Origin of the sequence: Clostridioides sp. ZZV14-6153 (assembly GCF_020657855.1) — a bacterium.
In the GTDB taxonomy this organism is placed as follows: Bacteria; Bacillota; Clostridia; order Peptostreptococcales; family Peptostreptococcaceae; genus Clostridioides.
Genome location: NZ_JAGWCZ010000001.1, coordinates 1 through 57671, shown reverse-complemented (window position 1 = coordinate 57671; position 57671 = coordinate 1). Strand labels below are relative to the sequence as shown.

46 protein-coding genes, 1 tRNA gene, 1 rRNA gene and 1 other RNA gene are annotated in these 57671 nt (G+C 27.7%); 7 read left to right on the top strand and 42 right to left on the bottom strand.

What is annotated here, in order from left to right; genetic code table 11:
- Positions 1-85: 85 nt before the first annotated feature.
- From KGF46_RS00245 to KGF46_RS00230, 4 genes are all read right to left on the bottom strand, one after another.
- Positions 86-361: a PTS sugar transporter subunit IIB gene (locus KGF46_RS00245; RefSeq protein WP_227434042.1), complete on the bottom strand. Its 276-nt coding sequence runs from the start codon at positions 359-361 to the stop codon at positions 86-88.
- 128 nt (positions 362-489) lie between these two features.
- Complete coding sequence (mobB, locus tag KGF46_RS00240; RefSeq protein ID WP_227827039.1) at positions 490-1023, bottom strand: molybdopterin-guanine dinucleotide biosynthesis protein B; 534 nt, start codon at positions 1021-1023, stop codon at positions 490-492.
- A 23-nt stretch (positions 1024-1046) separates the two neighbouring features.
- The gene (locus KGF46_RS00235; RefSeq protein ID WP_227850131.1) at positions 1047-2228 is read right to left on the bottom strand and encodes a molybdopterin molybdotransferase MoeA; all 1182 of its coding nucleotides are present in this window, start codon (positions 2226-2228) and stop codon (positions 1047-1049) included.
- A gap of 252 nt (positions 2229-2480) precedes the next feature.
- Positions 2481-3215, bottom strand: coding sequence for a hypothetical protein (locus tag KGF46_RS00230; RefSeq protein WP_227827037.1), 735 nt, complete (start codon positions 3213-3215; stop codon positions 2481-2483).
- Between the two features lie 362 nt (positions 3216-3577).
- Here KGF46_RS00230 and KGF46_RS00225 point away from each other — a divergent pair, with 362 nt between their 5' ends.
- Positions 3578-4483, top strand: a complete 906-nt coding sequence (locus tag KGF46_RS00225; protein ID WP_227827036.1) for a selenium metabolism-associated LysR family transcriptional regulator — start codon at positions 3578-3580, stop codon at positions 4481-4483.
- A gap of 162 nt (positions 4484-4645) precedes the next feature.
- Here the strand turns inward: KGF46_RS00225 and KGF46_RS00220 are convergent, their stop codons facing one another.
- The 3 genes from KGF46_RS00220 to KGF46_RS00210 are packed head-to-tail and all read right to left on the bottom strand — an operon-like array spanning position 4646 to position 7742.
- A complete protein-coding gene (locus KGF46_RS00220; protein WP_227827035.1) occupies positions 4646-6040 on the bottom strand; it encodes an aminopeptidase in 1395 nt (464 codons plus the stop codon).
- 19 nt (positions 6041-6059) lie between these two features.
- Complete coding sequence (locus tag KGF46_RS00215; RefSeq protein WP_227827034.1) at positions 6060-6269, bottom strand: DUF896 domain-containing protein; 210 nt, start codon at positions 6267-6269, stop codon at positions 6060-6062.
- 27 nt (positions 6270-6296) lie between these two features.
- Positions 6297-7742, bottom strand: a complete 1446-nt coding sequence (locus tag KGF46_RS00210) for a PLP-dependent aminotransferase family protein (protein ID WP_227827033.1) — start codon at positions 7740-7742, stop codon at positions 6297-6299.
- 109 nt (positions 7743-7851) lie between these two features.
- On the opposite strand from KGF46_RS00210, the gene KGF46_RS00205 reads away from it, so the two are divergent.
- Both KGF46_RS00205 and KGF46_RS00200 read left to right on the top strand, forming a co-directional pair.
- Positions 7852-8646 (top strand): histidinol-phosphatase HisJ family protein, encoded by a 795-nt coding sequence (locus KGF46_RS00205; protein ID WP_227827032.1) that lies wholly within the window; start codon positions 7852-7854, stop codon positions 8644-8646.
- Between the two features lie 50 nt (positions 8647-8696).
- Entirely contained in the window at positions 8697-10019 is a 1323-nt protein-coding gene (locus tag KGF46_RS00200) for a polysaccharide biosynthesis protein (protein ID WP_227827031.1), read from the top strand.
- A 101-nt stretch (positions 10020-10120) separates the two neighbouring features.
- On the opposite strand, the gene KGF46_RS00195 is transcribed toward KGF46_RS00200, so the two are convergent.
- The 3 genes from KGF46_RS00195 to KGF46_RS00185 all read right to left on the bottom strand — a co-directional run bounded on the left by KGF46_RS00195 (position 10121) and on the right by KGF46_RS00185 (position 12713).
- On the bottom strand, positions 10121-11326 hold the full coding sequence (locus KGF46_RS00195; RefSeq protein WP_227827030.1) for a hypothetical protein: 1206 nt from the start codon (positions 11324-11326) through the stop codon (positions 10121-10123).
- A 186-nt stretch (positions 11327-11512) separates the two neighbouring features.
- A non-coding RNA gene (gene ssrS, locus KGF46_RS00190) (6S RNA) lies at positions 11513-11693 on the bottom strand.
- 117 nt (positions 11694-11810) lie between these two features.
- Positions 11811-12713 carry a hypothetical protein gene (locus KGF46_RS00185; protein ID WP_227827029.1) on the bottom strand — a complete coding sequence of 301 codons (903 nt, stop codon included), beginning with the start codon at positions 12711-12713 and terminating at the stop codon, positions 11811-11813.
- A 211-nt stretch (positions 12714-12924) separates the two neighbouring features.
- Here KGF46_RS00185 and KGF46_RS00180 point away from each other — a divergent pair, with 211 nt between their 5' ends.
- On the top strand, positions 12925-13335 hold the full coding sequence (locus tag KGF46_RS00180) for a hypothetical protein (protein WP_227827028.1): 411 nt from the start codon (positions 12925-12927) through the stop codon (positions 13333-13335).
- A 123-nt stretch (positions 13336-13458) separates the two neighbouring features.
- Here the strand turns inward: KGF46_RS00180 and ccpA are convergent, their stop codons facing one another.
- The 5 genes from ccpA to KGF46_RS00155 form a co-directional block, all read right to left on the bottom strand.
- Complete coding sequence (gene ccpA / locus KGF46_RS00175; RefSeq protein ID WP_413926698.1) at positions 13459-14481, bottom strand: LacI family transcriptional regulator CcpA; 1023 nt, start codon at positions 14479-14481, stop codon at positions 13459-13461.
- A 248-nt stretch (positions 14482-14729) separates the two neighbouring features.
- The gene (locus KGF46_RS00170) at positions 14730-14930 is read right to left on the bottom strand and encodes a hypothetical protein (protein WP_227827026.1); all 201 of its coding nucleotides are present in this window, start codon (positions 14928-14930) and stop codon (positions 14730-14732) included.
- 33 nt (positions 14931-14963) lie between these two features.
- Positions 14964-15143: a hypothetical protein gene (locus KGF46_RS00165; protein WP_227827025.1), complete on the bottom strand. Its 180-nt coding sequence runs from the start codon at positions 15141-15143 to the stop codon at positions 14964-14966.
- 180 nt (positions 15144-15323) lie between these two features.
- Complete coding sequence (locus tag KGF46_RS00160) at positions 15324-15530, bottom strand: hypothetical protein (RefSeq protein WP_009888870.1); 207 nt, start codon at positions 15528-15530, stop codon at positions 15324-15326.
- 47 nt (positions 15531-15577) lie between these two features.
- A complete protein-coding gene (locus KGF46_RS00155) occupies positions 15578-16003 on the bottom strand; it encodes a hypothetical protein (RefSeq protein WP_227850129.1) in 426 nt (141 codons plus the stop codon).
- Positions 16004-16174: 171 nt separating this feature from the next.
- Here KGF46_RS00155 and acpP point away from each other — a divergent pair, with 171 nt between their 5' ends.
- Positions 16175-16402: an acyl carrier protein gene (gene acpP / locus KGF46_RS00150; protein ID WP_227434025.1), complete on the top strand. Its 228-nt coding sequence runs from the start codon at positions 16175-16177 to the stop codon at positions 16400-16402.
- 160 nt (positions 16403-16562) lie between these two features.
- Here acpP and KGF46_RS00145 read toward each other — a convergent pair whose 3' ends face one another.
- From KGF46_RS00145 to KGF46_RS00090, 12 genes are all read right to left on the bottom strand, one after another.
- The gene (locus KGF46_RS00145) at positions 16563-17567 is read right to left on the bottom strand and encodes a nucleoid-associated protein (protein ID WP_227827023.1); all 1005 of its coding nucleotides are present in this window, start codon (positions 17565-17567) and stop codon (positions 16563-16565) included.
- 14 nt (positions 17568-17581) lie between these two features.
- A complete protein-coding gene (locus KGF46_RS00140) occupies positions 17582-18484 on the bottom strand; it encodes an RluA family pseudouridine synthase (RefSeq protein ID WP_227827022.1) in 903 nt (300 codons plus the stop codon).
- A gap of 178 nt (positions 18485-18662) precedes the next feature.
- Positions 18663-19838: an acetyl-CoA C-acetyltransferase gene (locus KGF46_RS00135; protein WP_227841999.1), complete on the bottom strand. Its 1176-nt coding sequence runs from the start codon at positions 19836-19838 to the stop codon at positions 18663-18665.
- A gap of 91 nt (positions 19839-19929) precedes the next feature.
- On the bottom strand, positions 19930-20775 hold the full coding sequence (locus KGF46_RS00130) for a 3-hydroxybutyryl-CoA dehydrogenase (protein ID WP_227827020.1): 846 nt from the start codon (positions 20773-20775) through the stop codon (positions 19930-19932).
- Positions 20776-20875: 100 nt separating this feature from the next.
- Positions 20876-21673 carry an enoyl-CoA hydratase-related protein gene (locus tag KGF46_RS00125; protein WP_227827019.1) on the bottom strand — a complete coding sequence of 266 codons (798 nt, stop codon included), beginning with the start codon at positions 21671-21673 and terminating at the stop codon, positions 20876-20878.
- Between the two features lie 18 nt (positions 21674-21691).
- Complete coding sequence (locus KGF46_RS00120) at positions 21692-22702, bottom strand: electron transfer flavoprotein subunit alpha/FixB family protein (protein ID WP_227827018.1); 1011 nt, start codon at positions 22700-22702, stop codon at positions 21692-21694.
- An 18-nt stretch (positions 22703-22720) separates the two neighbouring features.
- The gene (locus tag KGF46_RS00115) at positions 22721-23503 is read right to left on the bottom strand and encodes an electron transfer flavoprotein subunit beta/FixA family protein (protein ID WP_227827017.1); all 783 of its coding nucleotides are present in this window, start codon (positions 23501-23503) and stop codon (positions 22721-22723) included.
- 56 nt (positions 23504-23559) lie between these two features.
- Entirely contained in the window at positions 23560-24696 is a 1137-nt protein-coding gene (locus KGF46_RS00110; RefSeq protein WP_227827016.1) for an acyl-CoA dehydrogenase, read from the bottom strand.
- A 694-nt stretch (positions 24697-25390) separates the two neighbouring features.
- Positions 25391-25858, bottom strand: a complete 468-nt coding sequence (locus tag KGF46_RS00105; RefSeq protein ID WP_227827015.1) for a YbaK/EbsC family protein — start codon at positions 25856-25858, stop codon at positions 25391-25393.
- An 85-nt stretch (positions 25859-25943) separates the two neighbouring features.
- Positions 25944-26486, bottom strand: a complete 543-nt coding sequence (locus KGF46_RS00100; RefSeq protein WP_227827014.1) for a hypothetical protein — start codon at positions 26484-26486, stop codon at positions 25944-25946.
- A gap of 35 nt (positions 26487-26521) precedes the next feature.
- Positions 26522-27217, bottom strand: coding sequence for an ABC-2 transporter permease (locus KGF46_RS00095; RefSeq protein WP_227827013.1), 696 nt, complete (start codon positions 27215-27217; stop codon positions 26522-26524).
- Positions 27217-28077: an ABC transporter ATP-binding protein gene (locus KGF46_RS00090; RefSeq protein WP_227827012.1), complete on the bottom strand. Its 861-nt coding sequence runs from the start codon at positions 28075-28077 to the stop codon at positions 27217-27219. The genes KGF46_RS00095 and KGF46_RS00090 overlap by 1 nt, the downstream gene beginning before the upstream one ends.
- Before the next feature lie 137 nt (positions 28078-28214).
- Here KGF46_RS00090 and KGF46_RS00085 point away from each other — a divergent pair, with 137 nt between their 5' ends.
- Both KGF46_RS00085 and yfcE read left to right on the top strand, forming a co-directional pair.
- Complete coding sequence (locus KGF46_RS00085; RefSeq protein ID WP_227434012.1) at positions 28215-29015, top strand: NAD(+)/NADH kinase; 801 nt, start codon at positions 28215-28217, stop codon at positions 29013-29015.
- A gap of 23 nt (positions 29016-29038) precedes the next feature.
- A complete protein-coding gene (yfcE, locus tag KGF46_RS00080; RefSeq protein ID WP_227827011.1) occupies positions 29039-29605 on the top strand; it encodes a phosphodiesterase in 567 nt (188 codons plus the stop codon).
- 298 nt (positions 29606-29903) lie between these two features.
- Here the strand turns inward: yfcE and KGF46_RS00075 are convergent, their stop codons facing one another.
- The 15 genes from KGF46_RS00075 to KGF46_RS00005 form a co-directional block, all read right to left on the bottom strand.
- Positions 29904-30956 (bottom strand): cell wall-binding repeat-containing protein, encoded by a 1053-nt coding sequence (locus KGF46_RS00075; protein WP_227827010.1) that lies wholly within the window; start codon positions 30954-30956, stop codon positions 29904-29906.
- A gap of 210 nt (positions 30957-31166) precedes the next feature.
- Positions 31167-32393: a peptidase T gene (pepT, locus tag KGF46_RS00070; protein WP_227827009.1), complete on the bottom strand. Its 1227-nt coding sequence runs from the start codon at positions 32391-32393 to the stop codon at positions 31167-31169.
- A gap of 88 nt (positions 32394-32481) precedes the next feature.
- Positions 32482-33534 (bottom strand): sporulation integral membrane protein YtvI, encoded by a 1053-nt coding sequence (gene ytvI, locus KGF46_RS00065; RefSeq protein ID WP_227827008.1) that lies wholly within the window; start codon positions 33532-33534, stop codon positions 32482-32484.
- 150 nt (positions 33535-33684) lie between these two features.
- On the bottom strand, positions 33685-34938 hold the full coding sequence (locus tag KGF46_RS00060; protein WP_227827007.1) for an HlyC/CorC family transporter: 1254 nt from the start codon (positions 34936-34938) through the stop codon (positions 33685-33687).
- Positions 34939-35070: 132 nt separating this feature from the next.
- Positions 35071-38598: an AAA family ATPase gene (locus tag KGF46_RS00055; RefSeq protein WP_227827006.1), complete on the bottom strand. Its 3528-nt coding sequence runs from the start codon at positions 38596-38598 to the stop codon at positions 35071-35073.
- The gene (locus KGF46_RS00050) at positions 38585-39796 is read right to left on the bottom strand and encodes an exonuclease SbcCD subunit D (protein ID WP_227827005.1); all 1212 of its coding nucleotides are present in this window, start codon (positions 39794-39796) and stop codon (positions 38585-38587) included. Before KGF46_RS00050 ends, KGF46_RS00055 begins: the two co-directional genes overlap by 14 nt.
- Positions 39797-39841: 45 nt before the next feature.
- The gene (gene addA, locus KGF46_RS00045) at positions 39842-43669 is read right to left on the bottom strand and encodes a helicase-exonuclease AddAB subunit AddA (RefSeq protein ID WP_227856610.1); all 3828 of its coding nucleotides are present in this window, start codon (positions 43667-43669) and stop codon (positions 39842-39844) included.
- Positions 43669-47136 (bottom strand): helicase-exonuclease AddAB subunit AddB, encoded by a 3468-nt coding sequence (addB, locus tag KGF46_RS00040; protein WP_227827003.1) that lies wholly within the window; start codon positions 47134-47136, stop codon positions 43669-43671. The genes addA and addB overlap by 1 nt, the downstream gene beginning before the upstream one ends.
- Entirely contained in the window at positions 47126-47956 is an 831-nt protein-coding gene (locus KGF46_RS00035) for a PD-(D/E)XK nuclease family protein (protein WP_227842001.1), read from the bottom strand. Before KGF46_RS00035 ends, addB begins: the two co-directional genes overlap by 11 nt.
- 145 nt (positions 47957-48101) lie before the next feature.
- Positions 48102-50321, bottom strand: a complete 2220-nt coding sequence (locus KGF46_RS00030; protein WP_227861745.1) for an ATP-dependent helicase — start codon at positions 50319-50321, stop codon at positions 48102-48104.
- A complete protein-coding gene (locus KGF46_RS00025) occupies positions 50314-52230 on the bottom strand; it encodes a hypothetical protein (protein ID WP_227861744.1) in 1917 nt (638 codons plus the stop codon). The genes KGF46_RS00030 and KGF46_RS00025 overlap by 8 nt, the downstream gene beginning before the upstream one ends.
- 246 nt (positions 52231-52476) lie before the next feature.
- A complete protein-coding gene (locus KGF46_RS00020) occupies positions 52477-54501 on the bottom strand; it encodes an N-acetylmuramoyl-L-alanine amidase (RefSeq protein ID WP_227861743.1) in 2025 nt (674 codons plus the stop codon).
- A gap of 518 nt (positions 54502-55019) precedes the next feature.
- Entirely contained in the window at positions 55020-57041 is a 2022-nt protein-coding gene (locus KGF46_RS00015; protein WP_227861742.1) for an N-acetylmuramoyl-L-alanine amidase, read from the bottom strand.
- Between the two features lie 268 nt (positions 57042-57309).
- Positions 57310-57426, bottom strand: a 5S ribosomal RNA gene (gene rrf / locus KGF46_RS00010).
- A gap of 8 nt (positions 57427-57434) precedes the next feature.
- Positions 57435-57508, bottom strand: a tRNA-Gly gene (locus KGF46_RS00005).
- Positions 57509-57671: the final 163 nt, after the last annotated feature.

The window sequence follows — 57671 nt, the reverse complement described above, 5'->3', positions numbered from 1 at the left end:
AGCCATATCTATGTAAATAAAATTTTACGAAGATACAACTCTATATTTAGTACTAAATATTTTTTATAACTGTAAACTTAAAAACTTATTTTAAAGCATCCAATATTTTCTTATCTAATGCAGCAGTATTTATACCTGTTATGTATGCTGTTGCTTTTATTGCAGGTATATCATAAGTTGTTGGTAATATAGTAGTAGATACTATTAAATCAGCACCTTCTTGTTTTGTTGCACATTCAGCAATTTTACATTGTATAACTTCTGCTTGTATGTTATTTTCTTTAACCAATCTTTCTACTTTGTCACAAACTACTGTTGATGTTGCAATTCCTGCTCCACATGCTACTAATATTTTTTTCATATTATCCTCCTACGATTTCTATAATGTTTTATAATTCAAAATACGATTTTTATAATTAAATAAATTTCTCATATCTTTATTTATATATAAATAATTATACCATTTTATATCAAAATAATATCTTAAAATTATTCTTTTAATATGTTTTTTATTTCACTATCATTTAATTTTAAAGTATTATTTTTTATACAAGATTCTATGTACTTTGATATAGTTTTGTAGTCATTCAAACCAAACTGCTTAACATTTAAATCATATTCTATATCACTTATAATACCTATCAAATCAGATTTATTTGATAAAATATCCTTATACTTATCTTTTCTAGTTACCTCTAATCTTTTAAATCTGTAATTTTTATACCCCTCTATAATAATCAAATCCATGTCTTCATAAAACCTAATCATTTTATATAGTGGATTTTTATCTTTTAATTCTTCAATATATGCTAACCTCTTATTTGATATTATACAAACTTTTCTCGCACCTGATTTTCTATGTTTATAAGTATCTTTACCTTCCTCATCCATCTCAAAATCATGGCATGTGTGTTTGATAACTCCAACATTATAACCTTCTTTACTTAATTCTTTTACTATACCTTCAATTAATGTAGTTTTACCCACTCCTGAATAGGAAACAATTGATAATACATTATACATAAAACCATATCCCCTTCATAAAACTATATAACAACAACATCTACTAATTGGTTTTCTTTTATTATTTCTCTCTTTTTTATCTTAATCATGCAATTACTTCTTAATGTTGCAGATAATCTAGCCTTGGCATCTTTTTTATCATTTAACTTAACATATAATTTACCTTCATCTGTATATAATTTTCCACTTACAAACCTATCGTTATTTGAGAATTTGTTAAATTCTCCTTTAAATATAGCTTTTATATAATGGCTGCTTTCTTTATATGTTAAATACTCAATCACAGGAACAACTACATTATCAAATACCACAATTGCTGCATGTGGATTACCAGAAAGCCCAAACAATATTTTTTCTCCCAATGTAGCTACATAGCAAGCACCTCCAGGTTTAATATTTATCTTCCAAAACAATTCTTTTGCTCCTATGTTTCTAAATACATCTGGTATTAAATCTTTATCTCCAACAGATACACCACCTGTAGTAATTAAAAAATCTACATTTTCTAGCATATCCTTTACTTTTTTTTCTAACTCTTGTATATCATCAGAACAAGTACATATTGTATCTGCTTGTATTCCAAGCTTTAGAAGCTTTGAATATAATGTATATCTATTACTATCATATATTTTACCATCCTCTAAAGTTTCATTTATATCTTGTAATTCTGTTCCTGTATTTAAAACGCCTACTTTTAAATCATCATATACATCTAATTTAGATATTCCAAGACTCGCTAATACTCCTATACCATCATACCCTATATGTTGATTTTTACTAATAATTAATTGACCTTTTTTTATATCCTCACCTTTAAATATATAATTGTCATATTCATTTAGTTTTACATTTAAAGTTATCATGTCTTCTCTAATTGTCACATCTTCTTTTTTTACCACACAGTTTGCTCCATTTGGAATTTTTCCACCAGTCATTATCTTCACTGCTTCATTTTTATTTAATATACCATCAAACACTTCTCCTGCATATAATATTCCTATGACCTTTAAACTTTTATTTTCAGAATTTGCATCATATGCATAACCATCATATGGTGACCTGTCAAATGGAGGACTATCAATTGTTGAATATATATCTTCTGCAACTACTTTATTTACTGCTTCTATAAGATTAACTCTCTTAATCCTACTTATTGGTATAACATTTTCTTCAATAATTTTTATGGCATCTGCTAATCCTATCATTTTAAATACACCCCAATATATTTTTTATTTAAAAACATTCTTAATGTAGTATAATTATAAATTACAATAAATCATTTTAGCTTATATTTAATTATAACTAATTGTTATCTATAATTGCAGTTTAAATTTAATAAATCTTATAAAATTATCATTAATTGTATTAACTTCAATTTTATACATTTTATAAAAAAAACTGTTTCAAGTTAGAAATTTACTTCTACCTTGAAACAGGCTTATATGCTTTAAAATTCATTATTCTAATAAAGCTCCTTTTATTATTTTTACAAATTTATCGCTCTCAATAGTTTTTATAGACTTTATTTTATTGTCTACTATACTTATTGTAAGTATTTCTTTTTCTAATACTTTATTATCTTTCTTTAATCTATAACTCTTCACTACCCTATTTCCTTCATAGTTATATGCTGTTAAATCATAATTGGCATTACCCACGATTTCATTTATCCTAGATTCTTCAACTCCAATATACTCTCCTAAATCAATGTTTTTATATTCTTCTAAAGATACAGCTGACTTTTCATTATCATTTTTTTCAATCATAATATCATAATTTTCATCTACAGTTATTATACTTTGTGATGAAAAAGAATTTGTTTCAACATTAACAACTTTATTTTTATTAATATTAATGTATAAAGCACTTCCATCTAATTCATTGTTTCCAGTATATTTAGGGTAAACTAATGTCATATAACTTGATGTATTTATATCTTGCATTGCATTTGATTCTTTTAAATTCTTATTTTTTATATAATAAATTGTGTTATAAGGTATTCCCATATTCTTTATAACATATTTATAATCTTTATCTATCATTTCATTAACATCATTTTGAACTTTTGTCATAGTTTTTTGCTGTGTTGCTTTACTTGCTACTTGATTTTTCTCTTTAGTAGTTTCCTTATGACATCCAACAAGTACAATCCCTAAAATAGTTACACAAACTAATGACCTTTTTAACTTCATAAATCAATCCTCCTTTCTTAAATTCTATAATATTTATCTATATCTCATTGTGTGATTATCTCTTTTTTCAATAATTACGTTCATTATTTTATAAAATAATTATATAATATTTATTTAAATTTAATAAGATTAATAAGCTATTTGTAATTTTTTTGTAACAAAACACGTTTTAAGGTTGAATTTTGAAAATTCAATTTACAAGATACTTGTGGTAAATATCCTTATAACATTATACCAAATTATTCCTAAACAATCAAAAACTCCATAAACATTTTAAGGTTTTCTATTTCAAAAATCCCCTTCAACCATTAATTTATCAAATATGTTATAATAGTTTTAGATAATTTAAGGAGGATTAAATAATGGATTTTAAACAACTCGAAGTATTTGTTGCTGTTGCAAAACATCAAAGTTTTTCAAAGGCTGCAAGAGAACTTTTTTTAACTCAACCTACTGTAAGTGCACATATACAAAATTTAGAAAGAGAGTTAGAGACTGTACTTATAAACAGAAGCAACAAAGTTATTACACTCACAAAATCTGGTGAAATTCTTTACGAGCACGCTATATATATATTAAACAACTGCAAACGTGCAATTTATGATATAAAAGAATATTCAGGTAAAATAGAAGGTATTATAGATATAGCATGTAGTTCTATACCTGAAACTTATATTCTCCCTGATTTTATGAAGAATTTTTCTATGAGTTATCCAGATGTAAAATTTTCCATAAGCCATTATGATTCTCAATACGCTATATCAGAAATTTTAAATGAACGGATAAGCTTTGGATTAGTTGGTTCTAAAATTAACAATCCTCAAATCGAATATCTAGACTTATTAGATGATGAACTTGTACTTATTACTCCTTCAGATTTTAAAATTGATAACAAGAACAATTACATTGATATAGAAGAATTGGCTTCTTTCAATTTTATTATGAGAAAAGAAGGCTCTGGTACTAGAAACTTAATACTAAACACACTCAGCAAAAATAACTTTCCGGTAAACAAATTAAATGTAATAGCTCATGTAGAATCAAATGAAGCCATTAAAGAAATGGTTAGATTAGGCCTTGGTGTATCTTTTATATCATATATTTCAGCTATTGATTATCTAAATGCAGGCAAAATAAAATGCTACAAAATAAAAGATATTGATTTTACAAGAAAATTTTTCTTTATTTATTCTAAAAAGAAAACTTTTTCTCCATTAGAAGATAAATTTCTAAACAGACTATGTGAGTACTTTGAAATCATAATATAATAATTTTAATACATGGAACTCAAATTTAAATTATAAACTACTAAATTAATAAAATAAATAGAGTAGTATTATACTATGTTCATTTAATTAATGAGCATAGTATAATACTACTCTATTTACTTATTACTTATTACTTATTACTTATATTATTGTATATTAAATTTATAAGTTTATATTAAAAAACGCCTTATATCCTTTGTACATTTCATATATATCTACTTTAGAAACAATCTCATGTGGCGCATGCATATTTAAAACACCAACACCACAGTCTATAACCTCTGCGCCTTGATTTGCTAGGATGTAGGCTATTGTGCCTCCTCCACCTTGGTCCACTTTCCCAAGTTCAGCAGTTTGCCATACTACATTACCCTCATTAAAAATTCTTTTTACTTCTGATATAAACTCAGCATTGGCATCATTACATCCACTCTTACCTCTCGAACCAGTATACTTATTTAAAACTATTCCATTTCCCATATATGCAGAATTTCTTTTTTCATATGCCTCACCAAAATTTGGGTCATATCCAGCTGCAACATCAGCTGATAATACTTTACTATTTGCTAAAGCTCTTCTTACTTTAATATCACAGTAATCGCCTTCTAAAGCTATTAACTCAGCTACAGTATTTTCAAAAAACTTTGAATGCATACCTGTATTTCCTTGGGAGCCAACTTCTTCTTTGTCCACACATAATGTAACTGAAGTAAATTCTGGTTGTCTAGTCTCTAATATAGCTTTTACAGCAGCATATGAACATACTCTATCATCATGGCCATATCCTAATACCATTGACCTATCAAATCCCAAATCTCTTGCCTTCCCAGCTGGAACTACTTCAATCTCAGCACTTAATAAATCTTCTTCAACTATACTATATTTTTCATTTAAAATTTTTAATATATTTGCTGTTATAGGTTCTTTTTCTTCGCCATCCAAAGGCATATTTCCAATCAATACATTTAAGGCTTCACCACTGATTCCTTCTGACAATTTCTTTTGCATTTGGTCTCCAGCTAAATGAACCAATAGGTCAGTTACACAAAATACTGGGTCACTGTCTTCTTCACCAATAGATACATCCACTTTTGTACCATCATTTAATATAACTACTCCATGTAAAGCAAGAGGAATAGCTGTCCATTGATATTTTTTAATTCCTCCATAGTAGTGAGTCTTAAAAAAACCTAGATTAGCTTCTTGATACAATGGGTTTGGTTTTAAATCTAATCTTGGCGAATCTATATGACTACCTATAATCTTCATACCTTTTTCTATATAATTTTTACCTATCACAAAAAGTGCTACTGCTTTTTCTTTATTTATAGCATAAATCTTGTCCCCATGACTTACACTTCCCTTTTCCATAGCTTCATCTATTGAAATATAACCATTTTCTTTAGCCAATTTTATAATTTCTTTTACTGAAAGTCTTTCAGTTTTTGATTTACTTAAAAAATCCATATAATTGCGAGCATATTCCATAACCTGTTCAATAGCATTTTCTTTTTTTTCAATTTCCCATGCATTCTTAAATTCATGCTTTAAGTCCATGTTTTCCTCCTATTAAGTTTTAATTTTTATTATTTTTCATATATTGTTCATATTCCTCTGGTGAGACTACTTTAACACTGTCAAGTCTTGATTTAAAATGAGCTCTAAAATTTTCTAAATATTCCTTTCTTAAAGTCTCTCTTTCTTTGATTTCATCATCAGAAAGAGCTCCCTCTTTATTTTTCTTTGCTAATTCATTAATCCTATCTAATTTCTTCTTGTCAAACATTTTTTCCTCCTAAAAAACTTCTATTTATTAATAAAATAATTTATTACTTTTTATATCTAATTTATTTTTATATTCACAGAAAAACTCATCTATATTATCGCTTATTATAGATATTCCCTTTTCTAATTCTTCCATACTTGGACGAGCTATATTTATTCTAAAAAATCTATCATCCACTAGATTATCAAAAAAATAAGTCCCTGGAAGCATAGATACTCCTTTATTTAACATAAAACTTGTAAAACTTTGAGATGTATATCCTCTTGGCAATTCTAAAAAAAAGTTTATCCCTCCACAAGATTTTCTAACTTTTAATTTACCACTCAATTTATCATTAATCAAGCTTTTTGCTAACTTGTATTTATCAGTATATATTTTCTCTATATGACTCAAATAATTCTTCCAATTAAAATTCTCCATGTAGTAGTACATTGATTTTTGAATAAGACCTGGGGTTGATATGTCTGATGAATATTTAGCCCATAAAACTTTTTTTAATAATTCGTTTGGCATTTCTACAATCCCTATTCTTAAACCTGGCATAAGTATTTTTGAAAAACTCTTTATATATACTACTCTATTTTTATCATCATAACTTCTGACTGTTCTATTGTCTTTTGAGTCAAATATAAAATCACTTATAAAATCATCTTCAATTATATAAAAATCATGTTCTTCTGCCAATTCTATTAGCTTCTTTTTTTTATATGTTGAATAAGATATACCTGTTGGGTTTTGAAAATTAGGCATAATATATATAAGCCTTGGTTTTATTTTTTCCAATTTTAATTTTAAAATACCTATATCAATTCCATCATCTAACATAGGTATAGATATTATTTTTGCACCTCTACCTTTAAATACTTCAATTGCCCCATTATAAGAGGGCTCTTCCATAAAAACAACATCAGAATAACTTATAAGACCTTTACAAACTATATCTATACCTTGCTGTGCTCCTGAGATTATTTGAATATTTTCTTTAGTAGTATTTATATTTTCATCACTTAAATACTCTACCATCTTTTCTCTTAATTCCTCAGAGCCTAGACCTTCATCATAATCAAATATTGAACTTCCATCTTTAGATAGTGCCATATTTACAGCATTTTTAAATGAATCTATAGGAAACATATCATTAGATGGATTTCCATTATCGAAATGAATTAAATCATCTCTTTGTCTAATATTCTTGTTTTTCCCTTTATCTATACCATTTTTATAAGAATTTGAATTTGATACAAAAGTTCCACTTCCTATAATTTTATATACATATCCTTCATTTTCCAAAAGCTCATATACTTTGACTATAGTAGTATTATTTACATGTAAATAATCTGATAACTTTCTTATTGGTGGAAGTTTTTCATGCTCAACTAGTTCTTTGTTTATTATTAACTGCTTTATATGATTAAATATTTGTATATATTTAGTTGACTTCCTTTCACTTAAATCTATTTTGTATTTTTCCACATTTATCACCGCTTATTGTTTTTATATTTTGTTGATGCTTTGGTATATATTTGATATTATTTAGTATGTATATATAATACCAAAATTTTTATAAAAAGGGGAAATATTTATGTTTTACGACTATCACATGCACTCAAGTTTCTCTACTGATGGAAAATCTACAATGGAAGAAATGATAAAAAAATCTATAGACCTTGGTATAAATGAAATTTGCTTCACAGACCATGTCGATTATGATGTTTATGCTGATGATTCTTTTTCAATTGTCTACGAAGATTATTTTAAAAGTCTAGAAACTCTTAAAAATAGATATAAAGATAAAATATCAATAAAAAAAGGGATTGAATTTGGAGTTCAAACTCAATTAATAGATACATATAGAAAAGAAGCTCATCAATATCCATTAGATTTTATAATATGTTCTATTCATGCTATAGATACAATGGATTTATACCTTGGTAGCTATTTTGAAGGTAAGACTCAACATGAGGTCTATGAGAATTACTACCTTTATTTGTATAATATTGTTAAAAACTATAAGGATTACTCTGTTTTAGGGCATTTAGATTTAATTAAAAGATATGCACCTTATGATACTATCTTAGATGACAGACTATTTTCAGATATAATTGAAGAAACTCTTAAACAAGCCATCTATGATGGTAAAGGTATTGAAATAAACACATCTTGCTATAGATACAATCTGCCAGATTTAACTCCATCTAGATATATACTTCAGATGTATAAAGATTTAGGAGGAGAAATCATAACTACAGGCTCAGATTCACATCATGTAAGTCAAATTGCATACGAGTTTGATTACATATATTCATTGCTAAAAAAGATGGGATTTAAGTATGTATCTAAATTTAATAAAATGAAACCAGAATTTATAAAATTATAAATTTTTACACCTCCTTATGAATATATTTAAAAGATAAGGAGGTGATTTTTTTGAAAGTACCTTATTTAGTACTATCAACAGTTATTTTATTTATGTCTAACTTTGTCGTAAGAATATTTGGATTTTTATATAAAATATTCTTATCAAGAGCTTTGGGCGAAACAGGTTTAGGTATTTATCATATGATTTTTAACTTTTTAATGATTTGCTTAGCTGTTACAACAACTGGAATACCTACTGCACTTAGTTGCCTAGTTGCAAAAAGAAAAGCTTTAAACGATAAACACAATACTAATGCTTTATTTATATCAACTTTATACATATCATTTTTTGTAGCATTAATTATATCTATAATTGCATCTTTCAATAGTTCTTTTTTATCACTTAAGTTTCTAAAAGACCCTAAATTGAATTTATTTATACTCGCAGTTTGTCCTGCTATAGTTATAATAACACTTTCAAATGTACTTAGGGGGTATTACTATGGCATAAAGAACGTAAAAGTCCCTGCTATTGGACAAATTATTGAACAGATGGGTAAAATTCTATTTGTTTTTTTACTCGTTATGTATGTAAATGATAAGTCTATGAACTGTTATATTGCTCTTTTAGGTATATCTATTGGTGAATTGAGTAATATCATATTTATGCTCATATGTCTATGTCGAGATTCTTCATTTGACAATAAATATATTATAAGTATAAAGGATTTTTATAATTCTTCTATGGAAACATTAAAAATGTCTATACCCATAACTTGCAATAGAATGTCAAACATACTTTTACAATCTATTAGTTCTATGATGATACCATCAAGATTAGCATTATCAGGAATGACTTATCAACAGTCATTAAGTATGTACGGTGTCGTCAGTGGAATGGTAATGCCATTTATATTTTTACCATTTACTGTTGGCTCAGCACTTATTGTAAATTTGATACCTACTATATCACAAGAAATTGCTTTAAGAAAACGTAAAAGTGTCCTAAAAAAAATAAAGTATTCTATACTCCTAACTTTATTTGTAGGTATACTATCATCAGTGTTTTTTTATTTCTTTGGAAAAGATTTATGTATATTAGTATTTAAAAATAAACTTGCTGGAGAATATTTAAAAGCTATGTTTTTAGTACCACTATTTATGTCACTAAATCAAACGCTATCTGGTATTTTACATTCAATAAGAAAAGAATTAGCTTCAAGTATAAATACTATCACTGGTATGTTAATTCAGCTAGTAGCTCTATATGTATTTCTTCCTATTCCAGGACTTAATATTTATGCATACATATACACAATGACAATAGTATCAATATTTACTTGTTTATTACATACTATAGTACTTTTTAAATCTATAAAATCTATACATTAGTTATAAATAACGTGAAGGCTACCAATGTAAATCGTCTACTATTGGTAGCCTTCCTTAAATGATTTTTATTTATAATTTAAACTGTCTATATATCTACCTATCTATCTGTGGCAACCTGAATTTTCATTTCCTTGATTAGGTCCACATTGCGAAAAATCACATACTTTAGAGAAAGTATCAACAAGTCTTGGTTGGATTGGGTTTGGTGATGCTAAAACTACTATTTGTTCACTTATTAATGTGCTAACTGTTTCTTGTAAGCAAAGTACTAAATCTATATCATTTGGTATGATTAATTCAAAGAAAGGATCACAACCTTCTCTACATTCTAATTTTAATATAGATTTTCCTATACAATCAACTGTTAAATTAGTTTGGAATTCTTGTCTTAAAGTGACAGCTCTTCCATCAGCTGGCAAGCATATTGGTGCTGAAAGTGTGTTAAAAGTAAATTCTACAAAATCAACTCTTCTCTTACATCCACCTCCTGCTCTGACTGCTGGGAAAGCTAATGCAACGAATTCTGTACATCCACATCTACCTCTTAGTTCTAATACTAGATTACGAACTGCTACAGTTAATCCTCTTTGTTTATAAGCTACTGATTTGCCTTTTCCTTGTCTACAACATTCAGCGTTTCTTTCTCCACATACTGCATATTCAAAAGTTGTTTCACAGTTTCTTCCTATTATATCTCCTAATGGTTCCAATTCAAAATCTTCTAAAGTTGTCATTCCTGTGTCAATAACTATTCCATCATTACTTAAGCATATTTTGTCTATAGTTACACTTGCTCTACCTGCACTTGGAACTGAACCAAATACTTCTACTACTTCTGTTTCAAAAGTTAATGGTTCTCCATTTGGTCCAGTTGCATCTGTAAATGTTTGGAATTGCATAGTATCAAAAATTCTATTAGCTTCTATTGCAAATGGAACTGCATTTGCTATAGAAAAGTTTCTTGGAGATATAGGATTACAGCAATTTGGTCCACATTTGTTTTCAAAACATTCATCTGAATCCATTTGGCATGGTTCACAATCACATTTGCAATTATCATGGCATCCACAATTGTCATCACATGGATTAGGTTTGCATGGATTGCATGGATTAGGTTTGCATGGATTAGGTTTACAATCATCATGACAATCACAATTATTATCATTGTTACATCCATTATGATGATGTGATTTTTTGAATCCTCTCATATCATCTGAGTTTATCTCATCTGTATACACTTCTTCTTCATTCATTGTAGACATTGGCTGATTTAGCATTCTTTTTTTATTTTTTTTGTAATCTTGCATTTTTCATTGCCCTCCCTGTAAGCGATTCTTATTAAGTCTTCGGCTTTTTTATAGCCTAATTAATACTATGCACTTATAATATCATTTGTTACTTATGCTTTTTAAGTTTATATATAATTAAGTATATTTGGTAGAAAAATGCATTTTAATAAAAAAAAGTACTACTATTTAAAATAGTAGCACTTTTTTTGTCCCGAAACACCGGTGGCTAAGTAAATTCACACCCTAGGCACTCCCAGGTGGGTGACTTGCCAGTAACCTTTAACGTCCAAACTAAACAGGCATGTTATAATTTACTAGACACGGTCTCCCGTATTTCATTTGTAGGTTGAATTTAAAAAAGCCTTATCGTATGTTTCAGGATTTCATATTATTATTATATAATAAATTTCGAATTTTTTAAAGTGGTTTTATATAGTAATTGAGATAATCTTATTCTAATATTACTTTTTCTTCCTTTTCTCTTTATGTATTTAGTTAATTATCACTTTCTCTTAGCTTTACTTCTAGTATTTTTTTCATTATGATTATGTTCATGCTTGTGTTCATTAACATCATACAATTCTTCATCATACACTATATTTTCATCATTATCTTCATCTTCATAGTCTGTTTCTTCATCTTCCATTAATTCTTCTTCATTATCATCTATCTCATCTTCATAATCTAATTCATTATCTTCATATGTTGACTCTTCATCTTCAAATTCTTCATTATTATCTTCATTATCTTCATATTCATCCTCATCATCATTATTGCTATCATCACCTCTTAAAAGATTTCCTAGCAATTTAAGATTATTCATACTACCTAGATTATTTATATTTGCCAAAGAACTTAAACTAAATCCACCTTCTCCAAAATCATCAGGTAAAAACAATTCTGCAAATAAATCTATCTTTTTTTTCATTCCTATAGCCTTTTCAACAGAATTTTTTCTCTTTTCTGGAAATACATCTATAATTTCTTTTATCATCATATTTTTTTTGTCTTCACTATCCATTTTTCTAAAAAAATCTGTTTCCTCTTCAACATCTACCATATCTATATTGTTGAGTTTCTTTATGCCTCTAACTAGGTCCAAAACACTTTCTATTTTTACTAGTATTTTCCTTTCATCTCTTGACATGTATTTTTTAGTTCTTGTTATTATTTCCATTCCCATTTCTAGGTCTTCTTCACTCAAATCCATAAGTCTTAGACCTCTTTTTATATCATTTGCATCAAACCTTAAAGTGTCATGTATAGCTTTTGATAATTTCTCATTTGAATTTTTTTTGTTTTTTCTAACTCTATTATTTTTCTTTGATTTATCTTTATCATCAAATATAGAGATATTACCATTACTCAATGCAATCACTCCAATCAAAAATAGTAAATTATTCAAGACAATCCCCCCTTATATTATATAATTGCCCTATATTAAAGTATGTTTTTCATATTTTAATGTTCCATTTTTAAAGCTCAGTGCATATATATTATCTATAAGAATTTTTATTTATATTATATATCACTCACAATTCACCACTTCAATATTATTTCTATATATAAATAGTATGAATATAATTCAATATATATTTATAGAAAGGGGTTTTTTTATGAAAAAAATAGATACAGATTCATTAGAAAAGATGGCTAAGCAAAAAAATATTGACAAGGATAAGATAGAAAAGATTGCTGATAATTACAAAGGAAAATCAGAAAGTGAACTTATGGAGGAACTTATAAAAATAGGTAAAAACCTAGATGGAAGAGAAGAAGTAGTATCAAAATTCAAAGCATTTTTAGATGACAATCAACGTAAAAAATTAGATACTATAATGGATAAAATATCAGATGCAGAGACTCAAAGAGATACTAAACCTGCTAAAACTACCAAAACTAAAAAGACTAAACAACCTACTAAAGGTAAATCAAATACACCTGCACCAAAAAATACACCAAATAATCAACAGAAAAAATCTAAGAGTATATTTAAGAAGACTAAAAAATCCAATCCTCACGAATAAACAAAGATAAACTACTTTTAAGACTTAAAACTATTATTTTTAATTAAAATATTTTAAATTGCATATTATTTAAATTAAAAATCAGGTAGTGTTTTAAACACTACCTGATTAACTTTAATAACTTTATTTCTTTCTCTCTATAACACTTTCTCTATCAATAATTTGATAAGGTAATTCTATTTTCTTATTTTCAATTAATTCTTTATTTATTAATTTAATAACCATTCTTATCGCCACTGCTCCCATATCATATAAAGGCTGATAAACTGTAGTAAGTTTAGGCCTATACATTTTAGCTATCTTAACATCATTAAATCCTGCAACTGATATGTCTTCTGGAACCTTATATCCAGCATCACAGATAGCGTTTATAGCTCCTATAGCAGCCTCATCACCCGTAACAAAAGCTGCATGAGGTATTATTCCCTCATCCAATAATTCTTTCATACTATTGTATCCACTTTCATAATCAGTTCCACCATATTTGATTAAACTCTTGTCCAACTCTACATTATTACTTGAAAGTGCTTTTTCGTAGCCTGAAAGTCTTTCCATCTCTAAAACAGTATCATCTTTACTTGTCATTATAAAAGCTATCTTTTCATGACCTTTCTTTATAAGATGTTCTGTCATATCAAAAGTAGCTTCTTTGTTACTAGTGCTTACTGTGTATATATCATAATTTCTAGCAGTTTTACTTATATACGTTGCTGGTATACCACAATTTTGCATATAGTTGATATGTTCTTGTTCAACTACCCATGAAATCATAACTATACCTTCAACTTGTTTTGCTCTTAATAGATTTATACTCTTTAATTCTTGTTCTTTATCAGAGTATGTATTAGCTAAAAGGATATCATAATCATACATTTTAGCAACTTCTTCTATTCCATTTAATACCTCATTAACAAAAGAATCTGAAACTTCTGGAACTATTACCCCTATTAATTGACTCTTCTTAGTTACTAAGCTTCTTGCAAGTGGATTTGGTATATATCCAGTTTCTTTTATAACATCTAAAACTTTTTGTTTGACTTCATCAGTCACAGGTTTTGAATCATTTATAACTCTAGATACTGTAGATATTGACACGCCTGCTTGTTTAGCAACATCTTTTATCGTTATATTACTTTTCATTTTCATCCTCCTAATTTTGCTAAATTTATCTAAATCTGAACCAAATTTATACAGGTTCTTATTTTAACTATATTTATATAAGTTCTTATTTTACCATAAAAGCAAGTACATTTAAATACATTATATTTTATATTATACCCTATATTCAACAATTTTAATAATATTCATTCTTAATTTAAATTATATTAAAAAATAAAATAAAATAAATGCTGGTATAAAATATACCAGCATTTTTTCACTTTAACGGTTTAATTTTAGCAGCCACAACCCTCATCACCATCAAAGAATCCACCACATGAACAAGTTATTAATAATAGTATTAAGAATGGTATCCATGACATTATATCGATATCTCTCCAACAATCTTCAAAAGCTAAGAATAGGAAGAATAATACGATTATCCACCATCCTCCCCCACCAAAACATCCATCGTTTCCAAAAAATCTATCTAACATAATAAAACCCTCCTTTTTTAATAACTGCTACCCTTAATCTAAGCATCCACTACAGCAGCAAAGTATTAATAAAACTATTAAGAATGGAATCCATGCCATTATGTCAAATTCTGCCCAGCTATCTCCAAAAGCTAAGAATAGGAAGAATAGTACGATTATCCACCATCCTCCTCCACCAAAACATCCATCTTCTCCAAAGAATCTATCTAACATTTCACGTTACCTCCTGTTGATATTTTGTTGAGCTTTTCGCTCCTAACATATACTATGCATTTGGTTTCCATTTTGCTAATGTATTTTTATTTTTTTTTAAATTTTTTTATCTTAACTAAAAAAGGCAAAACCATAACTTGTATAAGTTACTGGTTCTGCCTATTTAATAATCAATATTTTTTAGCAACAACAACCATCATCGAAGTTAAATAACAACAATACTATTAATATAACCCATATCCATATATTGTCATCGCATAATAAGTCTTCTAAAATGTCTGTACATAATAATAAGAATACTATAACTATTATTATCAACATTTTATTACCAAAAAATCCTTCGCATCCTCCAAAGAAACGTTCCATATTGTCTTCTAATTTTGTCATAACTAATCCTCCTTGAATCATTAAGAGACTAACTTTTGTCTCTTTAATTAAATATATGTAGTAATAGACAGATAAGTTACTTCTAAAAAGTTTTTATTAATTAATTTATTTATTTCTTTTTCTCCCAATTTATTGTATCTATCAACTTCATCTAAATAATCCTTTTTTTCTTCTGATATAGTGTAAATTAAACTTTCTATTGATTTTACTTTGTATTCTTTATATCTTTCTATCAAGAAGGATGTTTTTGAATTTTCTATCCCTTTCTTTACATGCATTAATCTTGATATATAATCGTCCTTTTCATTAGATACATAGCTTTCCTTCTCTGCTACATCTTCAAGAATTAAATTTGTTTCCATTACATAGTCCTCTATTCGTTGCATATCCAAAATTATTGAATTATAATAAAAATTTACTGCTATAAGTAAAAATATTCCTACAGATGTTAGTAATAAGCCTACATATTTCATAGCATTTCCTCCTAAGTTATATTTGTTATCAATAAAGTTTATTCATCAAACAAGACTTTATTACTACCTTTATAAAATTTTATTACTTTTTACTAATTCCATATTGAAAAATTTTTGATATTATATTAAACTAACATTAAAATTAATTAAAACTGCTGTAGGAGGCTTAAAATGTTTGAAAAAATAAAAGAAATAATAGCAGAACAATTAGGGTTAGATAATTTAGATGAAATAACTATGGAAGCATCTTTAATGGAAGATTTAGAAGCTGATTCATTAGATGCTGTTGAGATTATAATGGCTCTTGAAGATGAATTTGGTATAGAAATACCAGATGAGGAAGCTGAAAACTTTAAATGTATTGGTGATATATGTAAATATATCGAAGAAAACAAATAATATCATCTTTTCTACAAATATAAATAGTCTGTGTCTACTTCTATTTAATATTTCTATTAGAAGTTTACACAGACTAGTCTACATTTATTTATAATTATATTAACTATACATTTATTCTAATTTAATTTATATCTAATTATATAAATTACTCAAATTAAGATTACTTTTCTTCATAAAATGTTACATTCTTTATTACTATATCTATAGTTCCATCTTGATTTTGCTTTACAGTATATTTCATTGGGTCCTCAAAATCAGTTAGGTTACCTTTTATATCAAAGCCATTATCAGTTTTTATACTTCTCTTTTTGAGCTTTTTCTCAACCCATTTTTTATCTATGCTAAAACCTTCATCAAGACCTTTTTCTTCCATGTGCTCTTTAAAACTACCTTTTAATTCTTCATCCTTAATTGAATTATCAACAAAATCATTTATATCAATTTCATGTTTTTCTTTTAATGTATAATTTAATATACTTCTTACATCTTCTGCTTGCTTTATATCATTGCTAAGAGCATTAGTTATCCAATTTTCGGCTGTATTTTTAAATACTTTTGTCTTATACTTATCATCGTCTATTTTTTTAGCATTCAAAAATTCTGTTACAAACTTTGATTCTGAACCCTCTTTTTCTGCATCTTTGTCTAAGAGTCTTAGATGAAACTCATCATTCATTCCACTTAATCCAATTAAAGCCCCTTGCTTTTGTCTTATAGTTTCTGGAATTCCAATTTCATTTGATACCATTTGAATATTAAATTTATCATCTACAAACTCAATTGAATGAGTATACAGTTTTTTATAATCTAATTTCAATATAGCAACACTCTTCTCATCTTTTACAGTATACAAGCAAACTGCCAAATCACAAGATTCTAATGCTGCATTAATCTTCATGACCTCAAACAGATAAGATGCTATTTCTTTAGAATTTTTTAAAAATGAACTTTCATCGTATATTATTTGCTCACAACAATTTTTGATTAAATTGTCATTATAATCTTTAAAGATACCTTTTCTTAAATCTTCATCCTTTGAAATTCTCTTTATTGCTTTTTGAAAAAATCCATCTACTTCTTGATTAACTTTACCTTCAAAATCATTTAATATTGGAACATCACTATTTTTATCCAAAACATGTATTATAAATTTATGTATTATCATATATATCACCCCATCTATCTTAATTTCGATATTAACTCTTGCATATCCTTCGGTATATCTGTTTTAAATTTTAAAATTTCTTTTGTTCTTGGTTGTTCAAACTCTAAGCTATATGCATGAAGAGCTTGCCTATTTATAAGATTTTCATCTATATAACCATATAACTCATCACCTATTATTCTATGACCTATATGAGCCATATGCACCCTTATTTGGTGTGTTCTACCAGTTTCTAGCTTTACTTCTAGTACGGTTGCATTTTTTAATCTTTCTACTACTTTATAATGGGTAACAGATGCTTGTCCTCTTTCATCTATTACTCTCTTTATTGAATCCTCTTCAGGTCTATAAATTGGTTCATTTATAGTTCCCTCATCTTCATCTATAATCCCATTCACTACTGTTATATATGTTTTTTCAACTTTATTTTCACTCATTGATGTAGACAAAGTATGATGTGCATAAGCATTTTTTGCTACTATAACAAGCCCTGAAGTGTTCATATCAAGTCTATTCACAAATCGTATTTTTACATTTTCTTTATGCTTCTCTATATAATAACTAATACCATTTGCTATTGTATTATCATAGTGACTTTTAGTTGGATGAACTACCATAAATGGTGGCTTATTTACCATAATTATATCAAAATCATCATATATTATTTGTAAATTTAAATCTTGTGGCTCAAAATTTGCTTTTTCTTCTTCTATTTTTACCTCTATTAAATCACCACAAGACACTTTTAAACTTGGTTTTTTATATACACCATTTACTAATACACTTTTTTCTCTTTTCATCTTTGACAATGACCTCACCGAAAAATTTAGCTTATCCAGCAAAACTTCTTTTAGAGTCATTTCTTCTTCATTTGTATATGATATAAGATTATATTTTTGATTTTCTTTTTTAAACAAACTTTTACCTACTTTCTTTTATATCTTCAAAATCATGATATTATATATTTTACACTATTTTTGTTTAATAGATAATAGTTATTTTTTAACCATAAAAACCTGTAAGAATAACAAATAGTTACTCTTACAGGTTAAATTCCTGGTTAAATGTTTAATTTTTAAAAATCATAATCTAAAACTATCTTTTAACTATTAAAGTAGTTCCCATTCCACCACCTATACAAAGTGTAGCTAAACCAGTTTTAGCATCTCTTCTCTTCATTTCATATAAAAGTGTAGTAAGTATTCTTGCTCCTGAGCATCCTATTGGATGTCCTATAGCTATTGCTCCACCATTGACATTAACTTTAGCCATATCTATGTTTAAATCTTTTACTACCGCTATAGATTGAGCAGCAAATGCTTCATTAGCCTCAACTAAATCTATATCTTCAATAGTCATATTAGCAGCTGCTAAAGCTTTTTTAGTTGCTGGAACTGGTCCATATCCCATTATTGTAGGGTCAACACCAGCTGTTCCATAAGAAACTATAGTTGCAAGAGGTTCTATTCCTAGTTCTTCAGCTTTTTCTTTAGCCATTACTACTAACATAGCAGCACCATCATTAATTCCTGATGCATTACCAGCAGTAACTGTTCCATCTTTTTTAAATGCAGGTCTTAATTTAGCAAGTTTTTCTATTGTAGTACCAGCTTTAATATATTCATCTTTGTCTACTACAGTGTCACCTTTTCTTCCTTTTATAACCACTGGAACTATTTCTTCGTCAAATTTTCCTTCAGCTTGAGCTTTTTCAGCTTTATTTTGACTTGCAAGAGCTAATGCATCTTGTTCTTCTCTAGTTATATTCCATTGTTCTGCTATATTTTCAGCAGTTATACCCATGTGATAGTTATTAAATATATCTGATAATCCATCTTTTATCATTGAATCAACGAAAGCAGTATCACCCATTCTTGCACCATATCTAGCACTTGGTACTAAATAAGGAGACATACTCATGTTTTCAGCTCCACCAACTAGCATTATATCAGCGTCCCCTAATGCTATAAGTTGAGATGCCATTGAAACAGATCTTAATCCAGAACCACAAACTATATTTATAGTCATAGCTGGTTTCTCTACTGGTATTCCTGCACCTAATGCTATTTGTCTTGCTACATTTTGACCAAGACCTGCTGTAAGTACTCCTCCTAAAAGTGATTCATCTATCATATCTGGAGTTATATTAGCTCTTTTTATAGCTTCTTTAGCTGCTGTTATCCCTAATTCTACTGCTGAAACTGATTTAAATGCTCCTCCAAAACTTCCTACTGCTGTTCTAGCTGCACTGGCAATTACTACTTCTCTCATATTCATTACCCCCATTAAATTAGATTTTTATCAGATTTTTGAGATTGTTTTTTTTTAGACAATATCAGTTAAATTTTTTAGATTTAAGTTCTTATTTATTATAATCATAGAATCCTATTTTAGTTTTTCTTCCTAATTGATTAGCTCTAACCATTTTAGCTAAAAGTGGATGAGGTCTATATTTAGTATCTCCAAATTCAGTATATAGAACGTTCATTATAGCTAAAACAACATCTAATCCTATTAAATCCCCTAATGCTAAAGGTCCCATTGGATGGTTTGCACCTAGTTTCATAGCTTCATCTATTTCTTCTTTACTTGCAACACCATCTGCATATATACCAACAGCTTCATTTATCATAGGTATAAGTATTCTATTTACTACAAATCCAGGAGATTCAGATACATCTACTGGTACTTTATTGATACTCTTAGATAATTCAAATACTGTATCAAAAGTAACTTTTGATGTTAATTGACCGCTTATAACTTCAACTAATTTCATCATAGGAACTGGATTGAAGAAATGCATTCCTATAACTTTATCTGCTCTATTAGTAGAAGAAGCTATTTCTGTTATAGATAATGATGAAGTATTTGTTGCTAAAATAGTATCGTCTTTACATAACTCATCTAATAATTTAAAAACATCTTTCTTTATGTTCATATCTTCTACAGATGCTTCTATTATTAAGTCCATGTCTTTTAAATCTTCATAGTTAGTAGTTGAACTAACATGACTTAATATTTCTGATTTTGTAGCTTCATCCATTTTTCCCTTAGTAACTAATTTAGTTAAATTTTTATCTAATAATCCTAAGCATTTATCTATAGCACCTTGAGTTCTACTCTTTAAACATACATCATGACCACAACTTGCAAAAGTTTGTACAATACCACTTCCCATAGTTCCACTACCTATTACAGCTAATTTCATAGTTATAACCTCCTGTTATTTTAGTATTTATATTCTGTTAACTAGATTAAAGTATTTATTCAATCTAGTTAACAGAAAATATATTTTTAATTAGATTTGTTTACCCTTTTATAAAGTTAGCTTCTCTTTTTTCAACAAAAGCTGACATTCCTTCTTTCTGGTCTTTAGTTGAAAAACAAAGTCCAAAGAAATTAGATTCTATATCTATTCCAGTATCTATATCAGTTTGAGCACCAAGTTGTATAGCTTCTTTAGAGTATCTAACTGCAAGTTGAGCATTTTTAGCTATTGTTTTAGCTAGTTTTTCAACTTCTTCCATTAAAACTTCTGGCTCGACAACTCTATTTACTAGCCCTATTTTTTCAGCTTCATCAGCTTTTATAACTTGACCTGTAAAGATTAATTCTTTTGCTTTTGCCAGTCCAACCAGTCTTGTAAGTCTTTGAGTTCCTCCATATCCTGGAGTTATTCCAAGAGTTACTTCTGGTTGCCCAAATTTAGCTTTAGCAGATGCAATTCTTATATCACAAGCCATTGCTAGTTCGCATCCTCCACCTAAAGCAAATCCATTTACAGCTGCTATTATTACTTTTTTACTATCTTCTATTTCTCTAAAAGCTTTAGCTCCTAGAAGGCTAAAGTCTTTAGCAGCTACAGCATCTAAATCTTTCATATATGCAATATCTGCTCCAGCTACAAATGCTTTTCCTTCCCCTGTCAATATTACTACATCGATAGTTTCATCATTGTTAATATCTGCAAATACTTCATAAAGTTCTTCTAAAGTTTTTGAATTGATTGCATTAAGGGCTTTAGGTCTATTCATTTTCACTGTACATATATTTTCATTTACTTCAACAGCTATATTCTCATAAACTTTAACATCGCTTGTACTCATAATACCCTCCCCAAGAAATTAGTTAGCTAAAACTTCACCTTTTTCTTTTGCAACACTTAATTGACTTATAAGTTCTGGAAGTACTTTGTGAACATCTCCAACTATACCAACATCAGCATATTTAAATATTGGAGCTTCTGGGTTTTTGTTTATAGCAACTATAAACTCAGCATCTTCCATACCAGCTATATGTTGTATTGCTCCAGATATACCACATGCTATATAAAGGTCTGGTCTTACAGTTTTACCAGTTTGACCTACTTGTCTTGCTTTATCTAACCATCCTGCATCTATAGTTGCACGAGAACCAGAAACTTCTCCACCTATAATTTCAGCTAATTCATAAAGTATGTCTAAATTTTCTTTTCCGCCCATTCCACGTCCAGCAGAAACTAATATTTTAGCATCTTCTATTTTAACTTGTTTTTTAGCTTCTTTTATTATTTCTACAACTTGAACTAATTTATCAGCTTCAGTAAATTCTACTTTAAAACGATTAATTACAGCTTCTCTAGTTTCATCAACTTCATTTTTCTTCATAACTCCTGGTCTAACTGTAGACATTTGAGGTCTGAAATCTTTACAAACTATTGTTGCCATTATATTTCCACCAAAAGCAGGTCTTGTCATTAATAATAATTTTGTATCTTCAGCTACTGCAAGTCCTGTACAGTCAGCAGTAAGTCCTGTATGTACTCTAGCAGATACTCTAGGTGCTAAGTCTCTACCTATTGAAGTTGCACCAAATAATACAACTATTGGGTCAGCTGCTTTTATTGCTTCATATGCAGCTTTTGTATATGGTTCAGTTGTATACACTGCTAAAGCTTCATCATCTACTACTATTACTTCATCAGCTCCATAATGTGCTAATGTATCTATTAAATCTTCTACCTTACTACCTAAAAGTAATGCAGAAACTTTTGTATCATAATCTTTGGCTATTTCTGTTGCCTTTCCTAATAATTCTAAAGAAACAGTTTGAATTACATTTTCTCTTTGTTCTATTACTACTAAAACGTTACCCATTCTTTATCCCCCCTTAAATTATATGATATACTTCTCTTTTAATTTATCTATTACAATTCCAGCTGATGTTTTTGCATCTTCATTGTATATTGTTCCAGCTGGTTTAACTGATTTTGTAAATGATTTAAATACACTAGTTGGAGAACCTTTAAGACCTAAGTTAGAAGGGTCAACTTCTATATCTTTTACAGTCCATGTTTCTACTACATCATTTTCGAAAGCATCATATATTCTTCCAACTTTCATGTATCTTGGTGTGTTCATATCTTTAAGAGTTGTTATAAGGCATGGCATTTTAACTTTTAAGTCATGACAACAATCTTCAAATTGTCTTTTTACTAACACATATTCGCCTTCAGTTTTTATTTCTTCAGCATATGTTATTGATGGAAGCTTTAAATGTTCAGCTATTTGAGGTCCAACTTGTGCAGTATCACCATCTATAGCCTGTCTTCCAGCTATTATAATATCAAAATCTATATTTTTTAATGCTCCTGCTAATGCTGATGAAGTTGCCCAAGTATCAGCACCTGCAAAAGCTCTGTCTGTTAATAATATTCCTCTATCTGCACCCATTGCTAAAGCTTCTTTTAAAGCCATATCTGCTTGAGGAGGTCCCATTGTTATTACAGTTACATGAGCTCCCATTTCTTCTTTTAATCTTATAGCTTCTTCTAAACCTGCTTTATCATCAGGGTTTATTATACTTGGTACTCCATCTCTAATTAAAGTACCTGTATTAGGATCTAGTTTAACTTCTGTTGTATCTGGAACTTGTTTTATACAAACGACTATCTTCATAAATCCTTCCTCCATATCTATTTTAATATCGACCTATTGTGTATATTTTAATATCTCTATTTTAATAATTTTCCTGAAATAACCATTCTTTGAACTTCACTAGTTCCTTCATATATTTCAGTTATCTTAGCATCTCTCATCATTCTTTCTACTGGATAATCACGAGTGTATCCATATCCACCATGAAGTTGTACAGCTTTTGTAGTAACTTCCATAGCTGTTTCTGCTGCAAATAATTTTGCCATTGCTGCTTCTACTCCATAAGGTTTTCCTAAGTCTTTATTTATAGCTGCTTGATATACAAGATGTCTAGCCGCTTGTATTCTAACTTCCATATCAGCTAATTGGAATTGTGTATTTTGGAATTTTGATAATGGTCTACCAAATTGTACTCTTTCTTTTACATATTTAACTGTTTCATCAAGAGCACCTTGTGCTAAACCTAAAGCTTGTGCTGCGATACCAATTCTACCACCATCAAGAGTAGACATTGCTATCTTAAATCCTTGGCCTTCTTTTCCAAGTAAATTTTCTTTAGGTATTCTACAATCTTCAAATATTAATTCACTAGTAGCTGAACCTCTTATACCCATTTTCTTTTCTTTAACACCAAAGCTAAATCCAGGAGTTCCTTTTTCAACTATAAATGCTGAAATTCCTCTATTACCTTTAGCTTTATCAGTCATTGCCATTACTACGTATATATCTCCAGCGATTGCATTTGTTATAAATATTTTTGAGCCATTAAGTATGTATTCATCTCCATCTAAAACAGCAGTAGTTTGTTGTCCAGACGCATCTGTACCAGCATTAGGTTCAGTAAGACCAAATGCTCCTAATTTTTCTCCACTTGCTAATGGTCTTAAGAATTTTTGTTTTTGTTCTTCATTACCATATTGATATATAGGCCATGAACCAAGAGATGTATGAGCTGATAATATAACTCCTGTAGTACCACAAACTCTAGACAATTCTTCAACTGCCATTATATAACCTACAGTGTCTCCACCTTCTCCACCATATTCTTTTGGATATGGTATACCCATCATTCCTGCTTTTGCCATTTTTTCCACTGTTTCATAAGGAAATCTTTCTTCTTCATCAAGTTCTGTTGCTAAAGGTTTAACTTCATTTTCAGCGAAGCTTACATATAACTCTTTAAGCATCTGATATTTTTTAGAATTTAAATCCATAATAGCCTCCTCAGTATTTTATAAATATTTTATTTTCATTTATTAATTAAAATCTCGGCAACATCTATAATAAAGTATTTGAGTATACGTCGAGAAATTTATAACCTTAATTAAAGTCCGCCCTATATTTATATGCAATTATATTAACCGATTATGACATTAATTTAATTATAAATTGTTAATTTAAAGTCAACTTCACTTAAAAAAAATCTCGCTTTTTGGAATTTTGTGAAATTTCAAGCTATAATAAAACTTCTCTCACAATGGTTATAGATAAAATAATTTGTTTATGATATTAATTCTAGGGTATATCAATAGTAAATGTTCTATATATTAGTATTTCAACCCATATATAAATTTTTTCTATCATATCAAAATTATTTTAATAGAGCTAAATAATCATATTTTTTGTGATTATTTTTGTTTTTTAAATATCTTACATCTATAATAGTATCACTCAAAGGATAATTTTTCAATAATTTCTAATTATTTTTTTAACAATATTTACTACATTTTTTCCATATTTTTGTCATTTTTTTATTATTTCGAAGAAAAATCAGAATTTTTTAACTTTATTTTGGATTATTAGTTTAAATTAGATTTTCCTCTTAGATTTATAAATATTTTCCACATAAAAATATCCCCAAACAGATTGTATACAGGGATATTTTTTTACTAATTTTCACTATATTTTTTACCAATTTTTACAAACATCTACCCATTTCTCACACTTAGAAAACTTCTCCATTTCATCACATGTAAGTTCTATTGCTGAATTACTGCTCCCACATGCAGGAAATACTGTATCAAATCTCTTCATTGAATCATCTAAATATACTTTTAAAGGCTTTTTTAAACCAAATGGACAAACACCACCAATAGCATGTCCAGTAAAGTCTAGGACTTCTTCTGGTGCTAACATTTTAGCTTTACAACTAAACTCATCCTTGTATTTTTTATTATCAATCTTAGCATCTCCAGCTGTAACAATTAAAATTGCATCCTCTCCTATTTTAAATGAAAGAGTCTTAGCGATTCTAGCTGGAATAACTCCCGCCGCTTCTGCCGCAAGTTCTACAGTAGCACTGGATTGTTCAAACTCTAGTATGCTATCTTCCCTTCCAAATTCTTTAAAGTACTCTCTTACATTGCTTATTGACATTGAACACCCTCCCAATCTGAATATTTATAAATTTCATACTATTTTAATTATATATGTAATAACTTTATTTTTCAATTTTTTCAAATTACTCCATAACATTAGAATTCCATACATCATTATTTTTTCCAACTACTAGATATAAACCTTTTGCAATAGGTATTTCCACAGTAAATTCGCCCTTATATTCTACACTCATACCAGAGTCGTTAAAATACCTATAATCAAAGTTTAACCCCTTTGGAATCACAAAATCGACATAACCTTGATTATTCGACTTTATCCCATAGTTTAAGGTTTTTTCAGTTATAGAATTTTTTTCATTAAACAAATCTATATTTACATAATAAGAGCATTTATTCTCTCCTTTTTTACTCTCTATACAATTCTCAAATCTCATTTTTGCACTGTTTAACCTATAACTGTATTTACTGTTATTACTTATTTTGAATCTTATAACAGTACCAATTTCTTCACTTCTTCTGCTATCAAAATCAAAAACAATTTCCTCTAAATGATTTATTTCATAATCTTTGACACTTACCATATCTCTATATGCTAATTTATTTATAGCTATGAATAGTGTAAAAACTCCCAAAATAAAAATTGAAACTTTTATGAACTTATTCATTTCTAATCTCCTTATATTTTACGCTATAATATTAATTAAAAACTTTTATAATTAAACTTATTTTTTTTTGAAATCTTAATAGAGAAATACATAGATATTATAAAAATTATTATAGTCAAAAACGTCACACTGTATAGATTTATATATCTAGTATTAGTCATATCAGTAATATAATTTGAAAGGTATACGCCTCCTACATTACTATAATTAACATGCTTTACTTGATATACTATCATACTAACCATTCTTAAAAGACTCCCATATACAAAATAAATTAAAATACTTATTATTAATCCACAAATTTTCATTTTTCCATATCCAAATTTAAAAAATAAAGGAAGCACTATTGATAAAATTGCTAAAAATATATTTATAGAAAAGAATACATCATTTAAAACCATGCTTCTAAAAAACACTAATGATGTCAATTTACTTATTAAAGATACAATTGTTGTTATAAAAATTATTAATCCCACACCTAATAAGTACTTCGAATACACTATATCTTCGATACTAACTGGCATACTTCTTATAAATATTCTTGAATCACTTTCATAATCACATTCAAATGTATTTACAAAAATTAAATAACCTATGACAACACTTACTGTATAATACGAAATTGAGTTAAGGAAAAAATAAAAAACAAAAAACAGCAATATGTACTTTAAATTACGAACACCATCTGAACTAATTCCTATTATTAAATCTTTTTTTATCAAATTGAACATCATTTCACCTCATTTATATAATAATACATTAGTTCTTCTATAGTAGGATTTTTAACTTTATGCTTATCAATTTCTATCAATAAGCTTTTTACTTTTAAGTTATCTCCAACTTTCAGTAGTGCTTCACTATAATATTTATACTCTTTTACACCAACTATATTTTCTTTAATTTCTTCTAATTCTGCTTTATTTGCCCTAATTATTTTATACTCCTGCTCTAACATATCTTTCTTTATTGTAAAAATCTGATTTCCTTTATTTATAAAAATAAGATAATCCGCAATCCTAATTAAATTATCAGTATTGTGAGTTGAAATTATTACACTACTATTTCCATTTTTCACAAAATCTTTTAGATACTGCATTATTTCTTTTCTTACAATTGGGTCTATTCCAGCAGTTGGTTCATCCAGAATAAGTAGTTTTGCATTATGGCTAAGTGCATTTGCTAGCATAAGCTTCTCAGATTGTCCTTTGGATAAATTCTTAATATGTATATTTTCTTCTATCTCAAATTTTTCAAGATATTCATCAAATCTTTCTCTATCAAAATTACTATAAAATAAGGATACTATTCTTCTAAACTCTTTCACCTTTAAATGCGGATAAAATTGTAAAGAATCATATACAAAACCAATATTGTTTTTAAAACTTACTGGAGAATTGTCAATTGTTTCATTACAAAGTTCAATTTCACCCTCATCAGCATCAATAATGCCCATTATAATTTTTATTAAAGTTGTCTTTCCAGAACCATTTGGTCCTATAACTCCAATAATATCTCCTTCTTTTAATTCCAAGTTTATATTATTTAATTTAAATTTACCTAATTTTTTTGTGATATTCTTTACCTTAAACACGTCTTCACCTCTTATGTAATTTTTTATACCCCCCTATACATATTTTAACACATTCACAACAAGCTAGGTCATTTATAAATTTATAAATTAAGAATTATAAAACTATGTTATAATACAAAGTATGAAGAGGTGAATATATGAAAAGAATTATAACTATAAATGCAAACCAATTAAATAAGTCCCTTGAGACTAAAGAACTCTTAACTAGAAAACTTGTCAACGCTGGCTTTGAGGTGTATTCAGATATTTATCCAGATACAGAACTTATTATATCAATTGGCGGTGATGGCTCTTTTTTAAGAACAGTTAGAGATTTCGATTTTCCTGAAATTCCCATAATGGGTATAAATACAGGACATCTGGGATTTTTTCCTGATATTTTACCAGATAAGATTGATAGCTTTATTGAAGCTTATATAAAAAAGGATTATATTATTCAAGAAATGTCACTTCTTAATGCTGAAGTATATACAACTACTAGCGGTTCTAACATGCTTGCTGTAAATGAAGTTGTTATAAGAGGAGACAAGTCTAGAACTATACATCTTAATCTAAGCCTTGATGATAAACATATACAAAATTTTAGTGGAGATGGTATGATTATTTCTACTTCCACAGGTTCAACCGCCTACAACTATTCTGCTGGCGGTAGTATTGTTGATATAAAACTTGAACTTATGCAGATTACACCGTTACATCCAATAAACACTAATGCATATAGATGTTTTACATCAAGCATAATATGTTCAAATGAATCTGTTATAAAGATTGCACCAGAATACAGATTTGAAGATTCATTATTGATTGTTGTTGATGGTGTTGAGCACAGATTTAGACAAATCGAAAATATAAAAGTTAGCATGTCTGATGCAAAAATAAAATTACTTAGGATGTCAAATTACGAGTTTTGGCATAGAGTATCTGAAAAATTTTTATAGACTGCACTTAGGAGGATTTTAATATGAAAATAGGAATAATGAGTGATACTCATGGTAGTTTACTTTACTTTGAAAAAGCATTAAATGTATTATCTGACTGTGATATTCTCTTACATGGAGGAGATGTCTTATATCATGGTCCTAGAAATGATATTCCAGAAGGATATAATCCTAAAAAATTTATAGAAGTGTTAAACAAATTAGAAAATATTATAATTGTTAAAGGTAACTGTGATGCAGATGTCGACCAGATGGTAATAGAACATCCTATTCAAAGTCCTTATGTCATGAGCCAATTTGGAGAAATTAGGATTATATTAAATCATGGTTATACAGAAACAGAAGAAGAAATTATTGATAAATCAAAGAAAATGGGTGCTGACATATTAGTTTTAGGACATACTCATGTAAAGAAACTATATATGGATGATAATTTAATAGTTATAAATCCAGGAAGTACTTCTATCCCCAAAGATGGAAGCCATTCTGTAGCAATTATAGATATTATAAAAACTGATGATGAAGATGAGCTTGAACTTGATATCAATTTAATCGATATTAATACTGGAAATGTAATCAATATTAACTAAATGTAGTATTCCATAAGAATGTATGAAAAACATTAAAGGTTAATACTTAAAACATATATAGTAAATTTAATTGAAAAAGAAAAATATATTATAGATAGACACTTCACATTGAGGTGTCTTTTCTATATCATTAGAAAACTGTATAACCTACTGTATTGTAAAGTATCTATTAGCACAAAAATAAGTAAACTAAGCTATTTGCAACTTAATTAGAATTTCATATACATCAATTCAAACTTCTAATTAAACATAACTTAGTTTACTTGTCTTTATTATATAATATTACTAATTGATAAAACTACTGTAATCCTAATGCTTCTGTATAAGGATTACTATTTTTTCCTCCACCAACTTGTATAAATTTATCTGCTTTTACTTTCTTTATAAAACTTTGTTGTCCATTACTTAGACTTCCACTTGCAAGAATGACAGGTGACTTTGTTTTTGCCGCCAATACTCCAGCAGCAAGCCCATCAACTAAATCAGCTTCTCTACCACTTCCATCCTTTGCAAAATACATATTACTAACCTTACTTAATTTTCCATAAAATTTTTCTAAAACTTTAGCATTTGTATCTTTTCTATCTGTTCCAGCTAATCTTTCTGAATTTACTAGTTGTCCCTCAAGTTTTTTGCTTATATTATATTCTCCACCTATTATGTATGTCTCATTTGAATTTTGTGTTATAAAACTTTTAGCCTCACTTCTTATACTATCTTTACTTGCATATATTATAGCCATATTATCACTTGCAGCTGGACTTGATATAGAAGTTGCATCTGCTAGGCCATTATACCCATTAACTACTGCTATTTTTGAAACGCCTAAATCTCCTGTATCATCCAATTGTTTAGTAAGAAGCAAAGAAGTTTCTTCTCTGTCTGCTCCTCCAATTCTACTTACTAAAACACCTGTATCTTCAAGATATTTTTTTACACTTGATGAAATTGCTCCTTCACTTCCAATTAAAATAATTTCTTCAGGATTAAGTCTTGTTATCTCATCTGCTACATTTTCTGGTACATTATTTTTATTAGTAAGTAGTATTGGAGCATCCAATTTACTTGCTAAAGGAGTTGAAGCTAGTGCATCTGGTAATGAATTTGAATTTACTAGAAAAATCCTTTCTGAACCATTATTCCATCCACTTTGAGATATTTTTATAGCTGTATCAAATCTATCTTCCCCAATTAACTTTTCTCCCTTTGGAGATTTTCTATTTTGAATATAGCTATTCATATTTTCCTGCGAATTTTGATTCTTGCTAGTTGTATCTGCATATACACAGCTAGGCATTACAAGCCCTAATACAAGTGCAAATACCATTATTTTTTTAGATTTAATTTTCAATATAATTCCCCCTTATTTAAAATATTAATACTTATTGTTACTCTGCAATACTTATTTATACCCCAAAGTGAATATAATTACCTTTTATCAAAATAATTATAAAAATAGCTACATCATCTTAAATACAAAACAAACTTACAATCAGTTTGTTTTATAAAGAATGATATAGCTATTATAACTTTAAACTCTTAATTTTTGAATACTTTTTAACTAAACTCTTTCAGCATATTTTTCAGCTATTCTTATAACTAATTTAGTAGCTTTCTCCATAGAACTAACTGGAATACATTCATTTTTACCATGGAAGTTTAATCCTCCAGTAAATATATTTGGACAAGGTAATCCTTCAAATGATAGTCTTGCACCATCAGTACCACCTCTTACAGGAACTAAACGTGGCTTTATACCTACTTCTTCCATTGCCTCTTTGGCTATATCAACGATGAACATAACTGGCTCAATCTTTTCTTTCATATTATAATAAGAATCTTTTAAGTCTAATTCCACTCTATTATCATATTTCTTATTTATTTTTTCTATATTTTCTATCATTATAGATTTTCTTTGTTCAAATTTTTCTCTACAATGGTCTCTAATAATATAAGCCATGCTTACAGTTTCAACATTTCCATTTATAGTATTTAGATGCCAAAAGCCTTCATAACCTTCTGTTGTTTCTGGTCTTTCATCTGCTGGGAACATTTCTGAGATTTCAGATGCTATATGTATAGCATTGACCATTTTATTCTTAGCTGAACCTGGATGAACGTTTCTACCATGTATAGTAATAGTTGCATTTGCTGCATTAAAGTTTTCACATTCAAGTTCTCCAACTACTCCTCCATCTAAAGTATATGCATATTTTGCTCCAAATTTTTCAACATCAAATAGATTTGCACCTCTTCCAATTTCCTCATCAGGTGTAAATCCTATTTTTATATCTCCATGTTTAATTTCGGGGTGATTGATTAAATATTCTATTGCAGTTACTATCTCAGCTATTCCAGCTTTATCATCAGAACCAAGTAAAGTTGTTCCATCAGTAACTATTAAATCATCTCCTTTAAATTCTACTAATTCTGGAGAATCTTTTACACATGTAACAACATTTAATTCTTCATTTAAAACTATATCTTTTCCATCATAATTTTTTATTATTCTTGGTTTAATATCTTTTCCACTTATATCTTCAATTGTATCCAAGTGTGATATGAATCCTATAGTATCTACACCTTCAACATTTCCTTTTAAAGTAGCCATTACGTAACTGTTTTCATCTAAACTTACTTCATCAATACCAATTGATTTTAACTCTTCAACTATATACTCAGCTAAAACTCTTTGACCTTCTGAAGATGGACAATTTTCACATTGAGAATTCGATGTTGTATCAAATGATACATATTTTAAAAATCTTTCTACTACTTTTTGTTTCATGCATATACCTTCTTTCTTACAATATTAATGGAATTTTTATTTATTAGTGAATAAAATTTTACTACAAAAATATCTTCATTATTTATAGCTAAAAGATATCCACCTTCTTAAGTATATCATGCATACATACCAAACCCAAACAAAAAATTACTCCTATTATTCCCTTTACCTGAATTCCAATAAAAATTGCAGCCAGTGTTGCTAATGGATTTAACCCAACATTTACTGAAACTAATTTGGGTTCAAGTATTTCTCTTATTAGAGATAAAACAAAAAATATTATAGTCATGCTTACAGCTATAAAATAATTTTTTATAAGAAAATAGTACACGATTACTGGAAGATATATTGTTATTATTCCTAAAAATGGAATTAAGTCCATTAAAGCTCCTACAAAAGCTACTATCAGACCATATTTTAATCCAAATATAGCGAAACTTCCCCATATCGCAAAAAAAGTTATAGCCATAAGTATTGTATAAGCTCTTATATATCCTACAAGAGAAAGACCTGCTTCCTTCTTTACATTCTTTACCTTTTTTCTGACATCAACAGTAAACATATTATAGAAATTATTTTCAATTTTATCTAAATCTTTTGCTATAAAATATGTAGCAATAAACAAAGTAATTATAAATATTATAATATATGGAATAGAAGTAGCCAGTCCAAGTATACTTGTAAGGAGATTTTTTGTAATATGCATTACTTCATTACTAAACTTACTTACTAATTGTTCTATATCAAAATTAGCTATTTCTTGAAATGATTTCATATATGTATTTACTTTATTTAAAAAATACATAATTGTATTGCTTATATCTTCAGGGTTGGTAGATATATTATTTAGAAATCCCATTAATTCTTTCACTGAATTTATTACGATTATTGTAGTAACTGTACTTACTACTGCTACTGCAAGAAAACTCAAAACTAATGTGGACACACCCTTATTGATGTTAAACTTATTTTCTAATTTTTGTGATATAGGATTAATCATAAGAGCTATTATTCCACCTAAAAAAAATGGAGCTATGTATGGAAATGCTTTATAAATAAAAATAAACAACAATGTGTATATACAAAAAAAGATAGTGTTATTTTTTAATTTGTATAAAAAATCATTTTCTAATATGTTCATCTTAAAAATCTCCTTCCTTCTAATTTATATTTCTATTTTGTCCATTTCATACTAGTTTTATTTGAATATAAAATAAAAATAAGTGCATTAAATATAGAATTTAAATTCTACATTCAATGCACTTATAATAAATTTAAGAACATTATTACATTATGTATATATTCTTATTTTTTTGATTCTATTTTTTTCTATACTTTCTATACAAAATCTTATATTATCAACTTCAATTACTTCATTTTCTTCTGGCAATCTGCTTAAATGTCCAATTATAAACCCACCTATAGAATCAAATTCTTCAGATTCTAAGTTTACACCTATAAGTTCATTAACATCACCAATTTTAGTACTTCCATCTACAATATACTCATCTTCTTTTATAACTTGTATTTCATCTTCTTCTTCATCATATTCATCTTCTATATCACCAACAATTACTTCTACTAAATCTTCTATAGTCAAAAGCCCAGATGTCCCACCATACTCATCTACAACTATAGCCATTTGACTTTTTTCAAGTTTCATCTCTTCAAGAAGCTGTGTTATCTTTTTAAACTCATATGTGAAAAATGGCTCTCTCATATAATTTTTAATATCAAATGACTCTATTTCCTCATCTGATAAAAATATAATATCTTTTATATTAAGTATTCCTACAATATCATCTATAGTTTCTTCATATACAGGCATTCTACTTAGTTTTTCTTCTTTAAATACTTGTATGATTTCATCGTAACTATCTTCCATATCTATAGCTACCATATCTATTCTCTGTATCATTGCGTTTTTGGCTTGCATATCTCCAAATTCAAATACATTATTTATGATTTCTCTTTCTTCCATTTCAAGGACGCCTTCTTCATGGCTTACATTTACCATAGTTTTTAATTCTTCTTCAGTTATAAATGACTTGGCTCCTTTATGTGTTATACCAAACAATTTAAATATAACGTTCGTAATTATATTAAATACCCATACTACTGGTCTTAATACAAATATAATTACTCTTATAGGCTTAGATACCAAAAGAGAAACCTTTTCTGAGTTACTTGCTGCTATTGTCTTTGGAGTAATTTCACCAAATATTAACACTAGTACTGTCATAACAGCTGTAGCAAGTGCTACTCCTTTTTCTCCCATCAACCCTATAAACAGTGACGTTGATATGGATGTTGCTGCTATATTTACAACGTTATTTCCAACTAATATAGAACTTAAAAGTTTATTTGGGCTTTCTATTAATGAACTTACTAACTTAGCTCCTTTGACTCCTTCATCTTGCATATATCTAATTCTGATTTTACTTAAAGACATTAAAGCTGTCTCTGATGCTGAGAAAAATGCAGACCCCATAAGTAATACTACTAAAATTATAATCTGGACCAAACTATTGGGCGATTCCAACACTTACCACACTCCTACTTACTTGTTTTTTTATATTGATATTAATTATAAATAAATTTAATATTAGTTTTAATTATATCACAATTATATATTTTTTGGAAATGTTAGATAATATATTCAATTAACATATTGTTTCTAACTGTATTCAATTTTTACTTTTGAACCTACTCCAGCTTCACTCGATGAAACCAATAGCTTAACAGGAACTCTATTTTTAAGCTCTTCGACATGACTTATTATACCCACACTTAGATTATTACTATGCAATCTTTCCAATGATTCTATAACAATCTCCAAAAGCTCACTATCCAATGAACCAAATCCTTCATCTAAGAAGAAGAATTCAAGTGGTGCACTCCCTTTTAATTGTATTTGAGATGAAAGAGCAAGTGCTAATGATAGTGAAGTTAAAAATGTCTCTCCTCCAGATAGAGTATCAATACTTCTTCTTTCTCCTCCATTAAAATTATCTCTCATTACAAAATTGAGTGTTGAGTCAATTTCAAGTGCATATCTTCCTTTAGTTATTCCTTCTAATCTTTTTGATGCTTCTAAAGCTATATATTTTAGTTGATTTGTAGAGACGTATTCTACAAATTTATTTCCTTGTATACATTTATCTAATTCTTCTAACAAATCTACTTTATGTTCAACCAATCTAAGTTCCTTATTAAAATCATTTATCTTATCTAAAGAATCTTTTAATGTTATCAACTTATTTTGATTAGCTCCAATGTCTTTGGATATATTTCCTATTTCTACTTTCATATTATAAATATTATCTTTTAATTGTTCAAAGTATTCTTTTTTAATAATTCTTCCATTTAATTTTTCTTTTGATGATTTTATTTTAAACGATAATAACTTTTGTTCTTCTTCATATTCTAATATTTCTTCAATCAGTTTTTTTACTTCTTCACCTTCTAATAAAGCTCTTTTTACCGCATATATACTTTCAAATTTATTTTCTGCTAGCAGTTTATTTAATATTATTTTTTGTTCTTTATATTGTTCTTTAGCAGTTTTAAGTCTTCCATCTATATTGTGCTTCTCAGCAAGATTTTTTTCATATTCTAACCTCTGTTCTTCTAGCTTTACTTTACTAGACTCTTCTTGTTCTAGTATCTTGCATATACGTTCTTCAACATTATGTAAAAGATTTTTAGCTAAATCACCTTTTGTTATGTTAATTACTTCTTTATATTTACTTTCTCTATGCACTTTTTTTTCTACATATAACTCTCTAGCCTTTATTAACTCTAACTCTATTTCATGTAATTTACTTTCTTGTTCTCTTATTTTAATATCTAATAAATCTCTGTTTTTTAATAAGTTTGAATATCCAGTATTTAATAATTCTAATTTTTTTTCATTTTCTCTTAATTCTTCTACTTTTGACGATAGATTTGAAACTTTAGTAATTGTTTTTAATCCTAAATACTCTTGTTTTAATTTCTTACATTTATGTTCCAGACTTTCAATTTCGATATTTAAATCTTTTATTAATTTCTTATAGTTATTCAAACTTTCGTTTATCTTTAATTCTTCTTTTTCAATTCTATTTTTTTCTTCTTTTGCCAATGTTATTTTATTTTCGGTACTCTCTTTCTCTTTTTCCCACTCTTGAATATTAGATTTAAGTACAGCTAATTTTCTTTGTTCATCATCAAGTCTTTTAAATAATTGACTGGATGGAATTTCCCCAAGTTTTCCTTTTACATCTTCCAATTCTTTAGTTTTCATTTTTTCTACAGACACATAACCACTTACTTTAGCATTTAATTCTTCAATATTATGTCTTATGCTTACTTTTTCTTTTTCCAATTTATCTAATTTATCTTTAACAAAAACTATATTTTCATCATAATTAGTTATATTATGATTTTCATGGTGCTTTGAACCACAAACTGGACATGGCACATTTTCTTTTAATTCACGTCTAAGCTCAGAAGCCAAATTCAAGTATTTTAGTTCTTCTAACTCTTTTTCAAGGTCTTCTCTATTTTTTCTATTGTTCTCAAGCTTTTCATTTACTAGATTTAGCTCTCTCTCAATATTAAATTTATTTTCTAAAACTACTTTTAATTCATCTTGTATATTATTTTTCTTAATTTCATTTTCTTTGGTATTATTTGCCTTATTCCTTAATTCAGTTACATATTCAGATTTTAAAAGCAAATCTTCACTTTTGCCAGGACATTTTTTAAGAAGAACATCTAAATGAAGAGACAAACTTTCTAGGTTACGGTTGATGTCATTTTTGTCTCTATCAATATATCTGACTTTTAAATTTATATCTTCTGTATCCTTAGATATTTCTTCTAGTTTATTTATTTTTTGAGTTTTCTCTTCTAATACTTTATTATAATCTTTCTCATATTCATATGCTAAAAATATTTTTTGTTTTAATTCTGCACTTATATTTACTTTATCTATTTTCCCTTCAATTTCTTTTACAGACTTAATAACTGCTTCTTTTCTAGATTCAGAATCTTTTTTTAGTTTTTCTAACTCCATTTTGTTCTTACTTAAATCAAGACCATTTTCTTTTAATTCTTTTAATTCCTTATCTAGTAAAACTAATTCTTCTTCTAATTTTATTGCTTGTTGTAACTTTATTTTTTCCTCACTTAACTTAGGAACTTCTTCATTTTTAATTTTACTTATTCTTTCATATCTATGTTTTGTAATTTCAAGTTCTTGATTTAAAATTACTAATTTTTTATCTAATCTATCTACTGTAAAACTATCTTCTTCTATTCTTTTTTCTAAATTTTGAACTGTTCCTATGTATGGGTCCACTTTTCTTGCATTATTATCATTTTCTACAAGATTAGTCTTTTCCTTTATCTCATTGCTTTTTAGGTTGAGTTCATTTTTTCTAAGCTCATTTTTCTCTAGTTTCAATTGTTCCTCATATATTACCTTACTCTCTTCATAAGATTTTTGAACTAAATCCAAAGTTTTATTTTTCTCTTTTTCTAGTTTTTTTAACTCCATTAGTTCTTGATTGATATCATTATACACTTCTTCTGTAATTCCATCGTATTGACTTAATTTTGATTTCAAGTCTTTTAACTTTTGCGAATGTAAATTTTTTCTCTTTTTTACTTTATCTCCAAGACTTCTTCCATACTTTTCAAGATTGAAAATTCTCTCTAACATATCTCTTCTATCTGCACGTGATAATCTCAAAAACTCATTAAATTTATCTTGTGGTAAAACTACTGACCTCGTAAAATCGTTTGATGTTAGTCCTACAACTTGAGCCACCTTTTCATTTACTTCAACAACTTTATCAGCCAAAACATTTTTTGTATTATCATTTAACACCTCTACTAATCTAGCACCAGAAGTCTTTGTTCCTGTTTTACTTCTTACAATAGTTCTATCTACAATGTATCTTCTTCTTGTATTTTTGCTTCCTATCTCAAATTCATACGATATAATTGCTTTATCACATACACTGTTTATATATTCTTTTGTATTTCTAGATATATTTCCATACATAGCAATAGTTATAGCATCTAAAATTGTAGATTTCCCACTTCCAGTAGTCCCAAATATTCCAAACAAACCTCTTTCAATTAGTTTTTCAAAGTCTATAACTTGTTTATCAATATAACTATTAAGTCCAGTCAGTTCTAATCTAATTGGTCTCATCTGTTGATTCACCTTCTTCACTTATTATATCTAGAAATAAATCCATAAGTTCTCCTTTTGGTTCTACACCTCTACTAAAGGAATAAAATTCTTTGAATAATTCTGCCATAGACTTTTCTTTTATATCTACACTTTCTTGTTCATAACAAGATGTTATTATTGGTTTTATCTCTATTATGTCTTTTAATAATTCTTTCATTTTTTTAATTTCACCCTGAGATATTATCTCATCAGTATCTATTTCAAAGTATGACCAGATATCTCTATCTTGATTTTGCTCACATATATCTAAAGCTTCATCTATACCATTACATTTAAATACTTCTATTGGTTTGTAATTGTTAAAATAAATTTCCTCAATATTTGGTTTTTCTCCTGCTTTTATATCCACTATATACGCACCTTTAGTATATGCTCTTTCGTCTTTGCTATATTGAAGTGGAGAACCAGAATAATATGCATTTAATCGTTCAGAAGCTTTTTGTTGTTTGTGCAAATGTCCTAGTGCAGTATATTGAGCTTTTTCTGGTAAGTCTTTTTTTTCAACCAAAAAGCTTCCTCCTAGTTGTATAGGTCTTTCTGATTCAGTACTCTCTCCACCTATTACAAATATATGTGATACTGCTATATTTATAGTATCACTTCTAAAATTTTCTCCTAAACTTCTAAATATGTCGCCTACTTTTTCAGAGTAAGTCTTTTGCTTTTCCAAATCATCTTCACTTGAAAAAACCTCATTTAATCTTTTTTCACTTGGATAAGGCAATGTAGCAATTACAACACTTTCTCCATTTATATTTAATGTTGTACATCCTTGTATAGTCTCTGTTATCTCAAATTTTTCATACTTAGCTTTTTCTGTAGAACTTGATGGATAACCAAATATAAGTATACCCTGTTCATGTGCTAAAGGTGTTATTGCAGAAAGTCTCTCTGGATTGTCATGATTCCCAGAAATTATTATTACACATCTTTGTCCATTATTAGCAAGTCTTGAAACTGTTTTATAAAACAGTTTTTCAGCTTGTGCTGGTGGATTAGAATTATCATATATATCCCCAGCAATTATTACCATATCAACTTCACTTGATTCTACTATTTTTATGAAGTCCTCACAAAATTTTGCCTGCTCTTCAATTCTAGAATGACCTTCTAGGGATTTCCCTAGATGCCAATCTGATGTATGAATGAATCTCATTTTTCCCCTCCCCTTTATCTTTATGTCTAATTTATATCAAAATAATTAATAACAAACAGCCTCATCAACTCCAAATAAATATATACATTTTTCTTTTACTGATTTTCCAGTTAAAGTTTCAATAACATCTGCATATAAGTCTAATTGTTTTTTATATTTCTCTATTATCTGATTTATATTTTCCTCATTTACAAAATCTGTTTTATAATCTACTAAAACTATCTGATTATCTTCTTCAAAATAAGCATCAACTATACCTCTTAACATGACACTTTCTTTGTCATAAATTTTCTTATCATCATTTTTTATCAATTCTTCATAAATATATATATCTTTCATATTTACTTGTGCATAAATTGCTTTTTCTCTATTTATAAGTTCAGCATTTAACATCCTTTTTCCTATGTTAGATGTAAAAAATTTATATATTTTATAAGGATTTACTATACTAGCTTGCTTTTCTGTTATTATACCCTTTGAAATAAAACTTTTTATTTGCATCTTTATATCATTTATGTTGTTTACCTTCTTTAAATCTAAAACTTCCATAACTAAGTGAATTATTGTACCTCTTTCTGCTCCATTTATTTTTTCTTTTTCTTCATCATTTTGAATAAATAGAGGTTTTTTTAAGTTTATTTTTTGTTCAAATATAGTATTTATCAACTCTTCTTCATAATTATTTTGTATCTTTTTTATTTCTGTAACCGATATACTAGCAGGTTTTTTTGTACTAAATTCATATGGGTATATATAGTTTAACTTTTCTTCTATTTCAGTATAATAATCGCTATCAGGTTCCTCTACATCTATTTTTTCAAGAACTTCTTCAATACTTTCTTTTTCTTCATCATTTTTCTTTTGTATTAAAATATCATCCTTATTCCATAACTTTCCATACCATTTTGAATTATGTTCAACATTAAATGGTACATCTAATCCCATATCTTCCAATAAATTAGATAAATCTTTATGTTTTAATACACAAGGCATTATCCAATCTAAGAAATTCTTACTTTTTAGTATTTCATATTGTGATATTGTATCTAAATTTTCAATTCCACTACACCATTTTTTCATGCTATCTTGTACATTTCTAGTAGAGCCTGTTATAATCAGTTTCTCTTTTGCTCTTGTAAATGCAACATATAATACTCTCATCTCTTCTGATAAATTTTCTATATTTATTTTACTTTTTAGTGCTTCTTTAGCTATACTTGGAAAAGAAATTCGTCTCTCATAGTCCACAAACTGAGGTCCATATCCTAAGTTATGATGATATAAAATACTCTTTTTAAAATCTTGAGTATTGAAATTTTTTCCCATAGCAGAACATATAACTATTGGAAATTCTAGACCTTTACTCTTATGGATACTCATTATTCTAACAACATTTGCATTTTCTCCAAGTGTTTTTGCACTCCCCATATCAGAGCTAGATTTTTTTAATTTTTCTATAAAGTTTACAAAATTGAATATTCCCTTAAAGCTAGTCTCTTCAAATTGTTTTGCTCTCTCAAAAAGTACTTTCAAGTTAGCTTGTCTTTGACTTCCACCTGGTAATGCTCCAACATAAGCATAATATCCAGTTTTTGTATATAAATACCATATAAATTCATCTGTACTCATGTACATTGATTTCTCTTTAAATTCCTTTAGTTTAATCAGAAAGTCTTTACTTTTATTTATACATTCTTCACTTGGTACAAAATCCGACTTACTTTCATTCTGTGAATCTGTAAATTCATCATACTCTGATGTACTCTCTAAAACTTCATAAAAAGTTTTATCTTTATTTTGAATTCTAATGTCAATTAAATCCTCTGGTGTAAATCCAAATATAGGTGACTTTAACACAGCTATAAGAGGTATATCTTGCATTGGATTATCTATTATCTGAAGTAATGATAGTATTGTTTTTATTTCAATTGTATCAAAATATCCCACTCCAACATCAGCATAAGTAGGTATATCCATATTCATCAACTCATCTGCAAACACAGGTGCCCATGCAGATGTAGCTCTTAAAAGAATCACTACATCCTTAAATTCCACAGGTCTATAGGCATCAATTCCTTTATCATAAACTTTTTGAATCTTTCCATCTTCATTGACTTTCATTAAATCCTTAATAATCTTTCCAACCATTCTAGCTTCAAGTTGTATGTTGTCTAGTTCTTCATCTTCTTCTGCTTCATTTTCTTCATTATTAGCATTATTATCTTTATTGTTTATAATATCATTACTAGGTTTAGTATTTTTTTGTATAAGGTGTATTTCTGTTGCTCCACCGACAATAGAGTTCTCCTCTAAATCTGATTTAAAATCTGCACCCAAATTAAGTCTTTCTTTTTCTGTATATTCAATCTCTCCTATATTCTCATTCATTATATTTTCAAATATATAATTTACAGAGTCTACAACTTCTTCCCTACTTCTAAAGTTTTTATAAAGCATTATCTTTCTGTGAGAACTTCCTTTTTCATCTTTATAGTTATTGTACTTTTGTAAAAACAACTCTGGTTTTGCTTGTCTAAATCTATATATACTTTGCTTTACATCGCCAACCATAAATCTATTTGGAGTCTCTATGTTTGCCACAGTTTTAAGAAGTACTTCTTGTACAAGATTGCTATCTTGATATTCATCTATAAATATTTCATAGAAATTATCTCTATACCCCATAGCTATATCAGAAGGTATGATATTTCCGTTCTCATCTATATTCGTAAGTATATTTAAGGCAAAATGCTCTATATCATTAAAATCTATTATTCCTTTTTCATTTTTCTTATTGCTGTATTCTTCTTCAAATCTCAGAACAATATTAGAGATTGGTTTAACTATATTATAAAGATATTTAATTTCATCTTTAATAGATTCATTATCTTTATTAAACGTAGAATTTATTATACTTTCTAAAGATTTTTTAATTTTGTCTCTTATTGCTTTTGCTTTTTCTTTTGACTCTTTTATATATGAAGGAGCATCTTTTGGTATCCTTTTTATACCTTTGACATAGTTTTCAAAAGACATACTTGACATCTTCTTATATGCCTCATTCCATGATTTATTACATGCTTCTGAAATATCGACCATTCTCTTATATTCAATCGACAGCTTCTCTGTAAAAGTTTCTAGTTCATCTATTGACTTAACTTCTTTTAAGGCCTTTTCCATATTTGAGCAAATTCCATCAATTTCTATTTTTACAGTATCTAATATAGCTCTAGCCCAAATAGATTCTGAAAAATCAAAATCCTCATCAATGTTAAATCTCTCTGCTGAATCAATAAGCCATTTTTTAGGCTCAGGAGAAGCCATTGCAAATGAATATATTCCTAGAATAATATCCTGAACTTCTTTGTCTCCTCCTCTTTCTGCATAACTTTCAACTAAATTTAAGAAACCCTCATCTCTTTCTTCATATAATTTTTCAAATACTTCTTCGATTGCCTCTTGTTTCAAAATAGCACATTCAGTTTGGTCTCCTATTCTAAAATTAGGGTCTAAGTTTATTCTATGAAAGTTCGATTTTATAACATCTAAACAAAATGAGTGTATTGTTGTAATACTCGATTTATTTAATAAAACAAGTTGATTTTGTAAATGCTTATTTTCTGGATTTTCATCTAATGCTTTTCCTATAGCATCACCTATTCTCTCTCTCATTTCTGATGCAGCTGCATTAGTAAATGTAACTACTAATAATTTATCTATATCAATTGGATTTTCTCTACTTGTTATCATTTGAATTATACGTTCAACCAGTACTGCTGTTTTTCCCGACCCAGCAGCTGCTGCAACAAGTAAATTACAGTCTCTACTTTCTATAACTTCAGTTTGCTCTTTTGTCCATTTAGGAGAACTCATCAATCAACATCTCCTTCCATCATTTTTATTATCTCTTCATTGCTCTTATTATTTAAAATTTTATATTTATTATCTTTCATAGTTGAATCAAATTGACATATAGCTGAATAATCACAAAAATCACATGATGTTCCCTCTTTATGTTTATATGGAGATATCTTTATTTCACCACTTAACATTTCTTCACATAAATCCTTTATCGCATGTTTTACATATTTTCTAAGTAACCTAAAATCTTCATAACTTACTGTAGATGTACTTTTACCTACATTTCCATCCTTTGTAAGACCTACTGGTATTACTAAGGAATTTTTTCTTTCTCCATCTATTAATGATTTATCCATCTCTTTTATTATATGAGAATCCTTTACCACAAGCCCCTTCATTCTAAGTTCTTTTAGTATAGCTTCTTGAATTTCAGTATCATCTTTATCTTCATTAAACTTTGCTATTGGATTATTTATTCTACAATATAATATTGCCGCTGGATTTAAATTTATATCTTCTTCTTTTACACTTTCAAGGATTGCATCAAGATACACAAGTAATTGTAATTGTAGACCATAGTATATCTCTGTTAAATTTATAGTTTTATTACCTGATTTATAATCTACTATTCTTATATATTTGTTTTCACCTTCTTCAAATTCATCTACTCTATCTATTTGACCAATTAAATTTACTTCTTCTCCATTATTCAAAACTATTTTTATAGGAGGGTATTTACCGTCTTTACCAAATTTAACTTCATAATCTACAGGTTCAAATGAACCTTGTTTTATCTGTTGGCTAATTATATTTATAGCTGTTGTAAGCATATTCTTTAATCTATATGCAAGATATTTATATCTTTCAGAACTATTTAATATATACCCTGGTATCTTTGAGATTATTTCATCAACTATAATACCTACCTTTAGTTCTATATATTCCTCATCAATATCTTTCCACAATAAATTATCTTGTGATAGCTCTTTTGAAAATCTATCTAAAATATTATGAACAAAGGTTCCTAAATCTGGTGGTGTAAATGAATATTCTTTACGCTTCCTAGCTTTAAGACCGTATTGTATAAAATAAGCAAATGGACACTCTGCATATTTTTCAAGCCTAGACACACTAAGAGAATTACTTTTATATAATGACCTTATTTTTTTCTCTTCAATTCTATGAACTTGATTAGTATAACTAAGACCTTTTATAACTTTTTTTGTTATAGAACTATACAGTTCATCCTTTAGATAGTATCTATATATATCTAACCAGATACTATTAATTTCTTCTTTGCTGTACTCATCATTATCGTAGTTTTTTATTACACTTATAAGCTCATTAAATGTAGGTGATTTTACAGTTATTTTTTTAAGTATATCTTCATTAGTTCTTTTATCTTCTTCTATTAAATAACTTTTATTTTCTATATTTGGGAATATCTTCTTTAATCTTGATATAATTATTGAAGGTCTAAGTGTCTTACCTTCATGGTCAGATATAGGATATGTTATAATTAAATTTTCAGATGTTGAAGTAAGAGCTTTATATACTAAAAATTGTTCTTCAAAACTTCTAGTTTTACTATCTATATCAACTTCAATACCTTTATTTCCAAGACTTTCCCTATCATTATCACTTAATATTCCACTATCTTTTGTAATTAAAGGAAATACACCATCAGTAGTTCCTATTAAGTATAAGTATTTTGTATTTGGATTTTTCATCCTATCCACACTACTTACAAGTACTTGATCTATACTAGGAGGAACTAGCCCTAACTCATACTCATCAAATCCAAGAGTTATTAATTTTATAAATTTTTCTAAGGATATTATTTCTTCACCCATAAGTTCCACCATTTGGTCTAAAACATCCACTACTATATCCCAAACTTGTGAATACTGATTAGCAACATCAAGTTCTCCTTTATCCTTAAAATTTACTATTAAACTCTCTATCGTTTCTGGCATACTTATATCTAGTAAAAACTCATATATATACTTACAAATTTCTTTTACTCTATTTTTTCCTTTTAGTTTTTCTTGTAAATTTATTATTGGCTCTAATACTCTATTTTTTATCTCATTTATTTTATCTTTTAATTCTAACTCGAACTCACTTTCTTCATTAGAAAGACTTTGCGTTATTCTATAATCCCATTTTTCATCAAACCATTTCTTACCTTTAATTCCATTGGCTAGTACATAATTTTCCAGCAAATTTATATCATCATTATCAATTCCTATAAGACCACTCTTTAAATACCTAAACATAGTTTCATATCCATATCGTCTGTTTTTCATTTCTAAAGCTGAAATAATTAATATGACTATTGGATTACTTTTTGCCTCTCTCTTTTTATCTATAAAGTTAGGTATATTATACTCATTAAATATAGAATGTACCAAAAAATCATATCTATTTAAGTCTCTTGTAGCAAGAGTTATATCTCTATACCTAACATTCTTGTCTCTAACCAAATGTACAATTTCTTTAGCTATTTCTTCTACCTCTGAATATAGATTATTAAATTCTTTTATTTTTATATTTTTAGTTGGATTTATATATGTTTTATATGGATAAGCATTATAAAATTTTTCTAAATGTTGTAACTCTTGAATTTCTTCAAACCTTTTTATAACGCCTGTATTCAAATTTACTTGTGGTAATATTTTTATTCCTTCTTCATTACATAATTGAGTTAATTTTGAATAAGTAAACTTAGTTCTAGAAAATACATCTGTTTTACTATATCCAATATAATTAACATTATCTACAGTCAAAGATATGCTAACATCTTTAGCTTTATTTAATATACTTTTTATAACATTGTATTGATTTGGTGTAAAACCTGTAAACTCATCTATATAAACATAAGCTCCTTCTAAATAGTTACTCAATTCTATTTTGCCTGATAATGAAGTCAACATATCTTGAGCATCTATATAATTTTCATGTAATTTTCCTTCAAAAGAATTATATATCTTACTTATGTCTTTTAATTTTAAACTTAATGTCTCATTTTCTAATTCTCCAGATATGTTTTCTAACATTTCAGGGCTTATATTGTACTGTTTCATTTCTGATATCATATCTGTAATTGAACTTACAAAACCAGATTGTGACTTTGATTTTGAAAATACATTTAACTCTTCACTTACATCTTCTATCGCTCGATACACCATCATTGCTTTTCCACTAGAATTTATATTTACATCTGTTAATCCTCCTGTTTGAGAAAAAACTATGTTGCTCAGTGTTTTAAAACTAAGCACTCTAACTCTTAAATACTTGTCCTTTTCTCCTCCTAAAAATAGTTTGCTTACTCTATTTTCAGCTTCAAATGTATACTGTTCTGGAACTAAAAGTATAACAGATGTCATTTCATTTTTTTGAGATTCTTTTTTAATTTCATCTAATATATATGTAGATTTTCCACTTCCACATCTACCTAATATAAACCTAAGTCCCATAAATTTCCGCCTCCAAAATACTATAATCTATTTCTTTGCCATTGCATAATTTATTAAATTCACAATACTTACAATGACTTTTATTTCTATAGCACATACGTTCTTCTTTATTATATACCTTTTCTATATTATTGTATAGATTGTGTTCGTATGTATGTTCTTCATAATTAGTACTTTTTATCATGTTTATATAGCTTTGAATTTTATTTCTATTTGTCTCATGTTTTTCTTCATTATATGAGATATTAATTGGCAAATCATCAAATTCAGGTTGGTAATATTTCATACTTATATCTTTAACATTTACTTCTATTTTTAAAACTTTCGGAATAACTTCTTTTGCCAAAAACATATAAACTATTGTTTGAATCCTACTTTCTACATTTTTATGGTTAATCTTTTTAGATTCAGTTTTCCAGTCCCATACCTCTATATTTCCTTTTCCAATTACAATTAAATCATACTTTGCTTGTAATATGTCCCCATTTAAATTCATCCTTACTTCATATTCTGGTAAATATATTTTTTCTTTTTCGATGGGAACAATTTTTTTTATATTCTCAATCCATTTTAAAAATCTTTTACTATTTTTGTCATCTTCATTAAAATAGATTCCAAGTGGTATATTACTAAAGTATCTTTCACAAATTAAATGAAAGTCTCTTCCAGTTTTTAAACTATCATAATACTCTCTACTACCTATATCATCATTTTTCCAATTTATTTTATCAATATACTTATACTTAAATTTTAGTGGGCATGACTTATATGTGTTAATTGAATTTTGACTATAGGAAAAATATTTTAATTTATCATTCAATCATATCACTTCTCTCTTAACTTTATTTTTTAATAACTATTTATTATATATTAATTTGGCATTCTTTAAACAACATAGTAACTGAACTCATTATATGTTAACTTAACTTTCTTTCAACAATATATCAACTTAACTCATCTATATGTTAATTTGACCTTTTCTCAATAATATGTCGATTCAGCCTTCTTAAATAGACACATGGTTTCTGTTCTTTTCTTTTATTTCCTATATCATTTTCATCTCTATAAGCACTCCCTGAAAGTACTAACATCTCCTTTGCCCTAGTGATTCCTACATATAAAAGTCTAATCTTCTCATTTATAGAATCAATTTTAGTTTGATAAGCGTAATCAGTTGAAATACTCCCTTTTAGTATAGCTTCAATTTCTGACTTAATAATAGCCATTGGGTTTTTGTATTTTTCTTTTAAGTACCATTTATCACTCTGAAATTTCTGAGTAATATTGTCAGGGAAATTATATTCAACAAGACCTAATAAAAACACACAATCCCATTCCATCCCCTTTGATTTATGATAATTACATAGTGTTATGCTACCAGATTCTGGCTCATATCCATTTATCTCATAAACTACATCTATTATGTGATTAAACACCTTATTTTTAACATCAAATAGAACATTGTAAACATCCTCTAAGTCCATATATATATTTTCCGAAACTAAATACTTTATATAAAAAGATATATAATCTAATACTGCCTTATCCTCTTTTTCTAAGTTAAGCTTTTTACCAATAAATAGTATCAGCAGGTCTAACCTTATTATTGGGTATTCTAATATCTGTTTTATAATATCTATACCATCTTTAAAACTTGTATATATATTGCTTTCCTCATTAATTTCTAGTGGTTCAAATTTATCTTTATTAAATTTAAAATCATATATAATTTCTTCTGTTGTATAGTTTTTTAATCCGTCTAAAAAATTCTTTTCTTCTATTTCATTATCTGTATTTATAAAAACCTTATCAAGTACGGTTATTAATTTTTCTATATCATCGCAGTTTAGCATAAAATCTATAATAGAAGCTATGTTATTTATAACCTTCCTTTTACTTAAAGAGTTTGGACCCAATTCTTCAAATGTTAGATTATACTCTCTAAGTTCCTTAGCAACTTGTGTAACTTGTTCATTAAATGGAACTAGTATCCCTATACTCTTATCTGGATATTTCTTTTTTATACCTTTAACATATTTAGCAGTTTGTTCTATTTCATTTTTCCAACTATCATACCATTTTACATTTATATTATAATGCTCTGGATTAGGGTTTTCTTTATATCCCACTCCAGTTGGAACAGTTTTTATTTGCATATCCTCAAGAGCATATCTACATTCTTCTTGTTTAAATTCTTTTGTGACATACTCTACAAGTGTATTTGCTAAATCTAGTATATCTTTTGAACTTCTATTTGACATATCCATCCTATAACAACACTTTGCATTTTTTACAAATTCTTTAAAAAACTTAGGGTCTGATGATGAAAATGTACCTGTTATACTCTGATTTATATCTCCCACTCTAACTAAATTATTGTTTTCACTCGATATAATTTTTATTATATTCCCTTGTATTTCATTTGAATCTTGACATTCATCTTCAAAAATATATTTATATCTAGTTTGGAATTTTTTTCTAAGTCCTTCATCTAAGCTTAAAGTTTTTTCTGCTAAAATTAATATATCATCATAATCTAGCAAGCCATTTTGCTTTAATTTTCTATCATATAATTTGTATATTGGCAAAATCACTTTAAGCATGCCTTTGTGTCCTCTTGATAGTATCTCTTCAAGCTTATCTGGAGAAATTCCCTTGTATTTAAGTTCACTTATAGCATTTCCTGCAAATTCAAAAAAACCTCTCTCCCAAGCTTCAAGAGTTATCTCTTTCCATCTCTCATCTTTTTGCTCTTTTAGAAACCATCTAAATGCTCTTTCTCCTCCATCAAATCTAAATTTATTTATACATTCATTTAATATAATACTTTTTTGTAAATCATCAGCTATATTAAAATCCTCACTCAACATTACTATTTCGGGTTTTTCTTTTATTATTTTTACAGCTAGACTATGTATAGTCATTACTTCATATGAGTTAATATCGTTTATTTCGTTTTCTTCAAGTATTTTTTTTATTCTACCTTTAAAATTATTTACAGCACTATTCATATATGTAAGAACTAATACTTTCCCACCTTTATGTTTCTGTTCAAGTAGTAGTTTAGCTACTAAATTTGTTATTATAAATGTCTTTCCAGCCCCAGGAACTGCTGGAACTGCCATAGTTCCATCCTCATAATTTATTATTGGTATTTGGTCTTCTCTATAATTTATATTAATCATAAATTTTATCCCCTTTATGTGAGAGTTTCAAAAGTATACCATATAGCATACTTTCTTGAATATAACCATTAATTGTGTATTCACTCTTATATGCATAAACTTTATTTGCACTTAACAATAAATTATATATTGTATTATATAGATAGTATTTCTTGTAGTACTCTTCGATTTCATTTGTATAAATTTTTTTCTCTTCAAAAGATTTTCTAAGTACAATTAAATTACTTATATCTTTTTCTATTTTCATATTCCAAGAATTACTTCCTATATCTACCCATATTTGAATACTTCTATCTATATTTGATGATATATATGAATAAGGAGTCGCTATTACTATTTTATCTTTGCTTTTTAACTCTTCTATATCAATAACAGAATAATAATCATTTATTGTCGTCTTTAAAGCTTCTATAAAAATCTTTTCCTCTTTCAATCCAAGTAGGTCTGCACTTTCACTAAATGATTCACTTTCAGCTATTATTTGTTTACATAGGCCAACATTCTTTTTACCATCTTTTAAATTTAACATTTTATCTATATAAAACTGAATTAAAAATTCATGTATTTTTATGTCACTTTTCTTCTTTTCTTCAATATACTGTAAAATATCACGATATTGATTATATCCTTCTATTTTATCAACTTCTAAATGCCTTGTCTCTTTAAAAATCTTAAATGCTTTTATTCTGTTTATGTCTAAAATGGTCTCTAAAAAACTTATATATTCTTCATCTTTTATAAAGTCTAAATATCCATAAAATATGCAAGTAGCAACCACTAGAGCATTTCCATATGGATAATCTATAGCTTTTTTATCTTTTTTAGTGTTAAAAACATCTATATTTCTTTCTCTCAAAGAATCCTTAATTTGATACTCCAATATTGTATTGTTTATAGGTGATATAATTGCTATATCTTTTGGAGATATCCCACTTTCTATAAGAGTTATAACCTTTTCACTCACTAAATCTAACATTTCATTATACAGTTGACTTGATTGATTTAATTCTATACTTGAAGGTAATAAATATAAATCTTCTATTTTTATATTACTTTTTTTAAAGTTAACTTCTTCTTTAAATTTAATTTTAGATATTATCTTTTCATTTATATAATCCATGTCAATATTGTTAAACACAGAATAATCTTTACTAAAATCAAAGAATATATAGCTTTCTAATACATTACTTGATACCTTTTCAATAAAATCTACTTCTGCATTACTTGAATTTTCAAGACTATTAACTATTATATATCTCAATTCTTTAAGTAAAATTTTTAAATAAAATTCATCATTAAGAAGGTAATTATTATATAGATACACACTCAATGCATTATCTAACATTGAATTTGAAAGTAATGTATTTATGTAATATGATATAATTTCATCCATATGAGTATATGAAAATCTATAGATACTATTTCTATTTTTCTTTGATGAATATATTTTTTCTCCAATAAAATCAAAGTCAATTAAATTAAATGCTGACTTATTTATATTTGTAATTATACTTTTTGCGATTGATTTATTTGTTCCTGTGATATCTTCAAAATATCCTTCTTTCACTCTTTTTTCCTTAACTTTTTTAATTATTAAATATTCACTTAAACTATTTGATATAAATGTTGGAGATATAGATTTTTTATTTATTCCTTCACATTTTTCTATTATAAGTGCCCAGTATTTTAATAATTCTTTTTTTACAAATCCTATATATGTTGTTATTTTTAATTCTTCACTATAATCTAATTCTAATGACCTCTCATATCTTATTCTAGTATTGTTATTTGGTACTAATAAAATAATACTTCTTGAGTTATTTTCAGTTCTATCTAACAATTCCTTATATTTACCTAAGGATTCATTTTCATCTTTTTTTAGACTGCTTTTTTTAAATAAATACTCCACATAATCACCTTCCTTAATTAAATTAAGTGTATATTATCTAATTATATCATATTGTGCATTTCTCAAAATACAATCAAATTATTGCATTTAACTACAAAAAAGACCATATATACACTGTTATGCATTCGTATATGCAACAATGTATATATAGTCTTTATATATTTACACACCCATATTTCAAATTATAGCTTTAATATAAACTCACAATCATAAATTTATATTAAATTTTAAGCACTCTATTTGTAATTACTTTAATGATTCTTCTATTCCTTTAGCTATTTGTGTGCCCATTTCTTTTACTTTTGCAGGTGAATTTACTAACTTCATATCACTTGCATTATCCAAAAATGCACATTCTACAAGTACTGCTGGCATATTATTAGTTCTTAAAACGTATAAATAATCTTTTGTAGGGTCATCTTTAAGTACTTTTGTTTTTATCCCTCTATTTTTAAGATTAAACTTCTCTAAAATTCTATTTAATATGTTTGTAGCTACAGTTTTAGTGGTTCCACCATTTTTATCTTTAAGCTTATAAAATACTTCTACTCCACGACCTTGTTTATTAGTAGAACCATTATAATGTATACTTGTAAATAAATCTGGTTTCAATGAATTAGATAGAGCAGTTCTACCTCCAAGTGATAAAGTCTTATCTGTATCTCTAGTCATAATTACATTTATACCTTTTGAACGTAAATATTCAGTTGTTGCAAGTGAAGTATTTAAAGCATAATCTTTTTCAAGGGCTCCTCCAAATGCTCCACTTACTCCAGGTGCTGAACCACCATGTCCTGGGTCAATCATAACTGTCTTTGCTCCACTATTAGTTTCTGGGTCTGTTGGTGTTGTATTATGCTTAGATAATGATGAAGCTATAGAATTCATCACCTTAGAAGTCAATCCGCCTCCTATCTTATACACTTTATTAGCAGACTTAGCTTCTAAATTATCCTTATGATATGCAGATACATATGTCTTTGGTGTTATAAGTATTGGAGATTTTAAACTAGCAGCTAATGGCCCTGCTGCTAAAGCATCAACAAGTACATCTGATTTAGCTACTAAAACAGCTTCTAATTCATCTTCTGTATAGAATTTTTTTATTACATTTGCATTTGTTTCATGTCTATCTGCTCCAGATACTCTATTATTAGCAACATTATCCTTAGTTATATCATTTACCTTATTGATAACATTTGTTGATATCATTTGAGAACCACCTATAAAGTAGGCACTTTGTAAGTCCTCACTCTCCAGCCATTTATATGTAATATTTGTAATGCTATCTTTATCAGTCACTATAATCGGTTGCTTATCCTGACCTGCTTTTGCTGCTATAGTAAGTGCATCTAGTTCTCCTCCATCCTTACCATTTGTTATATACACTTTATCTACATCGTGATTTTTATCTATTTCTTTTGCTATCAATAGAGATGTCTCATATCTATTTGAGCCATTTATACGTGTTTGATTAGAATCTACAGCTGATTTTATCTGATTAGCACTAGTTTTAGAAATAGAATTCTCATCTCCAATTATAATTATATCTTTAGGATTTAGACGTTTTAATTCTGATTTTACACTATCAGGCACATTATTTTTTTCAACCAAAAGTATTGGTGCATTATATGTAGTTGCTAGTGGAGTTGATATAATACCGTCGATACTTACATCTCCATTTATTATAACTACCTTATCTGAACCATTTTTCCAGCCATCTTTACTTATTTTAACTGCTGTTTCATATCTATCACTTCCTGTAAGTTCTGTAATAGGTGCAGAAGTCTTTCTCAAATATTTATTTACATCTTTTCTTGAAGTTATATCTTCAATTATACATTCCTGTGTTACATTGTAGTCTTTTAAATTTAATCCCATATTTTCTAAATCTTGTTTGTTTAAGGTTTTAGGATTATTTGCACTGTTTATTCTTATTCCTTGTAACTCCCACACATTTTGATATTCTGGATCTTGATTATAATTGATAGTTCCTTCATATGACCCAGTTGATTGATTGTAATTTAGAGTTGTATCTAGTGGCATGTCATAGCATTTATATTTTAATGTAATGCTATCAGCATCTGGCTTTTCTTTAAATTTCACACTTACTTTTGATGTACTTCCTAAAACTATACTTTTTTTCTCCAAATTTATATTTAAGTTATCATTATTTTCCATAGCATTAGACTCAGTAGCAAATGCCATTGTAGGTGCAACAATTGCCATTGAAAGAATTCCTGTTGTTAATAATCTCGTATTTTTTTTCATATTAATCTCCTTACTTAACATAGATTTCTACCTTGCTTTTTTAGTCTTTTTAATTTTTTAAAACACAGCAAAGTGTGTATGCCCCAAATTTGCAAAAATTTATTAAAAATTAAATTACAAAAAATAAACAATTACAAAAAATAAACACAATTAAATATATTTAATCATTTCTACTATATCATTTATTACCAAAAAAATCTATAAAAGACAAATAAAAACATATAATGATTATATTTTGTAGAATTTTATACCAATTTTTTGTAAGTCAATAAATATTGTTCAAGTCCTTGACCTATTAATATCGAGAAGTTAAATACATTGCTATACTCATACCTTAATCCTATCAATCAGAACTTAACTACAAAACAGACTATGTATATGCTATTTGCACTTATATATGCAAAAATCTATACATAGTCTTTATTAATAACAGAATTATATTTTTATTTTATGAATTTAAACTAAATCTAAAGTCATAAATTAATTTATGCTGAGTTTTTAAGTATTTTCATTATATACTATTTTAATGACTCTTCTATACCTTTACCTATTTGTGTACCCATGTCTTTTACTTTTGATGATGTATTTAATAAACTCATGTCCTTCTCATTATCTAAAAATGCACATTCTACAAGTACAGCTGGCATATCATTAGTTCTTAAAACATATAAATAATCTTTTGTAGGGTCAGTTGATAGTGTTCTTGTTTTTATTCCTCTATTTTTAAGATTGAATTTCTCTAAAATTCTATTTAATATGTTTGTGGCTACAGTTTTAGTAGTTCCACCATTTTTATCTGCAAGTTTATAAAATACTTCTACTCCATTTCCAGTTGTATCAGATGCATTATAGTGTATACTTGTAAATAAATCTGGTCTTAAAGAGTTGGATAAGGCAGTTCTATTTCCAAGTGATAAAGTCTTATCTGTATCTCTTGTCATAATTACATTTATTCCTTTTGAACGTAAATACTCAGTTGTTGCAAGTGAAGTATTTAAAGTATAATCTTTTTCTTTAATTCCACCTAATGGTTTACCTGTAGTTCCAGTATCTGAACCACCATGACCTGGGTCAATCATAACTGTCTTTGCTCCATTATTAGTTCCTGGGTCTGTTGGTGTTGTATTGTGCTTAGACAATGACGCTGCTATAGAATTCATTACCTTAGAAGTCAATCCGCCTCCTATCTTATACACCTTATTAGCAGATTTTGCTTCTAAATTATCCTTGTGATATGCAGATACATATGTCTTTGGTGTTATAAGTATTGGAGATTTTAAACTAGCAGCCAATGGCCCTGCTGCTAAAGCATCAACAAGTACATCTGACTTAGCTACTAAAACAGCTTCTAATTCATCCTCTGTATAGAATGTTTTTATTACATTTGCATTTGTTTCGTGTCTGTCTGCTCCATATACTCTATTTTTAGTAACACTATCTTTAGTTATATCATTTATTTTATTGATAACATTTGTTGATAACATTTGAGGACCACCTATAAAGTAGGCACTTTGTAAATCCTCACTTTGTAGCCACTTGTATGTATCATTTGTAAGACTGTCTTTATCACTTAATATAATTGGCTGCTTATCTTGACCTGCTTTTGCTGCTATAGTAAGTGCATCTACTTCTCCACCATTTGCATTTGTTATATATACTTTATCTACATCATGATTTTTATCTATTTCTTTTGCTATCAATAAAGATGTCTTATATCTATTAGAACCATTCAAACGTGTTTGACTAGCACTTACAGTTGATTTTATTTGATTAGCAGTAGTTTTAGAAATAGAATTCTCATCTCCTATTATTATTACATCTTTAGGATTTAGACGCTTTAATTCTGCTTTTACACTGGCTGGTACATTGTTTTTTTCAACTAAAAGTATTGGTGCATTATATGTAGTAGCTAGTGGAGTTGATATAATACCATCAATACTTACATCTCCACTTATTATAATTACTTTATCTGAACCATTTTTCCAGCCTTCTTTACTTATCTTTACTGCTGTTTCATATCTATCACTTCCTGTAAGTTCTGTAATAGGTGCAGAAGTTTTTCTCATATATTTGCTTACATCTTTTCTTGAAGTTATGTCTTCAATTATACATTCCTGTGTTACATCATAATCTTTTAAATTTAATCCCATAGCTTCTAATTCTTGTCTGTCTAAAGTCTTAGGATTAGTTGCACTATTTATTGTTATACCCTGTAATTCCCACACATTTAAATATTCTGGGTCTTTATTATAGTTTATTGTTCCTTCATATAATCCAGTTGATTGATTGTAGTTCAGAGTTGTATCTAGTGGCATGTCATAGCATTTATATTTTAATGTAATGCTATCAGCATCTGGCTTTTCTTTAAATTTCACACTTACTTTTGATGTACTTCCTAAAACTATACTTTTTTTCTCCAAATTTATATTTAAATTATCATTATTTTCCATAGCATTAGACTCAGTAGCAAATGCCATTGTAGGTGCAACAATTGCCATTGAAAGAATTCCTGTTGTTATTAATCTTGCATTTTTTTTCATATTAATCTCCTTATTTAACACAAATTTCTATTTTATTTATTTTTTGTCCTACTTACTGTTAGAATTACTTTTAAAACGTATGTCAAAGTGTATCTCCCAAAAATTTTAAAGAAATTTATAAAAATAAACTTACAAAAAAACAAAAAAAATTAAATATTTAAATATTTAATTATATTCACTATATCATTTATTGCCAAAAAAATCTATAAAAGACAAATAAAAACATATAATAATTACATTTTTATAAAATTTTATACAAAAAAAGATTACGTGGCTACGTCCTACTCTCCCAGGCAGTTTCCCACCAAGTACCATCAGCGCTAGAGAGCTTAACTTCTGTGTTCGGAATGGGAACAGGTGTATCCTCTCTGCTATTGTAACCACATAATCTTTTGGAGCGGGTGAAGGGGATCGAACCCTCACAGCTGGCTTGGAAGGCCAGAACTCTACCATTGAGCTACACCCGCATTAAATTTTTATAACTAGTAAAACTAGTTTCTTTAGAGTTAACACTCTAAAAACTACATATATATTTTAATCAATGAACATCAAATAAATATTGGTCAAGTCCTCGACCTATTAGTATCGATAAGCTAAATACATTGCTGCACTTACACCTTCGACCTATCA

Excerpts from the sequence above, each read along its gene's own strand:
- KGF46_RS00245 (WP_227434042.1), bottom strand. The coding sequence starts at position 361 with ATGAAAAAAATATTAGTAGCATGTGGAGCAGGAATTGCAACATCAACA.
- mobB (WP_227827039.1), bottom strand. The coding sequence starts at position 1,023 with ATGTATAATGTATTATCAATTGTTTCCTATTCAGGAGTGGGTAAAACT.
- KGF46_RS00235 (WP_227850131.1), bottom strand. The coding sequence starts at position 2,228 with ATGATAGGATTAGCAGATGCCATAAAAATTATTGAAGAAAATGTTATA.
- KGF46_RS00230 (WP_227827037.1), bottom strand. The coding sequence starts at position 3,215 with ATGAAGTTAAAAAGGTCATTAGTTTGTGTAACTATTTTAGGGATTGTA.
- KGF46_RS00225 (WP_227827036.1), top strand. The coding sequence starts at position 3,578 with ATGGATTTTAAACAACTCGAAGTATTTGTTGCTGTTGCAAAACATCAA.
- KGF46_RS00220 (WP_227827035.1), bottom strand. The coding sequence starts at position 6,040 with ATGGACTTAAAGCATGAATTTAAGAATGCATGGGAAATTGAAAAAAAA.
- KGF46_RS00215 (WP_227827034.1), bottom strand. The coding sequence starts at position 6,269 with ATGTTTGACAAGAAGAAATTAGATAGGATTAATGAATTAGCAAAGAAA.
- KGF46_RS00205 (WP_227827032.1), top strand. The coding sequence starts at position 7,852 with ATGTTTTACGACTATCACATGCACTCAAGTTTCTCTACTGATGGAAAA.
- KGF46_RS00195 (WP_227827030.1), bottom strand. The coding sequence starts at position 11,326 with ATGCAAGATTACAAAAAAAATAAAAAAAGAATGCTAAATCAGCCAATG.
- KGF46_RS00180 (WP_227827028.1), top strand. The coding sequence starts at position 12,925 with ATGAAAAAAATAGATACAGATTCATTAGAAAAGATGGCTAAGCAAAAA.
- ccpA (WP_413926698.1), bottom strand. The coding sequence starts at position 14,481 with ATGAAAATGAAAAGTAATATAACGATAAAAGATGTTGCTAAACAAGCA.
- KGF46_RS00170 (WP_227827026.1), bottom strand. The coding sequence starts at position 14,930 with ATGTTAGATAGATTTTTTGGAAACGATGGATGTTTTGGTGGGGGAGGA.
- KGF46_RS00165 (WP_227827025.1), bottom strand. The coding sequence starts at position 15,143 with ATGTTAGATAGATTCTTTGGAGAAGATGGATGTTTTGGTGGAGGAGGA.
- KGF46_RS00160 (WP_009888870.1), bottom strand. The coding sequence starts at position 15,530 with ATGACAAAATTAGAAGACAATATGGAACGTTTCTTTGGAGGATGCGAA.
- KGF46_RS00155 (WP_227850129.1), bottom strand. The coding sequence starts at position 16,003 with ATGAAATATGTAGGCTTATTACTAACATCTGTAGGAATATTTTTACTT.
- acpP (WP_227434025.1), top strand. The coding sequence starts at position 16,175 with ATGTTTGAAAAAATAAAAGAAATAATAGCAGAACAATTAGGGTTAGAT.
- KGF46_RS00145 (WP_227827023.1), bottom strand. The coding sequence starts at position 17,567 with ATGATAATACATAAATTTATAATACATGTTTTGGATAAAAATAGTGAT.
- KGF46_RS00135 (WP_227841999.1), bottom strand. The coding sequence starts at position 19,838 with ATGAGAGAAGTAGTAATTGCCAGTGCAGCTAGAACAGCAGTAGGAAGT.
- KGF46_RS00130 (WP_227827020.1), bottom strand. The coding sequence starts at position 20,775 with ATGAAATTAGCTGTAATAGGTAGTGGAACTATGGGAAGTGGTATTGTA.
- KGF46_RS00125 (WP_227827019.1), bottom strand. The coding sequence starts at position 21,673 with ATGAGTACAAGCGATGTTAAAGTTTATGAGAATATAGCTGTTGAAGTA.
- KGF46_RS00120 (WP_227827018.1), bottom strand. The coding sequence starts at position 22,702 with ATGGGTAACGTTTTAGTAGTAATAGAACAAAGAGAAAATGTAATTCAA.
- KGF46_RS00115 (WP_227827017.1), bottom strand. The coding sequence starts at position 23,503 with ATGAAGATAGTCGTTTGTATAAAACAAGTTCCAGATACAACAGAAGTT.
- KGF46_RS00110 (WP_227827016.1), bottom strand. The coding sequence starts at position 24,696 with ATGGATTTAAATTCTAAAAAATATCAGATGCTTAAAGAGTTATATGTA.
- KGF46_RS00105 (WP_227827015.1), bottom strand. The coding sequence starts at position 25,858 with ATGTCAATAAGCAATGTAAGAGAGTACTTTAAAGAATTTGGAAGGGAA.
- KGF46_RS00100 (WP_227827014.1), bottom strand. The coding sequence starts at position 26,486 with ATGAATAAGTTCATAAAAGTTTCAATTTTTATTTTGGGAGTTTTTACA.
- KGF46_RS00095 (WP_227827013.1), bottom strand. The coding sequence starts at position 27,217 with ATGTTCAATTTGATAAAAAAAGATTTAATAATAGGAATTAGTTCAGAT.
- KGF46_RS00085 (WP_227434012.1), top strand. The coding sequence starts at position 28,215 with ATGAAAAGAATTATAACTATAAATGCAAACCAATTAAATAAGTCCCTT.
- yfcE (WP_227827011.1), top strand. The coding sequence starts at position 29,039 with ATGAAAATAGGAATAATGAGTGATACTCATGGTAGTTTACTTTACTTT.
- pepT (WP_227827009.1), bottom strand. The coding sequence starts at position 32,393 with ATGAAACAAAAAGTAGTAGAAAGATTTTTAAAATATGTATCATTTGAT.
- ytvI (WP_227827008.1), bottom strand. The coding sequence starts at position 33,534 with ATGAACATATTAGAAAATGATTTTTTATACAAATTAAAAAATAACACT.
- KGF46_RS00055 (WP_227827006.1), bottom strand. The coding sequence starts at position 38,598 with ATGAGACCAATTAGATTAGAACTGACTGGACTTAATAGTTATATTGAT.
- KGF46_RS00050 (WP_227827005.1), bottom strand. The coding sequence starts at position 39,796 with ATGAGATTCATTCATACATCAGATTGGCATCTAGGGAAATCCCTAGAA.
- addA (WP_227856610.1), bottom strand. The coding sequence starts at position 43,669 with ATGAGTTCTCCTAAATGGACAAAAGAGCAAACTGAAGTTATAGAAAGT.
- addB (WP_227827003.1), bottom strand. The coding sequence starts at position 47,136 with ATGGGACTTAGGTTTATATTAGGTAGATGTGGAAGTGGAAAATCTACA.
- KGF46_RS00030 (WP_227861745.1), bottom strand. The coding sequence starts at position 50,321 with ATGATTAATATAAATTATAGAGAAGACCAAATACCAATAATAAATTAT.
- KGF46_RS00020 (WP_227861743.1), bottom strand. The coding sequence starts at position 54,501 with ATGAAAAAAAATACGAGATTATTAACAACAGGAATTCTTTCAATGGCA.
- KGF46_RS00015 (WP_227861742.1), bottom strand. The coding sequence starts at position 57,041 with ATGAAAAAAAATGCAAGATTAATAACAACAGGAATTCTTTCAATGGCA.